The following is a 51,524-nucleotide window of genomic DNA, read 5'->3' as shown; positions in this document are numbered from 1 at the left end:
GCCCTCCTCCGAGCGCGCCTGGGCGAGGGCGCGGCGCAGGGCGGGCAGCTCGCCCTCCCCGCGGCTCCGCCGCGCGCGGGCCTCGGCGCGGCGGCGGGCGTCGGCGGCGGCAGCCTGCTCGTGTGCGCGGCGGGCCTGCTCGGCGGTGCGGGTGACCGTGCGGGCCGCCTCGAGCGCGGCCGCGGTGTCCCGCACCCGCTCGAGGACGGCCTCGAGCGCCTCGGCATCCCGGTCGGCCTCGGCGCGCAGCTCCGCGGGCGGGCGGCCGGCGATCGGCTCCTCCGCGGCGTCGACCAGCCCGTTGCGGCGCTCGACGATCCGCTCGACCACGCCGGAGGCGCGCTCGACCAGGTTGGCCAGGGCGAACTGGGTCTCGGTCGCGGCTCGGACCGCCGGGGTCAGCTCGCCCAGCCCCTCGGCGATCTCCCGCTCGGCGCGGCGCTGGCCGGCCTCGGCCTCGGAGAGCTCGGCGAGTCGGCGGTCGGAGTCCGCCCGGCCCGCCTCCTCGGCGTTCCAGCGGTCGAGCAGCCGGGCGAGGTCCCGGAGCGCGCGGTCGGTGCGGACGCTGCGGAGCTCGGCGGTCAGCTGAGCGTGCTTCTGGGCCGCCTCGGCCTGGCGCTCGAGGGGGCGGAGCTGGCGGCGCATCTCGGCGAGCACGTCGACGAGGCGCTCGAGGTGGCCCTCCATCTGCTTGAGCTTCCGCAGCGCCCGCTCCTTGCGGCGGCGGTGCTTGAGGATGCCGGCGGCCTCCTCGATGAAGGCGCGGCGCTCCTCCGGGCGGGCGTTCAGGACCGCGTCGATCCGCCCCTGGCCGACGATCGTGTGGGTCTCACGGCCGAGGCCGGTGTCGCTCAGCAGCTCGGCGACGTCGAGCTGGCGGCACTCGACGTCGTTGATCGAGTAGGCGTTCTCGCCGCTCGCGTACATCGACCGGCCGACCGTCACCTCGCTGAACTCGATGGGGAGGGACTCGTCGGCGTTGTCGATCGTGATCTGCACCGACGCGCGGCCCATGGCCTTGCGTGCTCGGGCGCCGGCGAAGATCACGTCGGCCATCTGGCCGCCGCGGAGGTCCTTCGCGCTGCGGGTGCCCATCGACCAGGTCAGGGCGTCGACGATGTTCGACTTCCCCGACCCGTTGGGTCCGACGATGACGGTGATCCCCGGCTCGAAGTCCAGTCGGGTCGCGTCGGCGAAGGACTTGAACCCTCTGAGGTGGAGCGACTTCAGGTACACGACGCGTGGAGCCTACCCGCGCTCCCCGGCCTGGCCGTGGAGGGTCGACGGCCCGCCGGTCACCCTCCCCGGGTGCGGGCGTGGACGACGACGAGCCCCCGGGCAGTCGCTGCCGGGGGCTCGGTGCGGGTCGTGTGACCTGTGCCGGCTACGCCGAGGTGGAGGCGAGCTCGTCGACGTCCGCGGTCGCGTCGCGCAGCTCGCGCAGCATCGCGTTCTCGGCCCGCAGGTCGGCGTTCTCGGCGGTCAGCTGCGCGACCTTGCTCCGCAGGGCGGTGATCTCGGCGAGCAGCTTGTGGGGGACGGTGTCCCAGGAACCGACGAGTGCCTTCATGTGGGTCTCCTGTGGTCGGTGCGATGCGGTGAGGTCGATCTCGCGTGGCGAGGGTGAGAGAGGCGCGGGGCGCTGGCAAGGTGGGCGGGGGCGCTGACCGAGGCCAGCTCCACCGCACACGTCCGGTCGCCCGTGACCGGCAGCCGGGGACGGCGTCGCGCACGGCCACCACGTCACACGCGGATGATACGCCTCCGGACAGGCTCGGAACAAGGTCCGATAGGGCACCTGGAGAGGTCTCCGACATGGGTGGACGACACACGATCGCCGCCGGCGCCGCCGGCCTCGTCGCCGGCGCGGGGCTGGTGACGGCCATCGCGGGCCGCTCCCGCCCGTCGCTGCCGGGTCTGGTGGCGCTGAACCCGCCGGAGCTGCCCGAGGCGCGGGTCGTCCGCCTGCCCGACCGCGGCGAGGTCTTCGTCCGCGACCAGCCCGGTCCCTCCCCCGACGCCCCGACCGTGGTGCTGCTGCACGGCTGGGTCGTGTCGGGCGACCTCAACTGGTTCACGTCGTTCGCCCCGCTGTCGTCGGTCGCGCGGGTCATCGCCCCGGACCACCGGGGGCACGGGCGCGGCTCCCGCCCGAGCGTCCCCTACCGCCTGGTCGACGTGGCCGACGACGTGGCCGCGCTCATCCACGAGCTCGGCACGGGACCGGTGGTCCTGGTCGGCTACTCGATGGGCGGCCCGATCAGCCAGCTCGTGTGGCAGCGCCACCCCGACCTGGTCGCGGGCCTGGTGGAGTGCGCCACCTCGACGCACTTCGGCTTCGGCCCGCTGGGCGGCGCGCAGTGGCGCCTGATGACGGTGTACCAGACCATCACGCGGTTGCTGCCGCGCACCTGGCTCGAGCGGGTGCTGCTGGCCCAGATGCACGGCTCGCCGGTGCGGCTGGTGCAGTCCATCGGGCCGGAGGCGGCCCACCTCGCCCCGCTGCTGCCGTGGATCGTCGGGGAGATCGAGCGTGGCGAGGCCGAGGACATCGGCGAGGCCGGACGGGAGCTCAGCCGCTTCGACTCGCGGGGCTGGATCGGCGGGCTGGACCGACCGGCGGCGGTCATCGTGACGACGCGGGATCGGCTGGTGCCGCCGCGCGCGCAGCTCGAGCTCGCCGGGCTGATCCCCCACGCCCTGGTGTGCGACGTCGCCGCGGACCACGACGCGCCGGCGGCATCGGCCGGGCCGTTCAACGAGGCGCTGGTCGCCGCGGTGTCCCACGTGCTCGCGGAGGGCGGGGCCGGGGTGGCGGGCTCGGGTGGGTGAGGGTCGCCGCGCCGTGCCGCTCAGCCGGGTGGCGGGGCGGCTGGCGGGCCGCTGGTGGCGGGGGGGGTGGCGGCGCCACGGCGCCGCGGTCGTGCGCGCGGCCGGGCCGGCGACGGAGGGGTGGGCCACCGCCGGCGCGTACCTGTGGTTCGTCGCGTACTGCTGGATCGGCCTGCTGCTGAGCGTGGCCGCCACCCGGCTGACCGGGACCACCAGCGCCGTGACCACGATCGTGGCGGTCGCCGGCGGCGGGGTGCTCGGCTGGTGGCAGGCCCGCCACCGGCTGGCGCGGTACGCGGACCCCTCCACCCCTCCCCTGGCGAGGTTCGGGTTGGCGCTGTGCGCCTGGCTCGGCTTGATCGGCGTCGCGCTGCTGGTCCAGGCCACCTGAGGGGTGACCTGGGCTGCGGTGCGCGCCGGCCCGGACGGGGGTGCACATCCGGCGACCGGCGTCCTCCAGCCCATCGGCACCCGGCCATGACCCGGGCACCCGGGCGGAGCGGTGGCCTGCGCCTGCGCGGACGGGGTGCAGGTGTTCCTGGGCCGGCGGCTGGGCGCACATCGTCTGGTGCCGATGACGGCTACGAGGACGGTCTGCGCACGGTGTCCGGTGCCGACGACCGAGCGACTGCACCGTGACCGGTGGTGACGACAGGGCGACTGCACCGTGTCCGGTGCCGATGGCGGAACAACTGCACGGTTTCCGGCACCCTCCCGGACGATGTGCGGCTCGGGCAGCCTGGGCACCCGATGACGTGAAGACCGCGGCCCGAGCGAGCCCCGACGACGTGCCTGAGGCCCGGGGACGGCCACGGACGGCCAGGACGTCGTGGTCCACGCCACGGAGGGCCTGTCCGCAACGCTCCAGGGGCCACGGTGCCCCAGGTCCGCGGTTCCCGGCGCCGCATCTCCGGTCCGCAGTCACGGGAGCCGCGGGGCCGGACCGTGGACGGCAGATCGCCGTCGTTGGCGCCGCGGTGACCCGGCCGGTGCGTCAGGCCGCGGTACCCGGTCATTCGGTGACCACGTCGCGGTGGACCGATCCTGCGCGGACCAGACCCTGCGGTGAACCAGACCTGCGGGGATCGGGCTCGCGGGCGGTGGGGCCCGGTCAGGCGGCGGGACGCGCCAGGTCGACGACGCGGTCGGGGAGGAGTCGGGCGTCGATCATGGCCGTGACCTCCTGCAGGCGGCGCTCGTAGGTGCGGCGGACGTGGTCGAGGACCCGAGCCGGTTCGCTGCGGACCATCCCGCTGGTGATGCGCTGGATCAGCACGTGTCCGTCGGTGGTGTCCATGTCGCGGAAGCCGTCGGCATCCCGATCGGTGGGGAGGACGTGGTGGTCACGGCCGTCGAACTCGAGGCCGTAGAGAGCCTCGCGCCAGCACGCGTCCAGGCGGCGGCGGGGGACGATGACGTCGTCCTGCCAGATCGGCTGGGGGTGGAAGCCGGCGAGGAGGCGGGCGAGCGCGCGCTCGCCGTCGTTCTCCTGGGCCATCGAGGGATCTCCGAGCACGCGCAGGACCCGTCGCGCGCCGTGATCCCCCGGCATCTGCTCGGCTCGCCACCGCACCGCTCCGAGCGTGGTGATCCGCCGACGGCGCAGGTCGTCGAGGAGAGCGCGCAACTGGGGCTCCGGCAGGCGGCGGGCCAGGATGGTCGTCGCGAAGGGCGCCTCGAGCACCGGGATCCCGTCGATGGCGCCCCGGTCGCGCTCGTCCATCCGGTACGAGTGGACCGTGTAGTCCCGCTCTCGCAGGTGGCGTGGGGCGGGGATCACCACCTCGACCGGACCCGGTCGCATCGCGGCGCCGTGGAGGCGGAGGGAGTGCGCCGGTCCGGCGACCGCCCCCTCACCGCAGTCCAGGATCGCGGCCAGGAGGTCCTGGCCCTGCGGCACGTACGCCGCCGCCCGGCGGTACACCCCGCGATGGACCGCCTCGAGCACGCCGGATTCGAGCCACCAGTCGATGCGGGCCGGTGGGACGCCGTGCACCTCGATCAACCGTCGGCGGGTGATGAGGCCGAGGTGGCGCTGCATGTCGAGGACGATCGCGCTGGTCAGGAGGATGGCGGCCATGCCCGCAGCATCGACCTCGACGGCACCGCTCGGCGGCGCGATCTGCCAGACCTGTGGACAACTCGCGCACCTGCCCACCACCGGGTGCCCGGACGCCCAGCGGATGCACGGTTTCCGGTGCACGGGAGCGGACGACCGCACGGTGTCCGGTGCTGAGACCCCGGCAACTTCGCGTCGTCCGGCAGGCGCGGTCGGGCAACTGCACGGCGTCGGGCACCCTCCCGGAGGACGTGCAGATCGACGGCGCGGTCGCCCGGAGAACGTGCGGACGCACCGGCCCAGCGCCGGAGAACGTGCGGACGCACCCGACCCCGCACCCGAGGACGTGCCAACCACTCGGCCCACCACCCGAGGACGTGCGGACGCACCCGGCCCAGCACCGCGGGAACCCCGCGGACCAGGGACCCCGCACCCGGGGACGCGCGGTCGACGGCGCGCGGGACGAACGACGTGCGCGTCCCCGAGCCGTGCAGGTGCACTGCCCGGCGGGGCGGGACGCGGACGACGTGCGGCCCTGCCCCTCCCCGGTCGCGGTCAGGTCTGGGTGCCGGGGCTGTAGTAGCTCTTGAGGCCCTTGGCGATCTCGGCGTACTCGATGGTGGCGCGGGCCCGGGCGTCGGGCTGGCCCTCGCGGGCGTAGATCTTGAGGTGGTCGACCTCGGCGTAGGGGATGAAGCCGTCGGCGCCCTCCTCGGGGGCCTGGTCGACGCCGCCCTGCTTGATGGCCTCGTAGATCACCTCGAGGATGGCTCGGTGGAGGCGGCGGACCTCCTGGCTCGACAGCGTGCTCGACCCGCGGCCGGGGGCGAGGCCTGCCTCGAAGAGCACCTCGTCGGCGTAGACGTCACCCAACCCGACGACGAACCCGTCGTCGACCAGCACGGCCTTCAGCAGGTCGTCGCGGTCGCTGAGGGCCTGGGCGAACACCGGCCACGGGATCGGCTCGGCGAGGGGGTCCATGCCGAGGCCATGGAGCTCGTCGAGGTCGGCGACCGCGTCGGTGTCGATGACGAACAGCTGGCCGTCCGGCTCGAGGTCGTGGTAGTGCAGCGACCCGCCGGTGGTGAAGGACATGGTCATCCGCGTGTACTCGCCCCGGTCGGCGGTCGCGGTCTCCTTCGTCATCCGCGCGCGGCTCCCGGGCAGCACGACCAGGGTGTGGTCGTCGTCGAGGCCGAGCAGCAGCGCCAGCCCCCGACGCTCCATCTCGGTGATCTTGCGGTCCTCGAGGGTCGCGGCGAAGTCCTTGATGGTCCCGTGGCGCTTCACCAGCTCGGCGGGCGACAGCCAGACCTCCTTGATCTTCTTGCCCACGACTTCCTTCTCGAGGTCCCGCTTCAGGACCTCGACCTCGGGCAGCTGCGTCACTGGCGTTCCTTCGCGTCGGGTGTGGTGGTGGCGCCCTCGTCGGGGTCGTCGTCGGCGTCGGCGGCCGCGTCGAGGCGGGCCCGGAGGGTCCCGAAGGCTTCGCGGGCGGCGCCCTGCTCGGCCTCCTTCTTGCTGCGGCCGCTGCCGACGCCGAGGACCTCCGAGCCGATCACGACCTCGGCCGTGAAGACCTTGGCGTGGTCCGGTCCGGTGTCGGTCAGCTGGTAGACCGGCATGACGGAGAGCTCGGCGGCGGTGAGCTCCTGCAGCGACGTCTTGTAGTCGAGGGACTCGCGGCGGAGGATGATGTCCTCGAGCAGGTCGCTGAAGAGGTGGAGGACGACCTTTCGGGCGGCGTCGATGCCGGCATCCAGGTAGACCGCGCCGAGGACCGCCTCGAGGGTGTTGGCCAGGATCGAGTCCTTGTCGCGGCCGCCGGACTGCTCCTCGCCGACCCCGAGCAGGACGGCCTCCCCCACGCCGGCCTGGCGGGCGACGTCGGCGAGGGAGATCGTGTTCACCGCGGCGGCCCGGACCTTGGCCAGGCGTCCCTCGGCGCTCTCGGGGAGGCGCGCGAAGATCTCGTCGGTGACCACGAGGCCGAGGACGGCGTCGCCGAGGAACTCGAGCCGCTCGTTGTCGCCGATCCCGCCGGCCTCGAAGGCGTAGCTGCGGTGGGTCAGCGCGCGGTGCAACAGCCCGAGGTGGTCGAAGCGGTGGTCGAAGGCAGCCTCGAGCGCGACCTGCGGTTCGGTCCGGACCACACCCGCGGTGGCCTCGTCGCCGCTCATCGCCGTACCCCGCCCTTCGGCGCGTCCCGCACGGCGCGGCGCAGCGCATCGGCGGCGTCGCCCACGGTCGTGATGGCGCGGAGGGCGTCGTCGTCCAGGCGGACGGTCACGTCCCGCACGGCGAGGGCCCGCTCCACGCCCTCGATGACCTCGACGAGGTCGAGGGAGTCCGCCCGCAGGTCCTCGGACAGCCGTGCGTCGAGCGCGGGTGGCGTGTCCAGGGCGAGCACCTCCTGCAGCTGCATCACGAGCAGCCCATCGATCTCTTCGCGTTCCATCTCCTCACACCACCCACCCGACACCGTCACGGGCGCTGACCTCGGGAGTCGTCGGCCGTGGCGTCCGACCCGCCGATGGTGGCCGCCCACCGTACGGCATGGGCGAGATCGGTGGCCGAGGCGGCGCCGTGTGCGACGAGCACCGTACCGCGAACGCCGAGGACGACGGCGGCCCGGTCCCCGCCGTGCCCGGTCCCAGCCGCGGCTTCGAGGGTCTTCAGCACGAGGTTGCCGGTGAAGCCGTCGGTCACGACCACGTCGGCGGCACCGGCGAGGACGCCGGCGGGCTCGACGGACCCGATGAAGCCGTCGAGCTCGGCGAGCAGCCCTGCGGCCTCCTTCACGACCGCTGTGCCCCTCCCCGGTTCGGTGGCGATGTTGAGCAGCCCGATGCGCGGCTCGGCGATCCCCAGCCGTCGGGCGTAGTCGCGTCCGAGGCCCGCGTGGGACGCCAGTGTGGAGGCATCGGGGTCCACGGCGGCCCCGACGTCGCACAGCACGACGTGACGGCCCCCGACGTCCAGCCGAGCGGCGACGACCGGACGGCGGATCCCGGGCTCGCGACCGAGCTCGAGGAGCGCCGCCCCCACGGTGGCACCGGTCGGCCCTGCCGAGACGAGCGCGACGGCACGGCCCTCTGCGACGGCACGGGCGGCGACCCGGATCGACGCGCGGGGGCGGGCGCGCAACGTGAACGCGGGGTCCTCGTCCATCGCGATCCGCTCGGGGGCGTGCAGCCCGTCCGGGCCGACGACCGTCGACGGCCCGCACAGGCGCACCTCGATGCCGGCGCGACGCGCGATGGCAGCGGCCTCCAGAGGTGTCGCAGGGGCGTCGTCGCCCCCCATGGCATCGAGGACGACCGGGCGAGGCCCGGCCCGGCGGTCACGGCCCGCCGCAGCACCCTCGGAGGGGTTGGCGGCGGAGGGGGAGGCGCCTACAGCTGCGGCTCCACGACCTGACGTCCGCGGTAGGTGCCGCAGGTGGCGCAGGCGGTGTGGGGGCGCACGGCGGCGCCGCACTGCTGGCACTTGGTGGTGGTGACCGTGGGGGCCTTCATCCACTGCGCCTTGCGGTGGCGGGTGCGGCTGCGGGACTTCTTGCGCTTCGGGACGGCCATGGCGGTGTGGTGCTCCTCAGGTTGGACTAGGGGTTGATCTCGAGGTCGGCCAGCGCCGCCCAGCGGTCGTCCACGACCTCGTCGACGCAGTCACACGTCGTCGTGTTCAGGTTCGCGCCGCAGGTCGGGCACAGGCCCGCGCAGTCGGGCCGGCACTTCGGGGCTGCGGGGGTGACCTGGGCCAGCGCGTCCCGGATCGCCGGGTCGATGTCGATGACCCCGTCGACGATCTCGAAGCCCTGCTCCACGTCGTCGGGGTCGTCGGCGTCGGCGGGGTCGCCGTAGAGCTCGGCGACGTCGGCGGTCAGCACGTGCGGGTCGATCGGCTCGAGGCACGCCGCGCAGCTCTGGGCCACGTCGACCTCGAACGACCCGCGCAGCAGGACGCCGTCGACCAGCGACTCGAGCACCCCGGTGACCCCCACCTCGTCGCCGAAGCGGGTCAGCGGGACCTCGAAGCCGGCGGGGAGGGGCACGTCGAGGTCCACCTGGCGCGAGGCGCCGGGCGAGTCGATGAGGTCGCTGACGTCCAGCCTGGTGGGCGACAGCTCGTGCTGTTCGGTCGACATGGGTTCGTGCCGTTGTGCGATCCGACGGCGGCGGAGCTCGGGTCGGCAGGCACGCGAAGCTGGCGCGGCCTGCGCAAGGTCAGCCAGGGTAGCGCCCGACGGCAGGGCCGTCACCGGCCGGTCATCGTGAGGCCTCCTCCGGCGAGGCCTCTGGGCCGAGGCGGACCGCCAGCGCCCGAGCGGAGCGAGGCTGCGCGCTGGCGGAACAGGGTGAGCGCGGCGGAGCCGCTCCCAGCCCTTCCCAGCCGTAGGCTGCTAGAGCTCGTCGGCGTGGTCGAAGAACTTCGAGCCGCGGGGAGGGCTGGGATCGCCCTCGGGGGGGGCGGGGGGGGGGTCGGCGGCGCCGCCGAGATCGGCGACGGGGCCGGGGCCTGGCTCGACGGCCGCGGGCTGGACCGGCATGCCGGCGGGGAGGGGGGCGTCCTCGCCGAGGTCCCGGAGCTCGGCCGAGGCCTGGCGGCCGCGGAGGCGGTCCCGCCCGCGGGTGACCGTCGCGAGGGTCTTCTGCAGCACGACCTCGAAGTCGCCGAGCTTCGCGTCGACGTAGTCCTCGGCCTCGTGGCGGATCTTCCGCCCCTCCTCCGAGGCCCGGTCGATGATCCGCTGCGCCTCCCGCTGCGCCTCGCGGACGATCTCGGTCTCGGACAGGATCCGGTCGCGCTCGAGCTGGCCGTCGGCGACGATCTGCTCGGCGTCGCGGCTGGCCTGGGCGAGCAGCTCGTCGCGCTCCTTCAGGACCCAGCGGGCCTGTCGGATCTCCTCGGGCAGCGCCGCGCGGATGGCCTGCGCGATGCGCTCGAGCTCCTCCTTGTTGACCATGACCGAGGCCGACAGCGGCACGGGGCGTGCCTCGGCCATCTGGTGCTCGAGGGCGTTCAGCGCGGCGTCGAGGTCCATGGCGTCCTAGCCTGCCTCGCCCTCGGCGTACTTGTCGGCTAGCCGTTTGGCCACCACCGGCGGGACGAAGTCGCTGACGTCGCCGCCGAACCGGGCGACCTCCTTGACCAGGGACGAGGAGAGGAACGAGTGCTCGGGGGACGCCGACAGGAACATGGTCTCGATCTGGCCGATCGAGCGGTTCATCTGCGCCATCTGCAGCTCGTACTCGAAGTCGCTGACCGCGCGCAGGCCCTTGACGATGACGTCGATCTCCCTGGCACGGGCGAACTCGACCAGGAGCCCCTTGAAGACCGCGAGCTCGACGTTCGGCAGGTGGGCCGTGACCTCCTCGAGCATGGCCAGGCGCTCGTCGAGGTCGAAGAGGCTGTTCCGCTTCGAGACGTTGCGCATGCACGCCACCACCACGTGGTCGAAGGTGTCCGCGGCCCGGTAGATCACGTCCAGGTGCCCGTGGGTGACCGGGTCGAAGGATCCTGGGCAGACGGCGCGCACGGTCATGTGGTGGGGGCTCCCTGGTCGGCGGGCTCGGGCCGGTGGCGGTAGTAGCGGAGGAGGGTGTCACCGTACGTGCGGTCCCGGTCGTGGACCAAGAAGCCGAACGGGGCCTCGTCGCGCCGGCGGTCCCGCTCGATGACGACCCTGGCACCGGGTGCCAGACCGCCCCGGGCGACCAGGTCGGCGAGGACGTCGGACAGCTCGCGGACGTCCAGGCGGTACGGCGGGTCGACGAGCACCAGGTCGAACGGCGCGCCCTCGGGCTGGGCCGCGAACCGGGCGGCGGAGGTGACCACGACCGCGGCGGCGTCCGCCACGCCGGCGGTGCGCAGGTTGTCGCGCACCACGGCGGCGGCGCGGCGGTCCTGCTCGACGAGCACGGCGTGGTCCGCGCCGCGTGACAGCGCTTCGATCGCGAGCGCGCCGCTGCCGGCGAAGAGGTCGAGGACGATGGCGCCCGACAGGTCCCCGAGCGTGGAGAACAGCGCCTCCTTCACCCGGTCGGCCGTCGGACGCGTGCCCTGCCCCGACGGGGCGCGCAGGGGCCGGCCGCCGGCGCTGCCGGCGATCACGCGCGGCACCTAGCCCGCCTCCAGCGTCGCCAGGTCGGCGGGGTCGTAGCGGCGTGCCAGCTCGCGGCGCAGCTCCGGGTGGCCGGACAGGTCGGGATCGTCGGCCAGCAGCGCCCGCGCGTCGTCGCGGGTCGTCGCCACCACATCGACGTCGCGGATCAGCGAGGCGATCCGCAGGTCGGTCTCGCCGGTCTGGGCGGTGTCGAACAGCTTGCCCTCGCGTCGCAGGCGCAGGTCCTCCTCGGCCAGCTCGAAGCCGTCCTCGGAGCGGGCGAGCGCCTCGAGGCGGGGGTTGTCGGTGGGGTCGTCGCTGAACAGCACGCAGTAGTTGGTCGGGTGGCCCCGGTAGAGGCGCCCGCGGAGCTGGTGCAGCTGGGAGATGCCGAACCGGTCCGCGTCCTCGATCACCATGACCGAGGCCTCGTCGACGCTGACGCCGACCTCGATCACCGTCGTGGCGACGAGCAGCGGCACGGAGCCGTCGCGGAAGCCCCGCATGACCGCGTCGCGGTCCTCCGCCGACATGCGGCCGTGCATCAGACCGACCTCGTAGCCGGCGAAGGGACCGTCGGCGAGCTCGGCGTGGACCGTCGTCGCGGCGGCGACCCCCGCCATCAGGTCCGATTCGGACTCGTCGATCAGCGGGCAGACGACGTAGGCGCGACGGCCCGCGTCGAGCTCGGACCGGATGAAGTCGTACAGGGCCGAGCGTCGTGGCGAGCCGCTCGGGATGACCTGGGTGGTGACGGTGATCTCGTCCGCGCCGGGACGGGTGCGGAGGACGGTGACGTCGAGGTCGCCGTACACGGTGAGGGCGAGGGACCGCGGGATCGGCGTGGCGGTCATCACCAGCACGTCGGGCGTGAGGCCGTCGGGGCGCTTGCCGGCCAGGGCCAGCCGGTGGCCGACGCCGAAGCGGTGCTGCTCGTCGATCACGACCACGCCGAGGTCGGCGAAGGTGACGTGCTCCTCCAGCACGGCGTGGGTGCCGATCAGCAGGTCGCACTCGCCGCTCACGAGCTCGCTGAGGACGGTCGCCCGCTGCCCCTTGGTCATGGTGGACGTCAGCAGCCGGAGGCGGGGCGGCCGGCCGAGGTGCGGGATGACGACGCGGCCGAGGAGGTCGACGAAGGTCTCGCGGTGCTGCTCGGCGAGGACGGTCGTCGGCGCCATCAGCACCGCCTGCCGGCCGGCGTCGACGGCGCGGAGCATCGCGTGAGCGGCCACGATCGTCTTGCCGGTCCCGACGTCGCCCTGGAGGAGGCGGTGCATCGGGCGCTCGGCGGCGAGGTCGGCGTCGACCGCCGCGAAGGCGCGCTCCTGGTCGTCGGTGGGGAAGAACGGGAGGGTCGCGGTGAACGCGTCGACGGCGCCCCCCGCGACGGCGGCGTTGACCAGCCCCCGCGCGTGGCGCTCGAGATCGATCCGCCGGCTCTGGAGGGTCAGCTGCAGCCCGAGCAGCTCGTCGTAGACCAGCCGCTCGCGCGCCAGGCGCAGGTCGCCGTGGTCCGGCGGCAGGTGGATGGTCCGCAGGGCCCAGTCGAGCCGCGCGAGCTCGTGACGCGACCGCAGGTCCTCGGGCAGGTGGTCGGCGAGCGTCGGCAGCTCGGCCAGCGCCGCGGCGACGAGGCTGGCGACGCGCGGCGACCCGAGCTTCTCGGTGGCCCGGTAGACCGGTTGGAGGTGCGCGTCGGACAGGGCGGCGCCGAGGACCTGCTCGCTGCCGGGCCCACCGGTGCCGTCGAGGCCGACCAGCTTGGGGCCCTTGAGCTGCAGGTCGTCGCGGTAGGACTCGACGGTGCCGCTGACGGCGACCTCGGTGCCCTCGGGGTGCCGGCCGGGCAGCCAGGGCTGGTTGAAGAACGCCGCGGTGATCCGGCCGCCGCTGTCGTCGCGGATGAGGGCCTTCTCGATCGTCAGGCGCTTCCCACCCCTCCCCCGCTTGCGGGGTTGGACGCGGGTCCAGCGCACGACGGTGCCGACGACGGTGGCGGGTTCGCCGATCTCGACGTCGGTGATCGGCTGGCGTGCGCCGAGGTCCTTGTAGGCCTCCTGGCGGGGGAGGTACCAGACCAGGTCGCGGACGGTCTCGATGCGGAAGGGGTCGCCCGCGAGGGCCGTCGCCACCTTGGACGTGACGCCGGGGACGGCGGTGACGGGATCGTCGAGGGTCAGGCCCACCGCACCGCCCCCTAGGCCCGCGCCCCGCGGCGGTGCCAGCCGTGGTCGACCGGGCCGATGCCGCTGCCGACGGCCAGCCCGCGCCCGATCGCCCCGGTCAAGTAGCGCTTCGCCGCGTCCACCGCGGTCGGGACGTCCGCGCCGCGGGCGAGGTGCGCGGCGATGGCGGCCGACAGGGTGCAGCCGGTGCCGTGGGTGTGGGCGGAGGGGTCGCGACGCGCGGTGAGCGGGATCTCGCGGTCGCCGTCGAAGAGCAGGTCGACCGCGTCGGTGCCCCCGGGCAGGTGCCCGCCCTTGATCAGGACCCACTGCGGCCCGAGGGCCTTGACCGCCTCGGCCGCCGCCCGCATGTCGTCGGGGGAGGTGACGACGACGCCTGTGAGGAGCTGGACCTCGCCGAGGTTCGGGGTGACCACGGTGGCGAGGGGCAGGAGGACGTCGCGGAGGACCTCGACGGCGTCGGCGGCGAGGAGGGCGTCGCCGTGCTTGGAGGCGGCGACGGGGTCGACGACGAGGTTGGCCAGGTCGTGGGCCCGGATCCCCTCTGCGACGGCCCGGATCAGCTCGGCGGTGGCGAGCATGCCGGTCTTGGTCGCGAGGGGCCGGATGTCGGTGGCGACCGCGTCGATCTGGGCGGTCACGAACGCGGGGGGGACCGGGTGGACGTCGTGGACCCCGACGGTGTTCTGGGCGGTCAGCGCGGTGATCGCGCTGGTCCCGAACACGTCGAGCTCCTGGAAGGTCTTGAGGTCCGCCTGGATGCCGGCGCCGCCGCCGGAGTCCGAGCCGGCGATGGTCAGCGCGACGGGTGGCACGTCTCGCTCGGTCATGGGCGACAACCTACCCGCGCCCTGCGACGCACCCGCGCAGGTGTCCACACGCGCGTGCGGGGTGTCCCGGGGCCGCCGACAGCCACAGGACCGGTCAGCCGTGGTCGTAGCCGAGGTGGTCGATGCGGCGGCGGCCGCCGTCCCCGATCAGCCAGACCTCCCGGTCGTCGCCCGCCGTGACGGTGCCGATCACCGTCGCGCTGGTCTCACCGGCCGCCCGGACGGCGGCGACGGCGTCGGCGGCGAGGTCGGCGGGGACCGTCGCGCGCAGGACGAAGTCCTCCCCTCCCCCGAGGGCGAGGTCGAGCCACCCCTCCCCCACCGCGTCGGCGACCCCGGCGGCGACGCACCCCTCCACCGCGGTCGTGTCGAGGACGAGGTGCACACCCGAGGCCTCGCAGATGTGCCGCGCGTCCGCGCCGAGGCCGTCGCTGACGTCGATCATCGCGGTGGCGCCGGCTCTGGCGAGGGCCGCTCCTGTCGCCGGGAGGGCCTGCGGGCGGCGGTGGGCGGCGAGGTGCGCCGGGTCGGGGCGGCCACCGGCGGCGTCCACGGCCAGCCCGGCTGCGGCGGCGCCGATCGCCCCGGCGAGCAGCACCGCGTCCCCCGGCCGGGCGCCGGCGCGGCGGACGGCCGGGCGTCCGTCGAGCTCGCCGAGGACCGTCACCGCCACCGACCACTCCCCCGCGGTGACCGTGTCCCCGCCGACGACCGGCGCGCCCCAGCGGGCCGCGGCCTCGGCCATGCCGGTGTAGAGCCCCTCGACGTCGGCCTCGGCGAGGTCCGGCGGACGGTTCAGCGCCACGACGGCCGCCCGCGGGCGTCCGCCCATCGCGGCGACGTCGCTGACGTTGACCGCGATCGCCTTCCAGCCGACGTCGGCGGGGTCCGACAGGTCGCGCCGGAAGTGGACCCCCTCGACGATCGTGTCGACGCAGACGACGACGTCGACGCCGCCGACGGCGATCACCGCCGCGTCGTCGCCCACCCCGACGGGCACCCCGTCGGCATCGCCACCGAGGAGGTGGCGCAGGCGGGACAGGCGGGTGAACTCCCCGGGATCGGACACGCCGGCCAGCATCGCAGGTCGGCGCCGCGAGACCCTCGGCCTCGGTCGGCTAGGCTGCCCGGACCATGCCGGTACTCAACTCCATCGAACTCGAAGGCGTCTCGGCCACGAGCTGGGACGACGCGGCCCGCGAGGCCGTCCGCGAGGCGTCGCGGACGCTGCGGAAGATCCGCCGCCTGGACGTCCTGGCGACGGGTGCGGCCCTGGGCGAGGACGACGCGCTCGAGTACCGGACCACCATCCGGCTCTACTTCGAGATCGATCGGCCGGACCCCAGTCGATGACCACCTGACGACGGAGGACGACCCGTGGTTTCTGCCTACATCCTGATCCTGACCCAGGTCGGCAAGGCCGCCGAGGTCGCCGCCGCCGCCGCGAAGATCGACGGCGTGAAGGCCTCCGACGACGTCACCGGCCCCTACGACGTCGTGGTGCGGGCTGAGGCGGAGGACGTCGACGCCCTCGGCAAGATGGTCGTCGCGAAGATCCAGGCGATCCCGGGCATCGACCGGACCCTCACCTGCCCGGTCGTGCACCTCTAGCTCCCTATGGGGAGAAGCGCCCGTCCTCGTGGCTCGCCTCGATGGCGAGGGCGAGCAGGCGGTCGATCAGGGCGCGGAAGCTGAGGCCGGTGGCCTGCCACACCGGCGGGAACATCGACTGGGGCGTCAGGCCGGGGATGGTGTTGATCTCGTTGACGAGCAGGTCGCCCGAGGCCGTGTCGTAGAAGAAGTCGACCCGAGCCATGCCGCGGGCGCCGATGGCCTTGAACGCCTGGGCGGCGTGGTCCTGGCAGGTGGCGGCGACGTCCTCGGGCACGTCAGCCGGGCACGACAGCTGCACCGGCGCGAGGTACTTGGCGTCGAAGTCGTAGAACTCCGCGCCGCCGTGGACGGTCTCGCCGGGCGGGGTGACCTCGACGTCGTCGTTGCCGATCACGCCGCACTCGAGCTCGCGGACCCGGTCGAGCCCGTGCTCGACGATCACGACGCGGTCGTAGGTGAGGGCCTCGTCGATGCCGGCCGCCAGCGCGCCGCGGTCCGCCACGCGGCTGATCCCGATCGACGAGCCCTGGCGGGCGGGCTTGGTGAAAAGCGGGTAGTCGAGGGCCGCCTCGACGCGGTCGAGCTCCCCCTCGCGGTCGGCCTCCCAGTCCGGCCGCATGACCACGTCGTGGGCGACCTGGGGGAGGCCGGCGGCGGCGAACACGTGCTTCATCTGCCGCTTGTCGACCGCGATGGCGCTGGCGGCGACGTCGGCGCCGACGTAGGGCACGCCGGCGGTGGCGAGGTAGCCCTGGATGGTGCCGTCCTCGCCGTAGGGGCCGTGCAGCACGGGGAAGCAGACGTCGATCCGGCCGAGGTCGACGGTCCCGTCCGGTGTGACCTCGAGCAGGACCGGACCCTCGGGTGAGGTGACGATCGTCACCGGCGGGCCGTCGTCGGGGACCGAGGGGAGGGTGCCCTCGCGGGTCTGCGGGACACCGGACGGCATCAGGACCCAGCGCCCGCTCTTGGTGATGCCGACCGAGGTGACGTCGTAGGCCTCGGAGTCGATCGCCCACAGCACCCCGCGGGCGGACAGGCAGGACACCTCGTGCTCGCTCGAGCGGCCTCCGAAGAGGACCAGGACCCGTGTGCGGTCTCCGTCAGACGTCACGCTCATCACATCTCCATGGGGGTGGGGGCCGTGCGCGCGGCACCGTCGAGGCCGTGGAACTCCGCCTTCGGCCGGCGGCCGAGCAGCGCGGCGGCGACCTGGTCGGGTGGCACGCGGCCGTCCACGACGTGGGCGATCTGCTCGACGATCGGCATCTCGACGCCGGCGTCGGCGGCGAGGGCCGTGATCGCCGCGGCGGACCGGACGCCCTCCGGCACGCCGCGGACGTCGCCGCCCGCGGACATCTCCGCGATCACCTCGTCGAGCGGGCGGCCGCGGCCGAGCTGCTCACCGACGTGGCGGTTCCGCGATCCGGTGCTCGAGCACGTGGCCATCAGGTCGCCCACGCCGGCGAGGCCGGCGAAGGTCATCGGGTTGCCGCCGAGCGCCACGCCGAGGCGGGTCATCTCCGCCAGCCCGCGGGTCACGAGGGAGGCCTTGGTGTTGTCGCCGTAGCCGAGCCCGTCGGCGATGCCGGCCGCGATCGCGAGGGGGTTCTTGACGGCGCCGCCCAGCTCGACGCCGACCAGGTCGGGGTTGGTGTAGACGCGGAACCAGCCGGTGTGGCAGGCCGACTGGACCCGCCGGGTGACCGCCGTCTCCGGGCCGGCGACGACGGTCGCGCCGGGCAGGCGGCGGACGCACTCGCCGGCGAGGTTGGGCCCGGACAGGACGACGACGTGTCCGAAGGGCAGGTCCCACGCCTGCCGGACGACCTGGCTGGCCCGCTGGTGGCTGTCGACGGTGATGCCCTTGATGAGGCTGACCGCGATCGCGTCGCGGGGGACGAGCGGAGCCCAGTCGGCGAGGACGTCGTGGAGCGCGTGGCTGGGGACGGCGAGCACGACCAGCTCGGCACCCGCGAGCGCGCGCTCCGCGTCGGCGGTCGCCTCGATCGAGGGGTGGAGGTCGCCGTCGTCCAGGTACTCCGGGTTGCGGTGGTCGGCGGCGATCGCGGCGGCGGTCTCGGGACGGCGTGCCCAGAGGCGGACGTCCTCACCGGCCTCGGCGCAGATGGACGCGAACACGCTGCCCCACGACCCCGCACCCATGACCGCCACTGCGCCCACGGCTCACCCTCCTCTCCCTGGTCGGTCTCGTCCGGGTAGCCGGGGGCAGTCTAGGAGGGGCACGATGCGCTGGGGGGTGAACGGCGGGGGCGATGGTGGGCGCGATCGGGGCCTCCCTCGCCTGACGGCGACGTCCGGCGCGATCCTGACCGCCGGGTGGCGGCCGCTAGGCTGCGCGCTCGCCATGCCAGTCGACGTCACCGCCGTCATCCCGCTGAAGGCCGTCCGCGCCTCCAAGACCCGGATGGCGTCGGCGCTGTCGCCGGCGGACCGGGCCCTCCTCCTCCGCCGCACCTTCGAGCGGGTCGTCGAGGCCGCGCGGGCCGCGTCCTCCGTCACGGGGATCCTCGTGGTCGTCGGCGACCACGTGGGGCGCAGCTGGGCGACCCGTCGCGGCCTGGACGTCCTCGACGAACCACCGGGCGGCGGGTTGAACGCGGCCCTGGCGGCGGCCGACACCCACCTGGGCGCCTCCGCGACGCTGGTCCTGCCGGCCGACCTGCCGCTGGTGAGCCCCGAGGACCTCGACGTCGTCGTCCGCGCCCTCCCCGGGGTGCCGGGGGTCGTGGTCGTCCCGACCGGTGACGGCGGCACCGGCGCCCTGGTCCGCGCACCCGGTGGTGTGATCCCCCCGCGGTACGGATCGGGGTCCGCGGACGCGCACGTCGCCGAGGCCCGCCGCCGCGGGGTCGGGTGCACGGTCGTCACGGTCGCGGGGCTCGCGCTGGACCTCGACCAGCCGGCGGACATCGAGGCCGCGGGGGGTTGGTCGGCCGTCACGGGGGCGCGTACCCTCCCGACCTGACGCACGGCCCACCGCCGAGGAGAGGGACCCACCCGATGCCGCAGGGCACGATCAAGAGCTTCGACGTCCAGACCCGCACCGGCAGCCTGGTGCTCGACGACCTCCGCGAGCTGACCTACGACGCGGACACCTTCGACGCGAGCCACCTGATGGAGCTGCGGATCGGCCAGCGGGTGCGCTTCGACCTCGAGGGCGACGCCGAGTCGCCGCACGTCACCAACCTGCAGATCGTCTCCCTCTAGTCCCCCGCGTGGGGGCGAGGTCCGACCTCAGCCTCGAAGTCCGCCCACCAGCGGGCCATGCGGCCTTCGGCGGTCGCCACGTCGTGCTTGGCGGAGTTGGTGATCGCGATCAGCCGCCGGTGCCAGTCCGGTCGGCGGTCCTCGGCCACGTCGGGGCTGGCGAGGGCCCGGAAGGCCAGCTTGAGGTCGTCGCCGAGGCGGGCGGCCCGGTCGTCGGGGTCCTGAGGGGTCATGGTGGCCGCATAGCATGGACCGGTGTGAACGGACGCACACCTGCACTCCGGGGAGCGGTGGCCGTGGCGGGGATCGCCGCCGCCGGCTGCGCCCTGCTGGCCATCGCCCACCTCGGGATCACCATCCCGGTCCTCAGCCGCTTCGGCCCCCGCGGCGACGCGGTCCCGCCGGCGGTGGTCGCCTTCGCCATCGGCACGGCGCTGTTCGGCGCGATCGCCGTGGGGTTGTGGCAGCGCCGCCGGTGGTCGTTCGCCGCCGGGTTGGCGGTGTCGGCCCTGGCGGTCCTCAGCGGCGTGGCGCAGTACCGCGGTGCGGTGAGCGCCGTCGGCATCGTCCTGGCCGTCGTGCTCGCCGGTCTGCTGCTGGCCCCCGGGTCGAGGCGGCAGTTCAGCGCCTGAACCCGCTCAGCGCCTGAACCCGTTGGGGTCGCCGTACCGCGCCGGGTCGTAGTACCGCCGTGGGACCACGACCTCAGCCACGTACGGCGAGCGGCGGAGGCTGCGGCGGAGCAGCACGAAGAAGACGAGCGCGGGGAGGGGCAGGGTCACGAACGCCGCGGCGTTCCAGGCGCCGTGGGCGACCATCGCGACCAGGACCCACCAGATCGCCGTCGGCCGCCCGCGTCCCTCGACCACCCGTCGGCTGAGCCCGTAGCCGGCGATGCCCCCGGCGGTGGCGTGCAGGACCGCCGAGCCGATGCCGCGCAGGAACGCGGTGAGGAGGAAGCACTCCGCCCCGGCGTCGCAGAAGTCGATCGGCGTGCCGAGTGGTCCGAAGCCCTGGTAGGCGTTGATGAGGTAGTCGACGGTCTCGGCGGCGGCGAACCCGAGCCCGACCGTGGCGCCGTAGATCATCCCGTCGACCGGTTCGTCGAAGGCGCGGTGTCGCCGGGCGCCGACGCTGGTGCCGAGGTACTTGAGGGTCTCCTCGACCACCGGCGCGCCGAGGACCGCGAAGGTCGCGAACGCCGCGGTCGCCCCCGCGCCGCGGAGGTCGCCGCCGGTCAGGCCGAGCAACAGGCCGGTGTTGACGATCCCGGCGACGAAGGCGACAGGCAGGGCGCCGATCAGGAAGAGCTTCGCGATCAGGGGCTTGGGCTCGGGGTCGTGCACGTCGCGGGTGTAGAAGAACCACAGCCACGCGAGGCAGGGCACGACGGCGCCGGCGAGGGCGAGCCAGAACAGGTCCACGCGACCAGCCTGACAGGTGCGGCGACGGGGGTCCGCCGCGTTGCAGGTGCCGTGGAGGGGCTGCTATCCTCTGGCGTCCGCCGCCGCCCCTGTGAGGATGGTGGCGGTCCCTTTCGGGGGTGGTGTAATCGGTAACACGACTGGTTCTGGTCCAGTTATTGAGGGTTCAAGTCCTTCCCCCCGAGCGATGGTGAGCGAACTCACCGGACAACAGAGCTCAACTCGGCTCTCACAGATCTGGTCCCGTCGTCTAGCGGCCTAGGACGCCGCCCTCTCAAGGCGGTAGCGTGGGTTCAAATCCCATCGGGACTACGGCTGACGGCCACCGCTGATGCGGTGGCCGTCGTCGTCTCCGGAGGGATCGGCGAGGGCGTCCGGGCGGTACTGGCGGAGGAGCGAGATCGCCCAGGACACCTTGTCCTCCACGCGCTGCCCGCTCGGGTGCGACGTGGACCAGAGCTCCAGGTTCTCGAGCCGGTTGTCCAGCCGGTCGCCGTTCACGTGGTGCACCTGTTCATCACGCAGGAGGGGTCGGCCGAGGTGGCGCGCCATGACGAGCCTGTGCTCGGCCTCAGAGGTCGCACCGCCGGTGAGGTGGCGGAGATCGGGCGGGACGGGGACGACCCAGTACCCGTGGTTCAGCCACCCGGCGCCGGTGACGACCCGAACGTCGGTTGCGGGCTGGATCGCGCCCGACCGCAGGGCCGCCTTGTAGCAGTCGGGGCAGCGCTGCCGTGCGACCGCCAAGGCGGTACACCCCCGCTCGACGCACGCCTGCTCTCCTCGCGGCGAGGCAGCCGTCACCACGGTCGGGATGCCGTCCGGCTCGACGTCGCCGTGGGCCCGGACCCGGGCCCAGTGGGTCGGGCACAGGCCCTTGGCCTTGGTCCTCCGCGCACATCCCTCGACCGTGCACGTCTCGGGCTGCCGCCGACGACCCAGCGGGATGTGCGCCTCGACCGACCCGTGCCGCTGGTGCCGCTGGAAGTGCCCGTGGCACAGCGCGCGGGCGTCCACGGGCAGATCGCACCCCTCGACCGTGCACGACGTCGGCCCGCGCACCGGGTCATACGTCGTCCCCGTCCGCTGCCACCTCTTGTAGTGGGTCGCGCACCAGCCCCTCGACGTCACCGAGCGGTCACACCCTTCCACCGCGCACGTCCTCCCCATGCCGACTGACCGTACGGGAGGGGTGTGACACCGCACCTCGCGCGGTGTGACCTTCGCCCCTGGCGCGGGAGGTCGAGCACCTCGCGGACCACGTGGTCGTCATCGACCACGGCCGCCTGGTCGTAAGGGGCGCGATCAGCGAGCTGCAGGGTGCCGCGACGCGGGTCGTGTCCGCGCAGCACCGCGAGCTGGCCCAGGCCCTCGACGCCGCCGGTGCGACGGTGCAGGCGATGGCACCGGAGCCCGGACGGGGCGGTGACGGCGTGCTCGTCGTGCGGGGGATGCCGATCACGGAGATCGGTGACCGCGCCGCCACAGCCGGCATCGCCCTGCACGAGCTCACCGCAGGCCGGGTCCCTCGAGGAGCTGTTCCTCGGGTGGACCGAGGACGCACGGCACACCCGGAGCCCTGAGGAGGTGCGCTGACCATGACCTGGACCCGACTGCTCCGCGCGAAGCTCAGGAAGATCACCTCGACGACGCTGCCCTGGACGTTCGTCGGCGTGCTCGTCGCCATCGCCGCTGAGCCTGCTCGGCAGCGCCCTCGTCATCACCGCCGGCGCGGCCGCCATGCCCGCCACCGAGCACGACTTCCTTCTGTCAGCGGGCACGATCGCCCGGCTGCTCGCCACCACCACCCTTTCCGGCGGCATCGGCGCGGCCCTCCGGGGCAGCCATCGGCATGCTGATCCGGAACGCCGGCGGTGCCGTCGCGACCGTCGTGGTGCTCCTCTTCATCGCCCCCGGGACGATCGCGCAGCTGGCCAGCAGCGCCGGCGAGTGGATGCCAGCCGCCCTCTCGGCGGTCATCGCCGGGATCGGGACCGGACCTGCGGTGCCCGCCGCCCTGGTCGCCATGGTGGCGTGGGGTGCCGTCGCGGTCGTGCTGTCCGCTGCCGTGGTGCGGCGCCGCGACGTCGTGTAGGCCCGGGGCCCAGGCGTCCTGGGTCTGTCCGGCTGGCCGGGTGGCGGTGCTGGTTACTCGACACGATCCATGCGATATGTCTACATCGTGGACATGCAGATGGATGAGCTGGTCCTCGCCGCGCTCCCGGACGAGGTCATCGATCGTGGACTCGCCCGGCTGCTGGGCGACCTCGCGCTGTTCGACGCGATCCTCGGCCTGGACGACCCTGAGGTCGAGGACGCCCGCGCCGCCGCCGCCGCGCCGCCGAACGCCGCCTGAGGCGCCCTGGACGCCAACCGCGACGACCTGACCACCCCGCTCGCGCCAGGGGTGACGCTCCGCCGTGCGGTGCGTGCGGACCTGCCTGTGCTCGTGGCGCTGCTCGCCGAGGACCAGCTCCCGGTCGCGCGCGAGGTGGTCCCGGCGGCTGGGGACGACGTCGACCCGGGGTACCTCGCCGGGTTCGACGCGATCGACGCGGACCCCGCCCACGACCTCGTCGTCGGCGTGACCGCCGACGGGCGGGTCGTCGCGACCATGCAGCTCACCACCATCCCCGGCGTCAGCTACCACGGCGGCAGTCGGCTGCTCGTCGAGGCGGTCCGGGTCGCGAGCGACCTGCGCGGCAGCGGGATCGGGGCGGCGATGATGACCTGGGCGGTCGACCGTGCCCGTGCGAAGGGCTGTCGCCTGGTGCAGCTCACCTCGAACCGGGAGCGCACCCGCGCCCACGCGTTCTACGAGCGCCTGGGCTTCGAGCCCACCCACGTGGGGTTCAAGCTCCACCTGTAGCCGGACCCGCGGTCCGTGACCGCCGTGCAGGCCCCGAGGACTGCCGTGCCCCGGACCGCTACCGGGCCGACCGCGCGTGCCGGCGGCCCTTCTCGGCGAGCAGCTGGGTGTCGGCGGCGTCGAGCAACCACTCGGCGCTCGACTCCCCGTCGTCGATCGCCCAGCCGGCGGTGACCGAGATCGGCCCCCACGGCTCCCCCTCGGTCACGGCGGTGATGCGGGCGGCCATGCGGTTGCACACGGCGGTGACCAGGCCCTCGTCGACGCCCTCCAGGACGACGACGAACTCGTCCCCTCCCCAGCGGACCAGCCAGTCCCCCGGCCGGGTGCCGCTGCGGATGCCCTGCGCGACGGCCTGCAGGGCGCGGTCGCCCTCGAGGTGGCCGTAGGTGTCGTTGACGTCCTTGAACCAGTCGACGTCCATCACGATGACGGCGAGCGGGGCGTCGGCCGTCCGCGACGCCGCCAGCCGGTCGGGCAGGTCCGCGGTGAAGGCCCGTCGGGTCTCGAGACCGGTCAGGCTGTCGCGACGCGCGTCGTCGATCGCGCTGTCACCCCGGGTGGCGAGGGTGTGGCGGTGGCCGCGGACGGTCTCCATGACCTGGCCGCCCACGACCACGACCATCCCCCACAGGACGACGGCGGTCAGCACGTCGGCGAGCCGCCCGTCGGCCTGGCCGTAGGCGACCGGGGCGAGGCGGAGCAGCGCCGCGATCAGGTAGAAGGGCACCGCGATGACCAGCGGGTGGGTGAGGGCGGTGCACACGACGAGGCCGAGCGCCATCTCGTCGTACGGCGCCGACAGGCCTCCAGCTGCCCACGTGAGGGCGGCCAACGCCATCGTCGCGGCGTAGCACCACCCCATCAGGCCGGCGAAGCCAAGGCGCCGGACGGTCAGGGCCGCGGCGACCGCCACCCCGAGGTTGGCCGCGAACACCGCCCAGCCGACCACGGCCCCGTGCGCCGTGGGCGGGGCGGCGACCGCGAGCACCACCAACATCCCCGCCCACAGCACCCACACGAGGGTGTTGAACCGATGCGCGTTGGCGAGGTCGGCTCCTGCGTACACGCCGTCCCGCTCGACGGCCACGCCCTCCAGCTCCATGGGCGTACGATCGGACAGGGCGAGTGTCACCTTGAGAGCTGACCAGGAACCACTAGTCCCCGACCGCGGGTCGGAACATCACGCAGATCCGCGGTCCGGCGCTCGCGACCTTCGGGACCGCGTGCTGCCAGGTCCGCTGGCACGTCCCGCCCATCACGGCGAGGTCCCCGTGCCCGACGTCCCAGGACAGGCTGGGGCCGCCGCCGCGCGGCCGGAGCTTGAACGCTCGGGCGTGGCCGAGGGACAGGACGGCGACCGTGGCGGTGGCCTGGTCGCGCAGGTGGGTGTCGCCGTGCCACGCGACCGAATCCCTGCCGTGGCGGTACAGGTTCGCCGAGATGCGGGTGAGGGGGACGTCGTAGCGGTCGCTCAGGGCGGCCGCCACGTCCGCCAGCACCTCGAGCCGCGCAGGCAAGTCGGTGTCCGCCCAGGTCGTCGACAGCCGCGGCTGCGCGACCACCCGGTCGAACAGCTCACGGGTCCACACCTGCCAGTCGGCGGCGGCGAGCACCGCCTCGAACAGCGCGTCGTCCCCCGTCAGCCAGCCGCGGGCCAGGTCGAGCCAGGCGCCGCGGGTGAGCGCGACCCGCTCCAGGCCGGCGAAGGACGCGTCGAACGCCGGCGCGTCGTCGAGGCCGAACATCGAGGGCTGCCGGGCGAGCGTCTCCACACCACCAGGGGTCTCCACACCCCCACGCTAGAACGTGTGTTCGACCAGCGCTACCCCTCGGCGACCTGTGACCGGCCGTCGCGCAGCCGCTCGAGGACCCACCCCCGGTCGAGGACGGACAGGGTCTCGGGGAGGGGCGGGCTGACCGCGGTCCCGGTGACCAGGACCCTGACGGGCTGCATGGCCTTGCCCATGCCGACCTCGAGCTCGGCGACGCAGGCCTCGAACACCGCCATGATCGATTCGGCGGTCCAGTCCTCGAGCGCCTCGAGCCGCGGCGTCACCAGGTCGAGCACCGGACCGGCGGCGGGCTTCAGCCACTTCGCGACGGCCTTGTCGTCCCACGTGATCTCGTCGCGGAAGGCGAACGCGACGTGCGGCACCGCGTCGGCCAGGGTCTGGGTGCGCGCCTTGAGGTGTGGCGCGAAGCCCCGGACCAGCGCCAGCTGCCCCTCGGTCGGCGGGTCGTCGACCAGGCCGGCGCGTTGGAAGGCCGGGACCAGCCGCTCGGCGAACGCGTCGTCGTCGAGGTCCTTGATCGTGTCGCCGTTCAACGACCGGAGCTTGTCGGTGTCGAAGTAGGCGGGGCTCGACTGGACGCGGGCGAAGTCGAACGCCTCGACCAGCTCGGGCACCGACATGCGCTCGCGGTCGTCACCCGGCGACCAGCCGCAGAGGGCGAGGAAGTTGACCATCACCTCGGGCAGGAACCCCTCCTCGCGGAACGACTCGATGGCGACCGACCCGTGCCGCTTGGACAGCTTCTTGCGGTCCTCCCCGACCAGGAGGGGCAGGTGGGCGTAGCCGAGCCGGTCCGGTGCCCCCTCCGGCCGCGACGGGTAGCCGACCTCCGCGAGCGCGTCGTCGAGGATCCCGTCGGCCACCAGCCGCTCGGCCATCAGGATCTGGCGCGGCGTGGCGCTGAGGAGGTCCTCGCCGCGCGCGATGTAGCCGATGCCCTGGGCGAGGTCGTCGACCACGTTCGCCAGCAGGTACGTCGGCGACCCGTCGGCGCGGGCGATCACCGGATCGGCGATCTCCGCCCAGTCGAACGTGACCGTGCCGCGCACGTCGTCGGCGAAGCTGACCTCGCCGTCGGCGGGGGTCTCCAGCCGCACGACGGCGTCCCGCCCCTCCCCCGCGGTCGCCGTCGCCGAGGTCGCGCGCTTGTAGGTGCGCTGCCCGGCCTCGCGGGCGGCCTCGAGCTCCTCGGCCGTCTCGAAGGCCTCGTAGGCGTGCCCGGCGGCCAGCAGGCGCCGCACGACCGCGTCGTGGAGGGGCCGTCGCTCGCTCTGCAGGTACGGGCCGAACTCGCCCCGGCCGGCGTGCGACCCGATCGCCGGGCCCTCGTCCCAGTCGAGGCCGAGCCACGTCAGCCCGTCCATCATCTGCTCGGCGGACTCGACCGTCGCGCGCGTGGCGTCGGTGTCCTCGATGCGCAGCACGAAGCTGCCGCCGTGCTTGCGCGCCCACAGCCAGTTGAACTCGGCGGTGCGGGCGCTGCCGACGTGCAGCCAGCCGGACGGGGCGGGGCAGAACCGGACTCTCACGGGGGCGCTCATGTGGCGCAGAAGGGTAGTCCGGACGGGGCTACTTGCCGCCCCCTCCCCCGCCCTGCTGCCGCTTCTGGATGTTCGCCCACTCGTCGCGGAGCCCGACCGTGCGGTGGAGGGTGAGGGGCTCGACGGGGTCCGCGGCGAAGTAGCCGATCCGCTCGAGCTGGATGACGTCGCAGGGCGGGGTGTCGGCGATCACGGGCTCGACCTTGGCCGTGACGGTCTCGCGGGAGTCCGGGTTCAGGCTGGCGATCGGATCGGCGGGCTGGGGGTCGGTGAACAGCCGGTCGTAGAGGTGGACGGTCGCGTCGAGGGCGTGCGGGGCGGACACCCAGTGGATCGTCGCCTTGACCTTCCGCCCGTCGGGCGCCTGGCCGCCGCGGGTCTCGGGGTCGTAGGTGCAGCGGACCTCGACGACCTCGCCGGCGTCGTCGGTGACCACGTCGGTGGCGGTGATGAAGTACCCGCCGCGCAGCCGGACCTCCCGCCCCGGGCTCAGCCGGTAGTACTTCCTCGGCGGGTCGAGCATGAAGTCGTCCGCCTCGATCCACAGCTCGCCGCTGAAGGGGACGGTGCGGGTGCCGGCCGTCTCGTCCTCGGGGTTGTTGATCGCCTCGAGCTCCTCGACGTGCCCCTCGGGCCAGTTGGTGATCGTGACCTTGAGGGGCCGCAGCACGCCCATCCGCCGGAGCGCGTGGGTGTTGTGGTGGCGGCGGACGAAGGACTCGAGCAGCTCGACCTCGACGACGGAGTTGGTCTTCGCCACCCCGACGGTGTCGACGAACGCCCGCAGGGCCTCGGGCGGGTAGCCGCGCTTCCGCATGCCCCGCAGGGTCGGCATGCGCGGATCGTCCCACCCCTCCACCACGCCCTCCTCCACCAGCCGGCGGAGGATCCGCTTGCTCATCACCGTGTGGGTGAGCTGGAGGCGGGCGAACTCGGTCTGCTCCGGCGTGCTGTGCGGCAGGTCGAGGTGGGACAGGAACCAGTCGTAGACCGGCCGGTGGTCGGCGAACTCGAGGGTGCAGAGGGAGTGGGTGACCCCCTCGATCGCGTCGGACTGCCCGTGCGCCCAGTCGTAGGTCGGGTAGATGATCCAGTCGGTGCCGGTCCGCTCGTGGGGCACCCGGCGGATCCGGTACAGCACCGGGTCGCGCATGATCATGTTCGGGTGCTGCATGTCGATCTTCGCGCGCAGCACCTTCGACCCGTCGGCGAACTCCCCGTCGCGCATGCCCCGGAACAGCGCCAGGTTCTCCTCGGGGGTGCGGTCGCGGTGGGGTGATTCGACACCGGGCTGGCCGTACCCGCCGCGCTGGGCGGAGATCGTCTCCGCATCCTGGTCGTCCACGTACGCGAGGCCCTTGCCGATCAGCTCCTCCGCCCAGTCGTAGAGCTGGGCGAAGTAGTCGCTCGCGTGGACGACGGCCTCCGGCTCGTAGCCCAGCCAGCCGATGTCCTCGATGATCGCGGTGACGAACTCGGGGTCCTCGACGACCGGGTTGGTGTCGTCGAAGCGGAGGTTGCAGGTGCCCCCGAACTCCTCGGCCAGCCCGAAGTTGAGGATGATCGACTTGGCGTGGCCCACGTGGAGGTAGCCGTTCGGCTCCGGCGGGAACCGGGTCTGCACCCGCCCGTCGTGCGCCCCCGACTCGAGGTCGGCGCGGATCGCGTCGCGGATGAAGTCCGAGGCGGCCTCGGGGTGCGGGGCGTCGCCGGTGGCTGGTGCGGTCATGCCCCCAGCGTCGCAGACCCCGCCGGCGGCGCACATGTCAGGGGGTCAGGTGCCGGTGGGGCGGCACGGACCGTGGGCGCGGGCCTGCAGGGTGCCCTCGGCGCCGGTGACGACGACGAGGCCACCGCCGACGGTCCGGAACGCGACGGTGGAGGTGGCGAGGTCGACGGCCTCCAAATCCCCATCGGCCGCGTCCCGGTCAGCCAGCTGGGCGCGGACCGTGTCGACCGCAGCCACCGCGTCGTCGACGTCGACCTGGGTGGTGACGACGGTCTGGCGCCACCCCTCGCCGCACAGGGGCTGGTCGGTCCGTGTCGTCGCAGGCCCCGGGAGGTCGAGGCCGGCGAGCAGGTCACGGGCGGCAAGCTCCGCGGTGGCGAGCACATCCACGGGGGAGGAGGGGGTCAGCACCGCGGCGTCCGCGCACGGCCCGCGGACCGCCAGCCCGGCGCGGTCGGCACCGGCGCGGAGGTCCACGTCGACACCGTCGGCGGTGGTGGCGGAGACGGCGCCGGACTCGACCGTCGGACCCCACCCCGCGTTGGCCCAGCGCTCGTCGGAGGCGGCGCCCCGACCCTCTGCGTCCCGCCCGCCCCCACCCGAGGAGCCGGTGGCCCCGGCGAGGATCGCGACCCCGAGGCGGACCTGCCCGTCCGGTCCGCCACCGCACCCCTCCACCTGCCAGGTGACCTCCGCGACGTCGGCAGCGGCGGCGATCGGGCCGGCCTCGGCGAGCATGACGGCCACGGGATCGGTCTCGGGGGTCGTGCGGTCCACCGGGGTGATCTCCTCCTCCGTCGGCTGCCCGCAGCCGGCGGCCACCACGGCCGCCACGGCGAGCAGGCCGATCATCCGTCGTCGACGCACGGGCTCTCCACCTGCAGGACCGGACCGCCGCCGCCGGCGTCGGCGATCGCGATCCGCGTGTAGCCGTCGCGCTCGAGGTAGGCGTCGCCGGCGGACCGGGTGACCTCCCCCCGGTCCTGCCAGGCCGCGGCGAGCGCAGCGACGTGATCGACTCCCGCGGGGACGTCGAGGCGCACCCGCACCCGCTGCAGGGCACCGCTGGTGCAGGCGCGGACCTCGGACTCGGTCGGTCCGGCCGCCACCTCTGCGGGCAGCAGGGCGATGCCGTAGGTCGCCAGGACCTCCTCCGCCCGCTCCCGCGCCTCCGCGGGCGTCGGCTGGCCCGCGCACCCTCCCAGGAGCGCGACCGCGGCGACGATCCCGGCCAGCGCCGCGAGGCCCGGCCGGCGTCGCTGGTTGGTGGCTGGTCGGCGCACGGCCCGACCGTACCCCCTGGTCACCGCGGGGTACCCGCGCCCCGGTCGGCCGCGACGTGGGCGTCCTCGGGCCGCCCGTCGATGATCGCGACGACGGACTCGCCGACGCCAGCCAGCGGGTCGAAGTAGCCGCCGTGCCCGCCGGTCGGGGGGGCGTCGATCAGCTGACCGCCGTAGCCGTCGTCGACCGGGTCCCGCCCGTGACCGAGGTCGCCGGTGTCGAGATCGGTGCCCAGCACGTCGTCGATGCCCCCGAGGACGCCGTCGACGCCGCCCTCGATCGTGCCGACGTGGCGGATCGGGTCGTCGCCGTTGCGGCCGATGTAGACGTCCTGGGGGTCGACGCCGAGGTCCCCGGCGGTCTCCACGCCGGTGCCGGGCGAGCCGATCAGCACGAGGTTGTCGACGTCGGTGCCCAGCTGGGTCGCCTCGGCCGCGACGCGTGAGCCGTAGGAGTGCCCGACCAGCGTCACGTCCCGGTCGCGGCCGTCGGCGTCGAGGGAGTTGACGAAGCCGGCCAGGTCGGGTGCGGCCCCGCGGGCGCGCTCACCGGTCAGGGTGGCGCCGTCGGTCAGGCTGTCGGGGGCGTCGTAGCCGAGGTGGGCCACCACGGCGGTGGACTCCCCCGCCGCGCCGCGGAAGTCTCGGGCGCTCGTGGCGAGTCCACCCTCGTAGCTGTCGAGGTCGGTGGTGATCCCGGGAACCAGGACCCCGACGTGGTCGGCGGTCTCGAGGTCGCCGAACACCTCGACGATGCGGGCGTCACCGCCGAGGAGCGTGGTCGGCGGCTCGAACGCGATGATCTGGCGGTCGTCGGCGATCCACCCCTCCAGCATCGCGATGCGCTGTTCGAGGAGGGCGGCCTGCTCGGCGGGGGTGTCGGGCGCGGGCTCGCCGAAGACGAAGTCGGGGGTCGGGTTGTGGCCCTCCACGAAGTCCTCGACCGCGCCGAGGATCCCGCCGTCGTCCCCGGCGTCGAGCGCGGCGAGGGCGGCCTCGAGCTCCGCGATGTGCGCGGTGATCCGCTCGGAGTTGGCGGCGACGCGGAGGGGTTGGGGGACCCCGTCGGTCAGGGCGATCTGGTCGCGGAGCGCCGCGACCGCTGCGGCGGCCTCCGCATCGGACAGGCCGGACAGCGCGTCGTGGATCGCGGCCGGGTCCCCGGAGTCGAGGACCGCGGCGATCGCCGCGTGCTCCTCGGCGTCGAGCACGTCGTCGCCGTCGGTGGCACCGCTCCGCTGATCCTCCGGGCCGAGGCCTGCGGTCCCCTCGTCATCCCCGGCCCGGGCAGCGGCCGGGTCCCCGCCCCCTCCGCCCGTGCCCTCGCCCTCGCACCCGCTGCCGGCGACGCGGCAGACGAGACCCGTGACGGCGGTCGTGACCGGTCGGGCGAGGTCGGTGGCGAGCAGGACCGCGAGGGCGGCGACGACGACCGCGGCGACGCCCAGCCACTCGATCGTGGACTGCCCGCGGTCGTTCCCCATCACCGACGACCCTGGCGCACGGCGGTGGCGGGCGGAAGGGCCCGCGGACCCAGATGTGGCCTGGGCCCCGACCCAGGTGGCGTGGGTCCGCCGTGGCCGCTAGCTCGCGGCGACGACCGGGTTCGACAGGGTGCCGAGCCCCTCCACCTCGACCTCCACGGTCTGGCCGGCGGTGATCGGTCCCACCCCCGCGGGGGTGCCGGTCATGATGACGTCTCCCGGCAGCAGCGTGGCGAACGCCGAGCACCAGGCGATCAGCTCCGCGACGCCGAAGACCATCTGGTCGAGGGTCGAGCGCTGCCGCTCCTCCCCGTCGACCCGGCAGGTGATCGCCGCGCCGGCGGAGGGGTCGAAGTCGGTGTCGATCCACGGGCCGATCGGCGCGAAGGTGTCGAAGCCCTTGGACCGCGTCCACTGCCCGTCGCGGCGCTGGAGGTCCCGGGCGGTGACGTCGTTCGCGCACAGGTAGCCCATCACGACCTCGGCGGCGTCCTCGACCGGCACCGACTTGCAGATGCGGCCGATGACGACGGCGAGCTCGGCCTCGTGGTGGACCTCCTCGCTCAGCTCCGGCAGGACGATCCGCTCCCCGGGCCCGATGACGGCGGTCGAGGGCTTGGAGAAGATCAGCGGCTCGGCGGGGACGTCGCCGCCCATCTCCGCGGCGTGGTCGCGGTAGTTCTTGCCGACGCACAGGACCTTGGACGGCAGCACCGGCGGCAGGAGGGTCAGCTTCTCGAGCGGGGCCACCCGGTCGGTCAGGGTGTACTCGCGGAACGGGTTGCCCTCGACCAGGATCGCGTGCTGGCCGTCGGCGTGGAGCGCCGCGAACGCGGGGCCGTCTGGACGGGACACTCTGAGGAAGCGCATGCCACGATGCTGGCACGCGCGCGGCCGCTCACACCACGTGCGTCCCTGGCCGACGGCGTGTCCCCGCCCCTCCCCCGGGGGAAGGGTCCCGCTGACGGATCCCCCCACCGGAGGTCGATCGTGAAGGCATCCCACGTCCTGTCCGCCGCCGCCGGCGCCGGCGCCGCCCTGGCGGTCGACCGCGCGCTGCGGTCCGGACCGGGGCAGCTCGTCAGGCGCGGGGGGTCGACCCTGGCCTCCCCGACGGCGAGCGCGTGGGTGACCGACTTCCTCAACGCCGCGCACTACGCGAAGGACCCCGCTGACCGGGACCTCGACGACCTGCGCCTGGCGTTCACGATCCTGACGACCTACTGGCACCAGCAGGGGACGCGGACGCTCGGCGCCGCCGACGTGGTGCGCTTCCACTCCGCCTTCGGGACGGCCCGGTTCCGGGGCGCGGGCGGGCGCACCGGGTTGCTCGACACCGCCTCGCTGCTCGACGGCGGCGCCCGGCTGATCGGCGGCTGGTTCCCCGAGGCGGCGCAGGACCGGGACCGCCGCGGTTGGGGCATCGCCTTCCCGACCGCCGCCGCGCGGGCCGCCCACGACCCCGAGGTCCGGCTGGCCCGCGCGAACCCGGGACCCCTGACCCCTCCCCGCCGGCCGGTCGCCGAGCAGGTGTGGCACACCTACCCGCCGGTGGAGGTGCCGGACGCCGCCGCGACGGCCGCCGCGGTCCTCGACGTCGCGCACTGGCCCGACTACGCGAGCGAGCTGGGCCGCTTCACACCCCTCCGCCGCCGCGGTCTGGACGGGCAGACCTTCGAGATCGAGGTCGTCGGCTTCCCGAGCCCCCGCACGCCGGTCTTCCTGCGCGCCTACGTGACCGTGACCACGCTGGTCACCGCGGACGACCCGCAGCTCCGCGACGCGTGGGTGGAGGACGTCCGCGCCGGCTTCGCCGCCCGGCCGCAGGAGCAGAGCCCGATCCCCGACGGGGCCGAGGTGCACGCCGGGTTCGACCTGACCTGCCACGCCGGGCACTTCATGGGCGACGCGAAGAACCGCCTGGTGCTGTACTCGACCGACGGCCGGAGCTTCCTGCGGGCGGCGGGCACCTGGGACCCGATGCGGTGGCACCTCGCCGAGCTGTACGACCGCGTCGGGGCGTACTCCCAGCACGCGTTCTGGGGGATGTCGAGCCCGCAGGAGTCCATGCTCCACCAGATCGCCGACCACGTCGCGGAGGTGGCCGGCCCGTGAGCGGGTCCCCCGGAGGCGACCGCGTCGACGCCGGCGTCATCGGCGCCGGACCGACCGGGCTGGCCGCCGCGATCCGCCTGGCCCGGGCGGGCAGGGACGTCGTGGTGTGCGAGGCGCAGGACACCCCCGGTGGGGCGGTCCGGACCGCCGAGCTGACCCTGGACGGCTTCCGGTCCGACACCTACTCGGCCGTGCACCCCGCCGGCGCCGCCTCACCGGTGTTCGCGCGGATGCCCCTCGACCGCCACGGCCTCGAGTGGGTCGAGCCCGAGGTCGCCATGGCCCACCCCATGCCCGACGGCCGTGCGGGAGCGTTGCACCGGTCGGTGGACGCGACGGTGGACAACCTCAACGGGCTGCACCCCGGCGACGGGGATGCGTGGCGGCGCTGGGTGACGCCGTACGTCGATCACATCGACGCGCTGCGGCGGACGTTGCTGGGCGGCTTCCCGCCGCTGGTCGGCATGGCGCGCCTCGCCGCCGGGATCGGCCTGACCGGCACCCTCGAGTTCGCGCGGATGCTGCTGATGCCGGCCGGCGTCCTGGCCCGCGAGCTGTTCGCCGGCGAGCACGCCCGCGCGTGGCTGTACGGCTCGGTGCTGCACGGCGACGTGCCGGCGGAGGAGGCCGGCTCGGCCGTCGCCGGCGCGTACCTGCAGATCCTCGGCCACGCGACGGGCTGGCCGAGCCCACGGGGCGGGGCCGGGCGGCTGACGTCGGCGCTGGTGGGGTACCTGACCGAGCTCGGCGGAGAGGTCCGGACCGGGACCCCGATCGTCCGGGTGGTGACCGACGGACGGCGGGTCGGCGGGGTGGTGACCGCCGGCGGGGACCGGCTGCGCGCCCCGATCGTCGTGGCGGACACGACCCCGCACGCGATGCTGCGGATGGTCGGGTCGCGGATGCCGTCGGCGTACGCCGACCGGCTGGCCCGGTTCCGCTACGGCCCGCGGACGGTCAAGGTCGACTGGGCGCTCGACGGGCCGGTCCCCTGGACCGCGCCGGAGGCCCGGGTGGCCGGGACCGTCCACGTCGGCGGACCGGCGGAGGCCGTGACCCGCCAGACCACCGACGTGCGGGAGGGGCGGGTCCCCGAGCAGCCGTTCATGCTCTTCGGCCAGCAGTCCGTCGCCGACCCGACCCGCGCGCCGGAGGGTCGGCACACCGCCTGGGCGTACACCCGCGTGCCGGCTGCGCTCGCGGGGCCGGAGGCCGTCACGGCCCACGCCGACCGGATGACCGCCCAGGTCGAGCGGTTCGCCCCCGGGTTCACCGACCGGGTGCTCGCCCGCCACGTGCAGGGACCCGAGGCGCTCGAGGCCGGCGACGCCAACCTCGTCGGCGGCGACGTCGGCGGCGGGACGTACGCGCTGGACCAGACGATCTTCCGACCCCTCCCCGCCCTGGTGCCCTACGCCACCCCGATCCGCGGGCTGTGGCTCGGGTCGGCGTCGGCCTTCCCCGGCGGCGCGGTGCACGGCGTCCCCGGCTGGGCCGCGGCCAGCTACGCCCTGGCCGCCAGCCGGCTAGGCCGCTGAGGGGTCCGAGGGGCAGTTCCGCACGTGGCCACCGTCGACGGAGGGGCGTGATGGCGCGGTGCTGAGTCACGTGTGCGGGGCAACTGCACGTCGTCCGGTGCCGCGGGGCGGCGAAGTGCGCGGTGTCCGGTGCCGGGGCCCGCGAACTGCACCCTGTCCGGCGCTGCGGGAGGGCGAACTGCCCGCTGTCCGGCACCCTCCGGGCGAAGGTGCAGTCGGGCCGGAGGAGGGACCGGACGACATGCAGTCGGGTACCGCATCCCGGGACCATGTGCAGTCCGATCCCGTCCCGCCCTCGGGGGGAGGGACGAGACGACGCGACGGTCGCCCTCCGCTCTAGGGTGTGGCCGTGGACGGTGATCGGGTCGGGCAGGTGGCGGCGGCGGGCTTCGCGGGCATGGGCCTGCTCGGGTTGGTCCGGCCGCAGGCGATCGGCGACCTGATGGGGTTGGCGATCACCACGCCGACGGGCCGGAACGAGGTGCGGGCGGTGTACGGCGGGTTCGGCCTGGCGGTCGCCGGCGCCCTGGTCCGCGGGGACGCCGGCTCGCGGCGCGACGCCCGTCGGGCGACCGGCGTGGCCGCCCTCGGCATGGCGGCTGGCCGCGTGGTCGATGTGCTGGCCACGCGCGAACTGCGGGGACCGGCCGCCGTGGCGCTCGCGGTCGAGGCCGTCCTCGGCCTAGCTCTTATACGGAACTAGCCCTGCTACGGAGCTACCCCAGCCGCGCCTGCAGGCTCGCCTCGTAGGCGTCCTGCATTGCCTTCCAGCTGGCGTGGATGATGTTCTCGTCCACCCCGACGGTGACGTACTCGTCCTCGGAGTCGCTCGAGGTGATCAGCACCCGGGTCGTCGCACCGGTCCCCGCGCCGGCGTTGAGGATCCGGACCTTGTAGTCGGCCAGGTGCAGCTCGTCGATCGGCAGGCGCTGCTGGACCGCGGCGCGGAAGGCGGCGTCGAGCGCGTCGACGGGACCGTTCCCCTCCCCCGTCCCGATCAGCCGCTCGTCGCCCACCCACACCTTCACGGTGGCCTCGGCGACCACGCGGCCGTCCTCGCGGCGCTCGACGATGGCGCGGAAGCTCTCGAGGGTGAAGTGCTCGGTCAGGTCGCCGGTGGTGCGGCGGACGAGCAGCTCGAACGAAGCGTCCGCCGCCTCGAAGCTGTAGCCGAGGTGCTCGAGGGCCTTGACCTGGTCGAGGATCTGGTTCGCGATGTCGCCGTCGAGGTCGAGGCCCATGTCGGCCCCCTTCATGACGACGGTCGCGCGGCCGGCGAGCTCGCTGACCAGCAGGCGCAGCTCGTTCCCGACCGTGGAGGGGTCGACGTGCTGGTACAGGTCGGTGTTCTTCGCGAGCGCGGAGACGTGCAGACCGGCCTTGTGCGCGAACGCGCCGTGCCCCACGTAGGGGGCGGAGGGGCGGAGGGTCTGGTTCATGATCTCCGCGACCCGGTGGGCGACGTGGGTCATGCGCCCGACCGCGCCGTCGCCGACGACGCCGTCCAGGCCCATCTTCAGCGCCAGGTTGGGGATGAGGGAGGAGAGGTTCGCGTTGCCGGTCCGCTCCCCGATGCCGTTGATCGTCCCCTGGACGTGGGTCACCCCCGCCTTCATCGCCACCAGGCTGTTCGCGACCGCGCAGTCGGTGTCGTTGTGGACGTGGATGCCGATCTGGACGTCCCGGCCGACCGCGTCGACGACGTCGCTGACGACCCGCTCGACGGTGTCGGGCAGCATGCCGCCGTTGGTGTCGCACAGCACGACGCACTCGGCCCCGCCGGCGACGGCCGCGCGGAGGGCGTCGAGGGCGTACTCGCGATCGCGGCGGTAGCCGTCGAAGAAGTGCTCGGCGTCGTAGAAGGCGCGCCGCCCCTCCGCCCGGAGCAGCTCGAAGGACGACTGCAGCATCGCGAGGTTCTCCTCGCCGGTGGTGCCGATCGCCTCGGTCACGTGGCGGATGTCGGACTTGCCGACCAGGGTCACGACTGGCGTGCGGGCCTCGAGCAGGGCGGCGAGGTTCTCGTCGCCGGCGGCCTCGCGGTTGGGCCGACGGGTCATCCCGAAGGCGACGAGCGTGGCGGTGGCGAGCTCGAGCTCACCCTCGGCCGCCCGCTTGAAGAACTCGGTGTCCTTCGGGTTCGCGCCCGGCCAGCCGCCCTCGATGTAGGGCAGGCCGAGGCTGTCGATCGTCCTGGCGACGCGCAGCTTGTCGTCGACGGACAGGCTGATGCCCTCCTGCTGCGTGCCGTCGCGGAGGGTGGTGTCGTACAGGTCGACCGTCATGGGGCACAAGGGTAGACCCCGGTCCCCGCCAGCCCCCAAGGGGTCGGTCGATCAGGCCAGGACCCCCGGTGGCTCGGGGAGCGCGGACTCGGGGGCCGTCACCGGCGTGGACACCGGCGCGACCGCCCGCCTGCGCGCGGGCAGACCCGGCGGGCGCGGCACGACCGCCCAGCCGCGAGGGGCTCGGACGACCGCGAGGGGCAGGCGGGGCCGGCCCGCGCGCGGGCGGACGCCCGACAGCTGGGCGACCGCGGCGACCACGACGATCATGCCGACGGCCTGGAGGGGGGCGAGGACCTCGCCGAGTGCCGCGGAGGCGACCATCGTGGCGACGATCGGCTCGAGCGGGCCCAGGGCGGCCACCTCATCGGTCCGCAGCCGCTGGAGGGCCGCGTAGATCGCGACGATCGGCACGGTGGTCGCGGCGATGCCGTGCAGCACCGACAGCCCGATCGCACCGGCGGAGGGCACCGACGGCTGGGTGGCCACCGCCACTCCGGCCATCACCACCAGCGCGCCGGACATCAGCCACCCGGTCGCGACCATCGGCGTGACCCCGTAGAGCGCGGAGGCGGACAACCGCAGGTAGATGCCGTACCCGACGGCTGAGGCCAGGGCGAGGAGCACGCCCAGCTCGGGCCGTCCGGTGGGGCTGCCCGCTGCCAGCCACAGGCCCACCAGGGAGCTGAGCATCACGCCGACCTTGACCCCGCCGGGAGGCGTGCGCCTCTCGGCCGCATCGATCGCGATCACCACCAGCGGGTAGGTGGACACGATCACGACGACCAGTCCCACCGGGGACTGCGAGACCGCCGCGTAGTAGGCCAGCGTCTGCGCTCCGAAGAGCATCCCGAGCGCGACCAGCGACAGGACCTTCCGCAGCGGCAGCCGCCACCGCGCCGGCCCCGTCAGCACGGCGAGCACCACGACCGCGGTCACGAGCCGGACCAGCAGGAACGACACGGGCGTGGCGCCCATGCCGTAGGCCGCCTTGGCGATCACGCTGCCGACGCCCGAGGCGGTGAAGGCGACGACGATGAGGAGCTTGCCGAGCGTGGCAGGGGCCAGGTCGGTCAGGGTGGCGGGGAGGCGTGGGCGGCGGACCGCGGCCGGGGTGGGCAGCAGCAGCATCAGGCGGTCCTCTCAACAGCCCAGCCGGGGAAGCCGGCCGATCGGGCTGCGTCGGGGCGGGACCACCACTCGGGGGCGGGGTGGGGTGGAGGGATCAGACCCAGGTCCCCATCGACCGCGTCGGGTGCGGAGTTGAGCACTCGGGCACGGCCATCCGGGGGGCGTCGCGGTGGGTGAGCCAGGGACGCACCACCGCGACGCGCGAGAGTGTGCACCCCCGCGCGCCCGGGCCTGACCTGTCCCCCCTCGTCCGGGGGATCAGGTGGGCCGCCCGGCCGTCGGGGTCAGCCGGCCTGCCCCTCGGCGTACCCGGGCTGCTCCGCACCCCCGCCGGGCTCGCCGATGGCGTCGGCCGGCCTCGCGGGCTCGGCACCGCCCTCGGCCGGGCGCCGGCCGGCCCACTCCCTCACCGCGTCCCGGGCGGGCTCGGGTTCGAGGGGCATGCGACGCGCCACGGGTTCGGTGACCACCCGCGCGGCGCGGTCCCACGTGACGTAGTTCCACGCCCAGTTGAGCAGCACGCTCGCGCGGTTGCGGAACCCGATCAGGAAGTAGATGTGGAGGACCAGCCACGCCAGCCACGCGAGGCTGCCGGTGAACCGCAGCCCGAGGGGCAGCTGCGCGACGGCGGCACGCCGGCCGATCGTCGCCATGGTCCCCTTGTCGCGGTACCGGAACGGCTTCGACGACCGGCCGGCGGTGCGGTCGGCCAGGACGTCGGCGACGTAGCGGCCCTGCTGCATCGCGACCGGGGCGAGCTGGGGCAGCGGGTTCCCCTCGCGATCCGTGGCGGCGGCCAGGTCGCCGATGACGAACACGTCGGGGTGGCCGGGGACGCTCAGGTCGCCCTCGACGACGATGCGCCCGCCCTTGGAGGTCTCGAGCCCGAACAGCTCGCCGAGCGGCTCGGCCTGCACGCCGGCGGCCCAGATGACCGTCGCCGCGGGGATCACCTCGCCCCCCTCCATCACGACGCCCTCGGCGGTGATCTCCTCGACGGCGTCGCCCAGGCGGAGCAGGACACCGCGCTCGCGCAGCTGCTCGGCGGCGTGGTCCTGCAGCGGCTCGGCGAAGGGCATCAGCAGGTTGGGCACCATCTCGACGAGCTGCACCTGCGCGCGGGTCAGGTCCAGCTCGGGGTAGTCCGCGCGCAGGACCCGGTTGAACAGCTCGCTGATCGACCCGGCCATCTCGACGCCCGTCGGCCCGCCGCCGACCACCACCACGTTGAGGGCGCCCTCGTCGACGAGGGAGGGGTCGGCGGCGCAGCGCTCGAACTGCTCGAGGAGGTGCTGGCGGATCCCGAGGGCGTCCTCGAGCGACTTCAGGCCGAAGGCGTGCTCGTCGACACCGGGCACCCCGAACGTGGCGGTCCGGGCGCCGGCGGCGAGGACCACGTGGTCGTAGCCGATGTCACGGCCGCTGGCGGTGTGCAGGACCTTCGCGTCGAGGTCGGCACCCACCACCTCCGCGGAGGTGAACCGCACGTTCCGCTGCCGCTTGACGATGCCTCGGACGGCGTAGGCGATGTCCGACGGCTCGAGGCCCGCGGTCGCCACCTGGTACAGCAGCGGCTGGAACAGGTGGTGGTTGCGGCGATCGACCACCTCGACCGCCACGTCCTGCCCGGCCAGCGCCCGGGCGGTCGTCAGCCCGCCGAAGCCGGCACCGACCACGACGACACGTCGCGTCACGCCCATCGATCATCCTCCTCCTGCCCGGCCACCGACCCTCGGCGCCGAGCCTCTGTGCAGGCCCTCCCCGCGTGGGCGGGCCATCACTCGGGGGAACGTCAGTGCTGGGTCACGTAGTCCAGCATGTGGTCGTACTTCGGCTCGCGGCCGCGGACCACCGAGGTGAAGATCGCGCGCAGCTGCTTGGTGATCGGCCCCGGCGGGCCGATGACCCGGTCGTCGACGGCGCGGATCGGCACGATCTCCGCCGCGGTCCCGGTGAAGAACGCCTCGTCGGCGGTGTACAGGTCGTGGCGCAGCAGCGGCGCCTCGACCAGCGGCAGGTCGGCGTCGCGGGCGAAGTCCATGACCGCCTCGCGGGTCACACCCCGCAGGACCCCCTCGGTGGTCGGAGGGGTGACGATCACGCCGTCGGAGACGATGAAGACGTTCTCGCCGGTCCCCTCGGCCACGCGGCCCTGGGCGTTCAACAGGATGGCTTCGTCGTAGCCGGCCCGGACCGCCTCCACCTTCGCGAGGGAGGAGTTGACGTACACGCCGCTCGCCTTGGTCCCCGTCGGGATCACGTTCGGACTCATCCGCTGCCACGAGCTGATCTTCGCGCGGACACCGGTCGTGAAGCCCTCGTCGCCCAGGTAGGCGCCCCACGGCCACACCGCGATCATCACCCGGACCTGGGAGGGGATCGGGTTCAGCCCCATCTCCCCGTAGCCGAGGTAGGCGAGGGGCCGGATGTAGTAGCTGTCCTGGCCGTTGACGCGGCACAGCTCGCGGGTCGCCTCCATCAGCTCGTCGGGGCTGTAGGGGATCTCCATCGTGAGCACCTGCGCAGAGGTGAACAGCCGCTCGATGTGCGCGCGGTGCTGGAAGATCGCCGGCCCCCGGTCGGTGGCGTACGCCCTGATCCCCTCGAACACCGCCCAGCCGTAGTGGAGGCTCGGCGTCAGGACGTGGATCCGCGCGTCGTCCCAGTCGACGAGCTCGCCGTCCATCCAGATCTTCGACATGCGGGGGATCGGCATCGCGGTGCTCCTCTGGGGGTGTGCGGGCTAGCCGGCGACGAGCTCGGCGATGCGGTCGCCGAGTTGGTCGGTGGTGGCGCCCATGTCGGGTCCGGCCATGGCGTCCATCTCGACCAGGACGGTGGCGGCGGCGTCCTCCAGGGCGGTGGCGGCGTCGGGTTGGCCGAGCTGGGCGAGGCACAGGCTGGCGGACAGGACCGCGGCGACGGGGTTGGCCCAGCCCTTGCCGGCGATGTCGGGTGCGGAGCCGTGGACGGGTTCGAACATCGACGGGTGGGCGCCGGTGGGGTTGAGGTTGCCGCTGGCCGCCAGGCCCAGGCCGCCCTGCACCGCCGCGCCGAGGTCGGTGATGATGTCACCGAACAGGTTGTCGGTGACCACGACGTCGAACCGGTCGGGGGACTGCACCAGGTACAGGCACATCGCATCGACGTGGACGTAGTCCCGCGCGACGTCGGGGTAGTCGGCCTCCCCGATCTCGGTGAAGGTCCGCATCCACAGATCACCGGCGTGGTTGAGCACGTTGGTCTTGTGGACCAACGTCAGATGCCGGTTGCGGCTGCGGGCGCGGTCGAAGGCGTCGCGGACGACCCGGTCGACCCCGCGGCGGGTGTTGACCGATTCCTGGGTGGCGACCTCCGCGTCGGTGCCGCGGTAGAGGCTGCCGCCGGCGCCGGCGTACATGCCCTCGGTGTTCTCCCGCACGATGACCATGTCACAGCGGTCCGGGGTCAACCCCGCGACGGGGGTGGGGACACCGGGCAGCAGCTTGACGGGGCGGAGGTTGACGTACTGGTCGAAGGCGAAGCGCAGCTTCAGCAACAGGCCGCGTTCGAGCACCCCGGGCGGCACCTCGGGGGTGCCGACCGCACCCAGGAGGATCGCGTCGACGTCGTCGAGCTCGGCCATCACGCTGTCGGGCAGCACCTCACCGGTCGCGAGGTACCGGCGGCCACCAAGGTCGTAGTCCACCCGAGAGGTCGTGAACCCGAAGCGGGCCTCAGCGGCATCCACCGCCTTCAGCGCCTGAGCGGTCACCTCCGGACCCACCCCATCGCCGCCGAGGATCGCCAGGTCGTAGTGTGCGCGTGCGTCCATCGGGGGTGAAGCCTAACGGCTGGGTGGGCCGTCACCGCTCGCGGCTGGCAGGATGAGGGGCAGGAGGAACTGCGTGTCAACCAAGCCGCCAGACCCGATCGCGACCCTGCACGGCACCCAGGTGCTGCTGCGCCTCATCGCCGAGGAGGACGTCGCGGCCCTCACGGCCATCCTCGCCGACCCCGCGGTCGCGCGGTGGTGGGGCCGCTACGACGAGGCCCGGGTGCGCTCGGAGCTGCTCGAGTCGACCGACACCATCGTCTACACGATCGTGGTCGAGGACGACGGGGGGGCGCCCGTCGTCGCCGGCTCCATCCAGTACTCCGAGGAGCCGGCGCCGGACTACCGCCACGCCGGCGTCGACGTGTTCCTCGCCCCGGCGTTCCACGGGCGCGGGCTGGGCACGGACGCGGTCAGGACCGTGGCGCGTCACCTGGTGCACGACCGGGGGCACCACCGGCTGGTGATAGACCCCCAGGTGGACAACGAGCCCGCGATCCGCTGCTACGAGCGGGTCGGGTTCCGCAAGGTCGGGCTCATGCGCGCCTACGAGCGCGGCCCGGACGGCGAGTGGCACGACTGCCTGATGCTCGAGGCGCTGAAGGACGAGATCGCATGATCCCGGGGGGCTCCGCCCCCCGACCCCCGAAACGCGACGTGTGCCTTCGGCACGCTGCTCGTCGTTCCGCCGACTCGTAGCCTCGCTGCGCTCGGGAGTCGGCGGGCCTACGGCGTCTCTGGCGCGGTCTGGCGGGCCTCGGCCTCGAGCTCGGTGTCGTCCCACTCCGGGAGCAGGGCGCGGGTGCCGACGACGGCGGCGACGGCCATGGGGATGACCTAGGCCAGGCTGGCGGCGATCACCGCGCGGGTCAGCCAGCCGGGGAAGACGCTGGCGGTCTGGCTGGCCGACAGCACCGCGGCGTACAGCAGGCCCTGGCCGATGAAGACCGCGCCGGACCCGACGCCGAGGGCGGTGAACGCCCCCTCCCCTCCCTGGATGGCCCGGATCGCGCCGAAGGCGGCGATCGCGATGAAGAGGAGGGTCTGGACGGCGCTGACCGCGCTCTCCGCCAGCGGGATCGGGGTGGCGAACAGGTCGTCGACCAGGTGGATGCCGTTGGCCAGCGCCAGGACGAGCAGGGTCACGCCGGCCGGCGTGGACAGCCCGCGCCAGGTGACCGCGTCGCGATCCGGACGGGTTCGCCGGAGGCCCCACGCGACCGGTGCGCTGACGACGAGGAGGGCCGCGAGCAGCCACGGCCACGGGCTAGGCCCCGGGATCCAGACGAGCTCCCCGGCCAGCTCGTAGGTCTCCGATCCGACGGTGAACGGCACCGTCCAGGCGTTCACGAGCTGCTCGGCCCCCGGGTCGGCCGCGACGGCGGGGGGTTCGGTCAGGGCCATCCAGTGGATGCGGTGGTCGTGGTAGGCGTAGCTGGGCCCGTCGGCCACCCGCTCCCAGTCGGGGTCGGCGCTCGGGTCGACGTCGCTCGGGACGACACGTCGCCGAAGCGGTCCTCGTTGATGTAGGTCGCCTGGGAGTTCCGGTTCCGGAACACCCCGTCCGGCCCGACCCGCAGGTACGGCTCGTCGACGTAGCCGGGGATCTGCACCTCGGCGTCACCGGTCGCGGTGACCTCCATGTACTCGTCGGAGTTCACGACCCGCCACTCGACCCCCGGGGCGTCCGGGTCGTCGGTGATGGTCGACAGGTAGTTGGAGGCGTCGGACCCGCGTCCGTGCGCCAGCGCCGGGCCGGCGCCGAGCACGACGAGGACCGCCACGAGCAGCGCGGTCGCGGAGGTCCGGATCAGCAGGTCCCGGGCCGCTCCGGGCGTGGTCGTGCTCACGGGTTCACGGTAGCGCGGAAGCGGGCCAGGACCTCGCGGTCGGTGTCGTAGTCCACCGACGAGTCGGCGTCGTCGAGCGGCACCCAGCGGAGCGCGTCGATCTCGTCCTCGTCCACCGGTCGGCCCGCGCTCGTCGCCTCGACCGCCCACCACCGGACCGCCTTCAACCGGCCCTTGTGATCGGTGTAGCGGACCTCGCCGAGGGACGGTCCGAGCCGGCCGTCCACCCCGGTCTCCTCGGCGATCTCGCGGAGCGCCGCGGTCTCCCACCCCTCCCCCGGATCGAGCTTCCCCTTCGGCAGCGACCAGTCGTCGTACTTCGGTCGGTGCACGAGCAGGACCTCCGGGCCCGTCTCCCGGCCGTCGCCGCGGCGCCACACCACCCCGCCGGCGGCCCACACCTCCGGCGTCAGGTCGTGCGCTGCGGTGGTCTCGTGGGCCATGGTGGACGGTCTCCGGTGGCGAGCGGACGGGGTGTCGGGGTGGGCATGGGTCGTCGCCGCGTCCCCCGGGAAGGGTGCCAACCTATGTCGAACCCACAGCAACCCGAACTGCGACGCAGCGGCCAGGCATCGTCGGTGAACCCGGATGCCATCGGTGACGAGCTCGAGGCCGAGCGGTTCCCGGCCGCCGACGGCAGCCCGGGCACCGTGCCGCCCGACAACCGACCGGGCCCGTCGTCCGGCGGCGATCAGGACAAGCCGGACCTCGACAAGTTCGCCGCGAAGTACGGCATCGACGAGACCGACCCCTCCGGTGACCGGGCCGCCGAGGCCGCCGAGGCCCAGGTGGCCGCAGCACGGGACGAGGGCGGGTCGTTCCTGACCTCCACGCCCCTGCGGATCGCGCTCGGCATCGTCGGGCTGGCCGTCGGGATCGAGGTCCTGCGCCGTCGCCGCCAGCGACCGCGTTCGCGGTGGGAGCGGATCCGCGACGGTGTGGCAGAGCGCGTCGCCGACGGCTGGTCCGAAGTCGGCCACCTGGCCGACCACGTCGCCGACATGGCCGAACACGTGCCGGAGCGGGTCGCCGACCGGGTCTCCTGAGCGGTCCCCGCCGGTCCGATCCCGGACCGGCGCCCCTTCGACTTGCGCCGCAGGTTAGGTTCACCTCAGTATCTGCGGCATGATCACCCGCGCCTCCGCCACCGTCCTGCTCTGCCTGCTCCTCGCCGCCTGCGGTGGCACGTCGGACACGGCAACCGCATCCGGCACCGCCGCGAGCCCCGGCACGTCCCCGGGCGACACGACGGCGGCACCGACCGCGCCGACGGGTGCGGTCACCGTCGACCACGTCTTCGGGTCGACGACCGTCGAGGGCGTGCCCGAGCGGGTCGTGAGCCTCGACCTGCAGTGGACCGACGTCCTGCTGGAGCTGGGCGTCACCCCCGTCGCCGTGGCCGCGGACGACCTGGCGTCCGGCGACGGGGTCCACCCGTGGCAGGCCGACGCGCTCGCCGACGTCGAGCAGCTGGACACCTCCGACGGCATCCCGTACGAGCAGATCGCCGCCCTCGACCCCGACCTGATCACCGTGACGTTCCAGGTGACCGAGGTCGCGGACTACGAGCGGCTGAGCGCGATCGCCCCCACCCTCCCCGCGCCGACCGAGCGCCAGGTGCAGGCGTGGCAGGACCTGGCCCTCGCCGTCGACGACGTGCTCGGCCAGCCGGGGACGGGTGAGGACGTGATCGACCGCGTCGAAGCGCTCGTCGCCGACACCGCGGCTGAGCTCCCCGGGCTCGACGGGCAGACGTTCGCCCTGGCCAACTACGTCCCGAGCGACTCGATCTACGTGGTGGCCGACGTCGAGGACGGATCGAGCGTGCTGTTCACCGACCTCGGGCTCGAGCTCGACCCAGAGATCCTGGCCGCCGCCGACGGGACGGTCGGCCGGACGCAGCTCAGCCTCGAGCAGGTCGGCATGCTCGACAGCGACGTCCTGGTCGTGTTCGCGAACGACGGCGACCCGGCCGACCTGCCGGGGTGGGACCAGCTGCCCGCGGTGGCGAGGGGCTCGGTGGCCCAGCTCGACTACTCCGACGTGGTGGGACTGAACACACCGACGCCGCGGTCGGTCCCGCACTCCCTCGCGTTGATCCGCCCCGCCCTCGAGATCGCCGCCGCCGCAGCGGGCTGACCGCCCAGCGGATCAGCTCGACGCGGCGATCCAGTCGATGACGTGGGCGGTCGCGACCGCGTCTTCCACGTCGATCGGGGGCTGGACGCCCTTGGTCGCCTGCTCGAAGGCGTCGAGCAGCCGCTCCCACGGGTCGGCACGCCACGTCCCGATCACCTCGTCGCTGCGCAGGAGCGCGGCCTGGTCGCCCGGGCCGGCGGTGAACGGCCGGGGCATCCTGAGGGTCCCGTCGGAGCCCACGATCTCGAGCGTCGAGTGCCGCGCGGAGTCGAAGCTCGCGTGCAGGCTGGCCGTGCACCCGGACGGGAACCCCATCACCGCGCTCGTCGTCGCGTCCGCCCCCGACGCCCAGCGGCGGGTGACGGCGCGGACGACGTCGGGCTCCTCCCCGACGACCCACCGGACCAGGCTGACGAGGTCCGCACCGACGTCGAGGAGCGCGCCCCCTCCCCTGGAGGGGTCCGCGTGGTAGCTGTCCGCGTCGGTCATCGGGTAGGCGGACGTGGCGCTGACCAGCCGGACCGCGCCGATCCCACCGGAGCGGACCAGCTCGAGCAGGGCGGCGGTCCGCGGGTGGAAGCGCAGGGGGAGCGCCTCCATCAGGATGAGCTGCCCACCCCGCGCCGCGGCGGCCGCCATCCGGGCCGCGCCGTCGGCGTCGGTCGACAGCGGCTTGAGGCACAGGACGTGCTTGCCGGCGTCGAGGGCCTGGACGACCCACGTCTCGCGCTCCGCGGTCGGCAGGGCCACGAACACCGCGTCGACGTCCCGGGCGCCGATGACGTCCTCGTACTCACGCCGGGCCCGCCGGACGCCCTGGGTGGCGGCGAACTGCTGTGAGCCGGTGAGCGTCGCCCCCGCCACCACCGCCAGGTCGTGGCCGACCGCGCGCATCGCCGGCGCGACGGATTCCTCCGCCACGCCGCCCACGCCAAGGATTCCCCAACGCAACATGGCCCGGGAGCCTACTAGGTCGGCGGTGCCGCCCCCGCTCCCGGAGAAGTCGTGTCAACCCGACGGAGGGGTCATGCGTCTGGACCTCATGAGATGCACATGTCCGCACCATCGCTGGCCGCTCGGGTGACCGACCCGCTCGAGCAGGCGTTCATCGCGCACCACGACCGCGCGGTCCGGTTGGCCTACCTGCTCTGCGGCGACCGCGAGCGGGCCGAGGACGCGGTCGCCGACGTCTGGGTCAAGGTCAACAAGAGGGTGAGGGATGGCCAGATCGACGACGTCGGCGCCTACATCCGCCGGGCGGTCGTGAACGAGGTGAACTCGGGGTTCCGCAGGTTGGCGCTGGTGCGGCGGGAGCGGCAGCGGCGTCGCGGCGACGACCGCGGCGGGTTGGCCCACGAGGACCGGATCGCCGACCACGACCAGATGCTGGCCGCGCTGGCCAGGCTGCCCGAGCGGACCCGCGCGGCGGTTGTGCTGCGCTACTACGAGGACCTGTCGGTGGCCGAGACCGCGGCGGCCCTGGGCATCAGCGAGGGCACGGTCAAGTCGAGCGTGCACCGCGGCCTGGCCGCGCTGAGGACGATGGTGGAGGGATCGGCATGAGCGACCGGTTCGAGGAACGGCTGCGCGAGGGGCTGACCCGCACCGCGGACTCGATCACGCCCGACCCACAGGCGTGGTGGCGGGTCCAGCGGCGCCTGCGCCGTCGGCGCATGGCCGTCGGGGGCGGGGCGTTGGCCATGGCCGGCGTCGCTGCGGCGATCGTCGCGGTGGTCGTGCTGCCGCTCGGCGGCGACCCCGTCGTCGAGTTCGCCCCGCCCGGCGTGGCCGAGTCCCCCGCCGAACCGGCCGTCCCCGTCGACCCGTCGGCCACGGCCGTGCCGGCCCCGGCTGCGAGCGACGCGGGGGCGATCCTCTACACCGACGGCGAGGCCATCCACGTCGCGGACCTGCAGGGCGATCTGCTCTGGACGCCCGTGGACGAGGCGCGGGGTCCGATCACCGACGTGGTCGCGCGGCCTGGCAGCACGGTCGACGACTTCGCCGTCCTGTACCGCGTGGATCCCGAGGGTGAGGACCAGGACTGCGGCGAGCTGTACTGGCTCCGCGTCGAGGGGTCGGAGGCCGTCGGCGCCGGCACGGTCGATCCCTCGACGTCCGGGACGTGCACGAGCGCACCGGTGTTCGCCGACGACGGTGCCGCTGCGGCGTGGCTAGCCACGCCGAGCGCCGGCGGGGACGCCGCGCTCGACGTCGTCGACTGGGACGAGGAGGGCCCGGTGACGGGTTCGGTCCAGTCCGCAGAGGTCGGACTCGGTTCCCTGGTCGACCCCGTCCCCGTCCAGTGGACGGTGGCCCCCGACGGAGGGGACACCGAGGGCACCGGCGCGCTCAGCATGCGCGCGGTCACGACCGGTGGTGAGGAAGGCCTGTTCACCGTCCCCACCGTGCGGACGGGCGACGGTGCGCTGACGGTGCCGCCGGTCGACCCCGCGCCGGACGTGATCACGCCTCCCGGAGGCGTGGATCCGCTGCTCGACGTCGCCGGTGGGTGGTTCGTCGGCCGTTCGCATCCCGCCGCCCAGGACGCTGACGACCGCGACATCGTCCACGGCCGGTTCGACGCCGCATCGATCGGGGGGCCGCCGGCCAGCACCGGGCTCGAGGCGCTCACGTGGACGCCGGAGCGGCCCCTGTCCTTCGACGCACTCGGTGATACGGCGATCATCGCCGCCGGGGAGAGGATCCTGCTGACCATCTCTGACGGGATCGACGCGTTGACCTGGAGCCCTCCACTGGCCCAGGCCACCTCCGTCGCCCTGGTGGCCGGCGCGGGTCCACGCGAGGAGGGGACGGACCCCGTCGACGCCTCCGACGCCCCGACCGCAGCTCCCAGCGCCACACCAGGCGACGAGCCGACCGCGGCCCCCACCGCTCCCCCGTCGCCGACCAGCGAGCCCACGCCGACCAGCACGCCGACGCCGATCGCGCCGGTCGAGCCCGAGGCGGTGCCGCCGGCGGTGGCCGCGACGGCCACCGCGCTCCGGCAGGCCGCGCTCGCAGGCGACTGGGAGGCGCTGCGCGCCCAGCTGCCCGCCGACGGTCGGTTCACGGCCAGCTTCGGCTTCCCCGACGACCCGATCGCGTACTACCAGCAGCTCCAGGCCGAGGGGACCGACGTGCTCGGGATCCTGGCGGACCTGCTGACCCAGCCACACGCGGTCGACGACGGCGAGTTCCACGTCTGGCCACGCGACTACCTCGAGGACGGGTACCTCGGCTGGCGGGTCGGGATCGAGGCTGACGGCACCTGGCGGTTCTTCGTCGCCGGCGACTGACCCGGCACCTGGCCTCGACAGACGGCACCGGTCGGACTGGCATGCTGGTCCCCGTGCGCACCTCACCGCCGGCCGACACCGACCTGCGACCACTGGACCCGCGCGTGCGGACGGTGTGGTGGATCTCCGGGGCGATCAGCGCCGGCATCGTCGTGATCGCCGCGGTCGTCGTAGCCCTGCTCGTCCCCTCCCCCGGCGGCTGGATCGCCGGTGGGATCGCCTTGGTCGCCGTCGTGAGCGCTGCCCTGGTGCCGCCCCTCCGGTACAGCCGCTGGCGCTACGCGGTGCGCGACGACGACATCTGGGTCCGCCAGGGCATCGTGTGGCGGACGACGACGGTCGTGCCGTTCAGTCGCCTGCAGTTCGTCGACACCTCCCAGGGCCCCTTCGACCGCTGGCTCGGCCTGGCGTCCCTGGTGCTGCACACCGCCGCCGTCGGCTCGGAGACGACCATCCCCGGACTGGCGGAGGGTGAGGCGGAGCAGCTCCGCGAGCGCCTCGCCGACGTGGACCCCGATGTCGTCAGCATCTGAGCCCCCGCCGCCCCCGCCGCCCGGTCCCCTGCCGCCCGGCTCCCCCCCGCCCGACGGCGTGCCCGGGCCGGCGGCGGCCCCGCTCGGCGGACAGCTGCACCCGTCGGTCATCGCGCTGTGGCCGCTCCAGCAGCTCCCGGGACTGGTCATCGCGTTCGTCCTGGGTGGCGGGCCGCTCGGGATCGGCGGGCTGCTGGCGGCCGGCGCCGGCCTCCTGCTGGTCGTCGGCGCCGCCATCTGGTGGAACCGCTTCACCTGGTCCGTCGAGGGCGGCACCCTCGTCATCGAGAAGGGGCTGATCCAGCGGTCACGCCGGGTCATCCCCGCCGACCGGGTGCAGTCCGTCGACCTGGTCACCCCGCTGTGGCACCGGGCCTTCGGCGTGGTCCGCGTGAAGGTCGAGGCGATCGGCGGCTCGGACACCGAGGGGAAGCTCGAGGCGCTCGACACCCAGACCGCCCTCGCGCTGCAGGCCGCCCTGATCGGCGCCCGAGCACGCGCCGGCCGCCACGCCAGGTCTGAGGCTCAGGTGGAGGGTGAGGGAGGCCGCTCCTCCCCCGACGCGGGTGCCGGCTCGACCACCGGAGCGGGCGCCGAGGACGCGGTCCAGGGACGGGATGCCCAGCCGCGGGTCCTCGCGCAGGTGAGCGTCCGAGACCTCGTGGTGGCGGGAGTCACCGGGGGCCGCATCGGCGTGGTCGCCGTGATCGTCGGTGGTGCCCAGCAGATCGTCGGCGACCGCATCGACGACGCCATCGAGGCGATCCCGACCGACATCGGGCTGGTCCTCGGCGCGATCCTCGCCGTCGTGGCCGTGCTGGTCGTGTTCGGCCTCTCCATCGCCGCGACCGTCGTCGCCTTCTGGGACTTCACGATCAGCCGCGACGCGGACGAGCTGCGGATCTCCCGCGGGCTGATCGAGCACCGGCTGGAGACCGTCCCGCTGCGTCGCATCCAATCCCTCCGCCTCGAGCAGAACGCCCTGCGCCGCGCCTTCGGGCTGGCGTCGGTGAAGGCGGACCTGGCCGGGCGGGCCGGAGGGGAGGACGCCGGCACCGGCCTGCTGCTCCCCATCGCCCCGCGGGAGGACGCCGAGCGCCTGATCGCCGACCTGCTCGGATCCGACGTGCCGCTGCACGCCGATCTCGAGGGCCCGCCGGCACGATCCCGTCGCCGGTACACCTTCAGGGGGGTGGTGGTGGGCGTGGTGCTGGGCATCGCCGGAGGGGCGGCGATCATCGCCGGCGCGCCGGTGTGGACGCCGGCGGTCAGCGGGCTCATGGGGCTGGCCGTCGGCATCCCCCTCGCCCACGCGTACTGGCGGGCGATCGGCCGGACCGAGGTCGAGGGGGTGCTCGTGTCCCGCACCGGCGTCCTGGTCCGTCGCCGCGTGCACGTGCCGGTCGGCCGGGTCCAGCGCATGGCCGTGCAGGCCAGCCCGTTCCAGCGCCGCCTGCGGCTGGCGGACATCGAGATCGGCATCGCCCGCTCCGGTGGCTGGGCCGGACCGAGGATGCTCGAGGTGGACGCCGACCTCGCCATGGCCCTCACGGCGGACACGGTGCACGACGCCGTCGAGGCCTCTCGCCGCCCGGCCCGGACCGGCTGAGCTCGTCGGCGTGCCGGCGCAGGCCCCGCGGGTCGGCCTGCGCGGTGGTTCTCCACAGGGAGGGTGTTGGAGGGGAGGGGTGGGGTTGTAGCGTGCTGGGTGCCTGGGAGTGGTCGACGACGGGGGTTGTCGCGTGGGTGAGGTGGACGCCAGAGAGGTGGCCTTCAAGGTCGCGATGGCGGTGATCGGGCTGGTCGGGGTCGTGCTGTTGGTGCAGCGGTACG

At 74.0% G+C, this 51,524-nt stretch carries 58 protein-coding genes and 2 tRNA genes; 23 read left to right on the top strand and 37 right to left on the bottom strand.

Going from position 1 to position 51,524, the window contains the following annotated elements:
* The coding region (locus ACEQ2X_RS18295; RefSeq protein WP_370327294.1) for an AAA family ATPase at positions 1–1,236 on the bottom strand (1,236 nt) is incomplete at its 3' end.
* Positions 1,237–1,384: 148 nt separating this feature from the next.
* Positions 1,385–1,570, bottom strand: a complete 186-nt coding sequence (locus tag ACEQ2X_RS18290; protein WP_370327293.1) for a hypothetical protein — start codon at positions 1,568–1,570, stop codon at positions 1,385–1,387.
* A gap of 245 nt (positions 1,571–1,815) precedes the next feature.
* Here ACEQ2X_RS18290 and ACEQ2X_RS18285 point away from each other — a divergent pair, with 245 nt between their 5' ends.
* Both ACEQ2X_RS18285 and ACEQ2X_RS18280 read left to right on the top strand, forming a co-directional pair.
* Positions 1,816–2,832, top strand: a complete 1,017-nt coding sequence (locus ACEQ2X_RS18285) for an alpha/beta fold hydrolase (protein ID WP_370327292.1) — start codon at positions 1,816–1,818, stop codon at positions 2,830–2,832.
* Positions 2,825–3,223, top strand: a complete 399-nt coding sequence (locus ACEQ2X_RS18280) for a hypothetical protein (protein ID WP_370327291.1) — start codon at positions 2,825–2,827, stop codon at positions 3,221–3,223. Before ACEQ2X_RS18285 ends, ACEQ2X_RS18280 begins: the two co-directional genes overlap by 8 nt.
* Before the next feature lie 720 nt (positions 3,224–3,943).
* On the opposite strand, the gene ACEQ2X_RS18275 is transcribed toward ACEQ2X_RS18280, so the two are convergent.
* The 13 genes from ACEQ2X_RS18275 to thiL all read right to left on the bottom strand — a co-directional run bounded on the left by ACEQ2X_RS18275 (position 3,944) and on the right by thiL (position 15,085).
* A complete protein-coding gene (locus tag ACEQ2X_RS18275) occupies positions 3,944–4,912 on the bottom strand; it encodes a type IV toxin-antitoxin system AbiEi family antitoxin domain-containing protein (RefSeq protein ID WP_370327290.1) in 969 nt (322 codons plus the stop codon).
* A gap of 534 nt (positions 4,913–5,446) precedes the next feature.
* A complete protein-coding gene (locus ACEQ2X_RS18270; RefSeq protein WP_370327289.1) occupies positions 5,447–6,280 on the bottom strand; it encodes a DNA-formamidopyrimidine glycosylase family protein in 834 nt (277 codons plus the stop codon).
* Positions 6,277–7,071, bottom strand: a complete 795-nt coding sequence (gene rnc / locus ACEQ2X_RS18265) for a ribonuclease III (RefSeq protein WP_370327288.1) — start codon at positions 7,069–7,071, stop codon at positions 6,277–6,279. Before rnc ends, ACEQ2X_RS18270 begins: the two co-directional genes overlap by 4 nt.
* Complete coding sequence (locus ACEQ2X_RS18260; RefSeq protein WP_370327287.1) at positions 7,068–7,349, bottom strand: acyl carrier protein; 282 nt, start codon at positions 7,347–7,349, stop codon at positions 7,068–7,070. Before ACEQ2X_RS18260 ends, rnc begins: the two co-directional genes overlap by 4 nt.
* 26 nt (positions 7,350–7,375) lie before the next feature.
* Positions 7,376–8,371: a phosphate acyltransferase PlsX gene (locus ACEQ2X_RS18255; RefSeq protein WP_370327286.1), complete on the bottom strand. Its 996-nt coding sequence runs from the start codon at positions 8,369–8,371 to the stop codon at positions 7,376–7,378.
* Positions 8,287–8,469, bottom strand: a complete 183-nt coding sequence (gene rpmF / locus ACEQ2X_RS18250; RefSeq protein ID WP_370327285.1) for a 50S ribosomal protein L32 — start codon at positions 8,467–8,469, stop codon at positions 8,287–8,289. The genes ACEQ2X_RS18255 and rpmF overlap by 85 nt, the downstream gene beginning before the upstream one ends.
* A gap of 26 nt (positions 8,470–8,495) precedes the next feature.
* The gene (locus ACEQ2X_RS18245; RefSeq protein WP_370327284.1) at positions 8,496–9,038 is read right to left on the bottom strand and encodes a DUF177 domain-containing protein; all 543 of its coding nucleotides are present in this window, start codon (positions 9,036–9,038) and stop codon (positions 8,496–8,498) included.
* A gap of 255 nt (positions 9,039–9,293) precedes the next feature.
* Positions 9,294–9,935 carry a hypothetical protein gene (locus ACEQ2X_RS18240; RefSeq protein ID WP_370327283.1) on the bottom strand — a complete coding sequence of 214 codons (642 nt, stop codon included), beginning with the start codon at positions 9,933–9,935 and terminating at the stop codon, positions 9,294–9,296.
* Between the two features lie 6 nt (positions 9,936–9,941).
* A complete protein-coding gene (gene coaD / locus ACEQ2X_RS18235; protein ID WP_370327282.1) occupies positions 9,942–10,436 on the bottom strand; it encodes a pantetheine-phosphate adenylyltransferase in 495 nt (164 codons plus the stop codon).
* Positions 10,433–11,005 (bottom strand): 16S rRNA (guanine(966)-N(2))-methyltransferase RsmD, encoded by a 573-nt coding sequence (gene rsmD, locus ACEQ2X_RS18230; RefSeq protein WP_370327281.1) that lies wholly within the window; start codon positions 11,003–11,005, stop codon positions 10,433–10,435. The genes coaD and rsmD overlap by 4 nt, the downstream gene beginning before the upstream one ends.
* 9 nt (positions 11,006–11,014) lie before the next feature.
* Positions 11,015–13,186 carry an ATP-dependent DNA helicase RecG gene (locus ACEQ2X_RS18225; protein WP_370327280.1) on the bottom strand — a complete coding sequence of 724 codons (2,172 nt, stop codon included), beginning with the start codon at positions 13,184–13,186 and terminating at the stop codon, positions 11,015–11,017.
* Between the two features lie 11 nt (positions 13,187–13,197).
* Positions 13,198–14,016, bottom strand: a complete 819-nt coding sequence (gene thiD, locus ACEQ2X_RS18220; RefSeq protein ID WP_370327279.1) for a bifunctional hydroxymethylpyrimidine kinase/phosphomethylpyrimidine kinase — start codon at positions 14,014–14,016, stop codon at positions 13,198–13,200.
* Positions 14,017–14,110: 94 nt separating this feature from the next.
* A complete protein-coding gene (gene thiL, locus ACEQ2X_RS18215) occupies positions 14,111–15,085 on the bottom strand; it encodes a thiamine-phosphate kinase (protein ID WP_370327278.1) in 975 nt (324 codons plus the stop codon).
* A 65-nt stretch (positions 15,086–15,150) separates the two neighbouring features.
* On the opposite strand from thiL, the gene ACEQ2X_RS18210 reads away from it, so the two are divergent.
* Both ACEQ2X_RS18210 and ACEQ2X_RS18205 read left to right on the top strand, forming a co-directional pair.
* A complete protein-coding gene (locus ACEQ2X_RS18210; RefSeq protein WP_370327277.1) occupies positions 15,151–15,369 on the top strand; it encodes a dodecin family protein in 219 nt (72 codons plus the stop codon).
* A gap of 24 nt (positions 15,370–15,393) precedes the next feature.
* On the top strand, positions 15,394–15,627 hold the full coding sequence (locus ACEQ2X_RS18205) for an Lrp/AsnC ligand binding domain-containing protein (protein WP_370327275.1): 234 nt from the start codon (positions 15,394–15,396) through the stop codon (positions 15,625–15,627).
* Between the two features lie 4 nt (positions 15,628–15,631).
* Here the strand turns inward: ACEQ2X_RS18205 and ACEQ2X_RS18200 are convergent, their stop codons facing one another.
* Both ACEQ2X_RS18200 and ACEQ2X_RS18195 read right to left on the bottom strand, forming a co-directional pair.
* On the bottom strand, positions 15,632–16,750 hold the full coding sequence (locus ACEQ2X_RS18200; RefSeq protein WP_370327274.1) for a D-alanine--D-alanine ligase family protein: 1,119 nt from the start codon (positions 16,748–16,750) through the stop codon (positions 15,632–15,634).
* Entirely contained in the window at positions 16,750–17,814 is a 1,065-nt protein-coding gene (locus tag ACEQ2X_RS18195) for an NAD(P)H-dependent glycerol-3-phosphate dehydrogenase (RefSeq protein ID WP_370327273.1), read from the bottom strand. The genes ACEQ2X_RS18200 and ACEQ2X_RS18195 overlap by 1 nt, the downstream gene beginning before the upstream one ends.
* Before the next feature lie 184 nt (positions 17,815–17,998).
* On the opposite strand from ACEQ2X_RS18195, the gene cofC reads away from it, so the two are divergent.
* Both cofC and ACEQ2X_RS18185 read left to right on the top strand, forming a co-directional pair.
* Complete coding sequence (gene cofC, locus ACEQ2X_RS18190; RefSeq protein ID WP_370327272.1) at positions 17,999–18,619, top strand: 2-phospho-L-lactate guanylyltransferase; 621 nt, start codon at positions 17,999–18,001, stop codon at positions 18,617–18,619.
* Between the two features lie 35 nt (positions 18,620–18,654).
* On the top strand, positions 18,655–18,861 hold the full coding sequence (locus ACEQ2X_RS18185; protein WP_370327271.1) for a cold-shock protein: 207 nt from the start codon (positions 18,655–18,657) through the stop codon (positions 18,859–18,861).
* Here the strand turns inward: ACEQ2X_RS18185 and ACEQ2X_RS18180 are convergent.
* The gene (locus tag ACEQ2X_RS18180; RefSeq protein WP_370327270.1) at positions 18,858–19,094 is read right to left on the bottom strand and encodes a hypothetical protein; all 237 of its coding nucleotides are present in this window, start codon (positions 19,092–19,094) and stop codon (positions 18,858–18,860) included. The two genes, ACEQ2X_RS18185 and ACEQ2X_RS18180, sit on opposite strands and share 4 nt — an antisense overlap.
* A gap of 24 nt (positions 19,095–19,118) precedes the next feature.
* On the opposite strand from ACEQ2X_RS18180, the gene ACEQ2X_RS18175 reads away from it, so the two are divergent.
* The gene (locus tag ACEQ2X_RS18175; protein WP_370327269.1) at positions 19,119–19,493 is read left to right on the top strand and encodes a hypothetical protein; all 375 of its coding nucleotides are present in this window, start codon (positions 19,119–19,121) and stop codon (positions 19,491–19,493) included.
* A gap of 6 nt (positions 19,494–19,499) precedes the next feature.
* Here ACEQ2X_RS18175 and ACEQ2X_RS18170 read toward each other — a convergent pair whose 3' ends face one another.
* Positions 19,500–20,285 carry a PrsW family intramembrane metalloprotease gene (locus tag ACEQ2X_RS18170; protein ID WP_370327268.1) on the bottom strand — a complete coding sequence of 262 codons (786 nt, stop codon included), beginning with the start codon at positions 20,283–20,285 and terminating at the stop codon, positions 19,500–19,502.
* Positions 20,286–20,398: 113 nt separating this feature from the next.
* On the opposite strand from ACEQ2X_RS18170, the gene ACEQ2X_RS18165 reads away from it, so the two are divergent.
* A tRNA-Gln gene (locus tag ACEQ2X_RS18165) sits at positions 20,399–20,470 on the top strand.
* A gap of 54 nt (positions 20,471–20,524) precedes the next feature.
* Positions 20,525–20,597 (top strand) — tRNA-Glu (locus ACEQ2X_RS18160).
* On the opposite strand, the gene ACEQ2X_RS18155 is transcribed toward ACEQ2X_RS18160, so the two are convergent.
* Positions 20,595–21,302, bottom strand: a complete 708-nt coding sequence (locus ACEQ2X_RS18155; RefSeq protein ID WP_370327266.1) for an HNH endonuclease — start codon at positions 21,300–21,302, stop codon at positions 20,595–20,597. The two genes, ACEQ2X_RS18160 and ACEQ2X_RS18155, sit on opposite strands and share 3 nt — an antisense overlap.
* 245 nt (positions 21,303–21,547) lie before the next feature.
* Here ACEQ2X_RS18155 and ACEQ2X_RS18150 point away from each other — a divergent pair, with 245 nt between their 5' ends.
* The 4 genes from ACEQ2X_RS18150 (at position 21,548) to ACEQ2X_RS18135 (ending at position 23,154) form a co-directional block, all read left to right on the top strand.
* Positions 21,548–21,868 (top strand): hypothetical protein, encoded by a 321-nt coding sequence (locus tag ACEQ2X_RS18150; RefSeq protein WP_370327265.1) that lies wholly within the window; start codon positions 21,548–21,550, stop codon positions 21,866–21,868.
* 269 nt (positions 21,869–22,137) lie between these two features.
* Positions 22,138–22,380, top strand: a complete 243-nt coding sequence (locus tag ACEQ2X_RS18145) for a hypothetical protein (protein WP_370327264.1) — start codon at positions 22,138–22,140, stop codon at positions 22,378–22,380.
* A 69-nt stretch (positions 22,381–22,449) separates the two neighbouring features.
* Positions 22,450–22,641 (top strand): hypothetical protein, encoded by a 192-nt coding sequence (locus ACEQ2X_RS18140; protein ID WP_370327263.1) that lies wholly within the window; start codon positions 22,450–22,452, stop codon positions 22,639–22,641.
* Between the two features lie 69 nt (positions 22,642–22,710).
* A complete protein-coding gene (locus ACEQ2X_RS18135; RefSeq protein WP_370327262.1) occupies positions 22,711–23,154 on the top strand; it encodes a GNAT family N-acetyltransferase in 444 nt (147 codons plus the stop codon).
* Between the two features lie 58 nt (positions 23,155–23,212).
* On the opposite strand, the gene ACEQ2X_RS18130 is transcribed toward ACEQ2X_RS18135, so the two are convergent.
* The 8 genes from ACEQ2X_RS18130 to ACEQ2X_RS18095 form a co-directional block, all read right to left on the bottom strand.
* Positions 23,213–24,259, bottom strand: coding sequence for a diguanylate cyclase domain-containing protein (locus tag ACEQ2X_RS18130; protein WP_370327261.1), 1,047 nt, complete (start codon positions 24,257–24,259; stop codon positions 23,213–23,215).
* 52 nt (positions 24,260–24,311) lie between these two features.
* The gene (locus ACEQ2X_RS18125; RefSeq protein ID WP_370327260.1) at positions 24,312–24,947 is read right to left on the bottom strand and encodes an alpha-ketoglutarate-dependent dioxygenase AlkB; all 636 of its coding nucleotides are present in this window, start codon (positions 24,945–24,947) and stop codon (positions 24,312–24,314) included.
* Between the two features lie 32 nt (positions 24,948–24,979).
* Entirely contained in the window at positions 24,980–26,491 is a 1,512-nt protein-coding gene (locus ACEQ2X_RS18120; protein WP_370327259.1) for a glutamate--tRNA ligase, read from the bottom strand.
* A 28-nt stretch (positions 26,492–26,519) separates the two neighbouring features.
* The gene (locus ACEQ2X_RS18115; protein WP_370327258.1) at positions 26,520–28,220 is read right to left on the bottom strand and encodes a glutamine--tRNA ligase/YqeY domain fusion protein; all 1,701 of its coding nucleotides are present in this window, start codon (positions 28,218–28,220) and stop codon (positions 26,520–26,522) included.
* 45 nt (positions 28,221–28,265) lie between these two features.
* Complete coding sequence (locus ACEQ2X_RS18110) at positions 28,266–29,087, bottom strand: hypothetical protein (protein WP_370327257.1); 822 nt, start codon at positions 29,085–29,087, stop codon at positions 28,266–28,268.
* The gene (locus ACEQ2X_RS18105) at positions 29,069–29,503 is read right to left on the bottom strand and encodes a hypothetical protein (RefSeq protein WP_370327255.1); all 435 of its coding nucleotides are present in this window, start codon (positions 29,501–29,503) and stop codon (positions 29,069–29,071) included. Before ACEQ2X_RS18105 ends, ACEQ2X_RS18110 begins: the two co-directional genes overlap by 19 nt.
* A gap of 20 nt (positions 29,504–29,523) precedes the next feature.
* A complete protein-coding gene (locus ACEQ2X_RS18100) occupies positions 29,524–30,987 on the bottom strand; it encodes an alpha/beta hydrolase (protein ID WP_370327254.1) in 1,464 nt (487 codons plus the stop codon).
* 99 nt (positions 30,988–31,086) lie between these two features.
* Positions 31,087–31,857 carry a fumarylacetoacetate hydrolase family protein gene (locus ACEQ2X_RS18095; RefSeq protein WP_370327253.1) on the bottom strand — a complete coding sequence of 257 codons (771 nt, stop codon included), beginning with the start codon at positions 31,855–31,857 and terminating at the stop codon, positions 31,087–31,089.
* 120 nt (positions 31,858–31,977) lie between these two features.
* Between ACEQ2X_RS18095 and ACEQ2X_RS18090 the strand changes: the two genes are divergently transcribed.
* From ACEQ2X_RS18090 to ACEQ2X_RS18080, 3 genes are all read left to right on the top strand, one after another.
* A complete protein-coding gene (locus tag ACEQ2X_RS18090; protein ID WP_370327252.1) occupies positions 31,978–33,102 on the top strand; it encodes a hypothetical protein in 1,125 nt (374 codons plus the stop codon).
* On the top strand, positions 33,099–34,640 hold the full coding sequence (locus ACEQ2X_RS18085) for a phytoene desaturase family protein (RefSeq protein WP_370327251.1): 1,542 nt from the start codon (positions 33,099–33,101) through the stop codon (positions 34,638–34,640). The genes ACEQ2X_RS18090 and ACEQ2X_RS18085 overlap by 4 nt, the downstream gene beginning before the upstream one ends.
* A 349-nt stretch (positions 34,641–34,989) precedes the next feature.
* On the top strand, positions 34,990–35,343 hold the full coding sequence (locus ACEQ2X_RS18080; RefSeq protein WP_370327250.1) for a DUF4345 family protein: 354 nt from the start codon (positions 34,990–34,992) through the stop codon (positions 35,341–35,343).
* 13 nt (positions 35,344–35,356) lie between these two features.
* Here the strand turns inward: ACEQ2X_RS18080 and cimA are convergent, their stop codons facing one another.
* The 5 genes from cimA to ACEQ2X_RS18055 form a co-directional block, all read right to left on the bottom strand.
* A complete protein-coding gene (gene cimA / locus ACEQ2X_RS18075) occupies positions 35,357–36,925 on the bottom strand; it encodes a citramalate synthase (protein ID WP_370327249.1) in 1,569 nt (522 codons plus the stop codon).
* 51 nt (positions 36,926–36,976) lie between these two features.
* Positions 36,977–38,056, bottom strand: coding sequence for a DMT family transporter (locus tag ACEQ2X_RS18070; RefSeq protein ID WP_370327248.1), 1,080 nt, complete (start codon positions 38,054–38,056; stop codon positions 36,977–36,979).
* A gap of 284 nt (positions 38,057–38,340) precedes the next feature.
* Complete coding sequence (locus ACEQ2X_RS18065; protein ID WP_370327247.1) at positions 38,341–39,750, bottom strand: NAD(P)/FAD-dependent oxidoreductase; 1,410 nt, start codon at positions 39,748–39,750, stop codon at positions 38,341–38,343.
* Between the two features lie 98 nt (positions 39,751–39,848).
* The gene (ilvE, locus tag ACEQ2X_RS18060; protein WP_370327246.1) at positions 39,849–40,772 is read right to left on the bottom strand and encodes a branched-chain-amino-acid transaminase; all 924 of its coding nucleotides are present in this window, start codon (positions 40,770–40,772) and stop codon (positions 39,849–39,851) included.
* Positions 40,773–40,799: 27 nt separating this feature from the next.
* On the bottom strand, positions 40,800–41,870 hold the full coding sequence (locus ACEQ2X_RS18055) for a 3-isopropylmalate dehydrogenase (protein ID WP_370327245.1): 1,071 nt from the start codon (positions 41,868–41,870) through the stop codon (positions 40,800–40,802).
* 73 nt (positions 41,871–41,943) lie between these two features.
* Here ACEQ2X_RS18055 and ACEQ2X_RS18050 point away from each other — a divergent pair, with 73 nt between their 5' ends.
* Positions 41,944–42,489, top strand: a complete 546-nt coding sequence (locus tag ACEQ2X_RS18050; protein WP_370327244.1) for a GNAT family N-acetyltransferase — start codon at positions 41,944–41,946, stop codon at positions 42,487–42,489.
* A 218-nt stretch (positions 42,490–42,707) separates the two neighbouring features.
* Here the strand turns inward: ACEQ2X_RS18050 and ACEQ2X_RS18045 are convergent, their stop codons facing one another.
* Genes ACEQ2X_RS18045 through ACEQ2X_RS18035 form a run of 3 tightly spaced genes read right to left on the bottom strand, consistent with a single transcriptional unit; the run spans position 42,708 to position 44,163 of the window.
* On the bottom strand, positions 42,708–43,322 hold the full coding sequence (locus ACEQ2X_RS18045) for a hypothetical protein (protein WP_370327243.1): 615 nt from the start codon (positions 43,320–43,322) through the stop codon (positions 42,708–42,710).
* Positions 43,265–43,720, bottom strand: a complete 456-nt coding sequence (locus ACEQ2X_RS18040; RefSeq protein WP_370327242.1) for a hypothetical protein — start codon at positions 43,718–43,720, stop codon at positions 43,265–43,267. The genes ACEQ2X_RS18045 and ACEQ2X_RS18040 overlap by 58 nt, the downstream gene beginning before the upstream one ends.
* Entirely contained in the window at positions 43,717–44,163 is a 447-nt protein-coding gene (locus ACEQ2X_RS18035; RefSeq protein WP_370327241.1) for an NUDIX hydrolase, read from the bottom strand. The genes ACEQ2X_RS18040 and ACEQ2X_RS18035 overlap by 4 nt, the downstream gene beginning before the upstream one ends.
* Positions 44,164–44,247: 84 nt before the next feature.
* On the opposite strand from ACEQ2X_RS18035, the gene ACEQ2X_RS18030 reads away from it, so the two are divergent.
* Together ACEQ2X_RS18030 and ACEQ2X_RS18025 are read left to right on the top strand one after the other, a co-directional pair.
* The gene (locus tag ACEQ2X_RS18030; RefSeq protein WP_370327240.1) at positions 44,248–44,766 is read left to right on the top strand and encodes a hypothetical protein; all 519 of its coding nucleotides are present in this window, start codon (positions 44,248–44,250) and stop codon (positions 44,764–44,766) included.
* A gap of 79 nt (positions 44,767–44,845) precedes the next feature.
* Positions 44,846–45,859, top strand: coding sequence for an ABC transporter substrate-binding protein (locus tag ACEQ2X_RS18025; RefSeq protein WP_370327239.1), 1,014 nt, complete (start codon positions 44,846–44,848; stop codon positions 45,857–45,859).
* A gap of 12 nt (positions 45,860–45,871) precedes the next feature.
* Here the strand turns inward: ACEQ2X_RS18025 and ACEQ2X_RS18020 are convergent, their stop codons facing one another.
* Positions 45,872–46,813 (bottom strand): Gfo/Idh/MocA family protein, encoded by a 942-nt coding sequence (locus tag ACEQ2X_RS18020; RefSeq protein ID WP_370327238.1) that lies wholly within the window; start codon positions 46,811–46,813, stop codon positions 45,872–45,874.
* A gap of 99 nt (positions 46,814–46,912) precedes the next feature.
* On the opposite strand from ACEQ2X_RS18020, the gene ACEQ2X_RS18015 reads away from it, so the two are divergent.
* Genes ACEQ2X_RS18015 through ACEQ2X_RS18000 form a run of 4 tightly spaced genes read left to right on the top strand, consistent with a single transcriptional unit; the run spans position 46,913 to position 51,300 of the window.
* A complete protein-coding gene (locus tag ACEQ2X_RS18015) occupies positions 46,913–47,422 on the top strand; it encodes an RNA polymerase sigma factor (RefSeq protein WP_370327237.1) in 510 nt (169 codons plus the stop codon).
* Positions 47,419–49,158 carry a hypothetical protein gene (locus tag ACEQ2X_RS18010; protein WP_370327236.1) on the top strand — a complete coding sequence of 580 codons (1,740 nt, stop codon included), beginning with the start codon at positions 47,419–47,421 and terminating at the stop codon, positions 49,156–49,158. The genes ACEQ2X_RS18015 and ACEQ2X_RS18010 overlap by 4 nt, the downstream gene beginning before the upstream one ends.
* Before the next feature lie 53 nt (positions 49,159–49,211).
* Positions 49,212–49,691, top strand: coding sequence for a PH domain-containing protein (locus ACEQ2X_RS18005; protein WP_370327234.1), 480 nt, complete (start codon positions 49,212–49,214; stop codon positions 49,689–49,691).
* Positions 49,675–51,300 (top strand): PH domain-containing protein, encoded by a 1,626-nt coding sequence (locus ACEQ2X_RS18000; RefSeq protein ID WP_370327233.1) that lies wholly within the window; start codon positions 49,675–49,677, stop codon positions 51,298–51,300. The genes ACEQ2X_RS18005 and ACEQ2X_RS18000 overlap by 17 nt, the downstream gene beginning before the upstream one ends.
* Positions 51,301–51,524 lie beyond the last annotated feature (224 nt).

This window comes from Euzebya sp. (genome assembly GCF_964222135.1).
Classification (GTDB): domain Bacteria; phylum Actinomycetota; class Nitriliruptoria; order Euzebyales; family Euzebyaceae; genus Euzebya.
Note: the sequence above shows the minus strand (reverse complement) of the source record. Positions and strands in the feature narration are given on the sequence as shown.

Coding starts and splice junctions, on each gene's coding strand:
- ACEQ2X_RS18115 (WP_370327258.1), bottom strand. CDS start 28,220: ATGACCGCACCAGCCACCGGCGACGCCCCGCACCCCGAGGCCGCCTCG.
- ilvE (WP_370327246.1), bottom strand. CDS start 40,772: ATGCCGATCCCCCGCATGTCGAAGATCTGGATGGACGGCGAGCTCGTC.
- ACEQ2X_RS18275 (WP_370327290.1), bottom strand. CDS start 4,912: ATGGCCGCCATCCTCCTGACCAGCGCGATCGTCCTCGACATGCAGCGC.
- rnc (WP_370327288.1), bottom strand. CDS start 7,071: ATGAGCGGCGACGAGGCCACCGCGGGTGTGGTCCGGACCGAACCGCAG.
- ACEQ2X_RS18015 (WP_370327237.1), top strand. CDS start 46,913: ATGTCCGCACCATCGCTGGCCGCTCGGGTGACCGACCCGCTCGAGCAG.
- ACEQ2X_RS18245 (WP_370327284.1), bottom strand. CDS start 9,038: ATGTCGACCGAACAGCACGAGCTGTCGCCCACCAGGCTGGACGTCAGC.
- coaD (WP_370327282.1), bottom strand. CDS start 10,436: ATGACCGTGCGCGCCGTCTGCCCAGGATCCTTCGACCCGGTCACCCAC.
- ACEQ2X_RS18035 (WP_370327241.1), bottom strand. CDS start 44,163: ATGGCCCACGAGACCACCGCAGCGCACGACCTGACGCCGGAGGTGTGG.
- cimA (WP_370327249.1), bottom strand. CDS start 36,925: ATGACGGTCGACCTGTACGACACCACCCTCCGCGACGGCACGCAGCAG.
- ACEQ2X_RS18290 (WP_370327293.1), bottom strand. CDS start 1,570: ATGAAGGCACTCGTCGGTTCCTGGGACACCGTCCCCCACAAGCTGCTC.
- ACEQ2X_RS18000 (WP_370327233.1), top strand. CDS start 49,675: ATGTCGTCAGCATCTGAGCCCCCGCCGCCCCCGCCGCCCGGTCCCCTG.
- ACEQ2X_RS18120 (WP_370327259.1), bottom strand. CDS start 26,491: ATGAGCGCCCCCGTGAGAGTCCGGTTCTGCCCCGCCCCGTCCGGCTGG.
- ACEQ2X_RS18030 (WP_370327240.1), top strand. CDS start 44,248: ATGTCGAACCCACAGCAACCCGAACTGCGACGCAGCGGCCAGGCATCG.
- ACEQ2X_RS18210 (WP_370327277.1), top strand. CDS start 15,151: ATGCCGGTACTCAACTCCATCGAACTCGAAGGCGTCTCGGCCACGAGC.
- rpmF (WP_370327285.1), bottom strand. CDS start 8,469: ATGGCCGTCCCGAAGCGCAAGAAGTCCCGCAGCCGCACCCGCCACCGC.
- ACEQ2X_RS18025 (WP_370327239.1), top strand. CDS start 44,846: ATGATCACCCGCGCCTCCGCCACCGTCCTGCTCTGCCTGCTCCTCGCC.
- ACEQ2X_RS18095 (WP_370327253.1), bottom strand. CDS start 31,857: ATGCGCTTCCTCAGAGTGTCCCGTCCAGACGGCCCCGCGTTCGCGGCG.
- ACEQ2X_RS18055 (WP_370327245.1), bottom strand. CDS start 41,870: ATGGACGCACGCGCACACTACGACCTGGCGATCCTCGGCGGCGATGGG.
- ACEQ2X_RS18020 (WP_370327238.1), bottom strand. CDS start 46,813: ATGTTGCGTTGGGGAATCCTTGGCGTGGGCGGCGTGGCGGAGGAATCC.
- ACEQ2X_RS18185 (WP_370327271.1), top strand. CDS start 18,655: ATGCCGCAGGGCACGATCAAGAGCTTCGACGTCCAGACCCGCACCGGC.
- ACEQ2X_RS18260 (WP_370327287.1), bottom strand. CDS start 7,349: ATGGAACGCGAAGAGATCGATGGGCTGCTCGTGATGCAGCTGCAGGAG.
- ACEQ2X_RS18285 (WP_370327292.1), top strand. CDS start 1,816: ATGGGTGGACGACACACGATCGCCGCCGGCGCCGCCGGCCTCGTCGCC.
- thiD (WP_370327279.1), bottom strand. CDS start 14,016: ATGACCGAGCGAGACGTGCCACCCGTCGCGCTGACCATCGCCGGCTCG.
- ACEQ2X_RS18010 (WP_370327236.1), top strand. CDS start 47,419: ATGAGCGACCGGTTCGAGGAACGGCTGCGCGAGGGGCTGACCCGCACC.
- ACEQ2X_RS18100 (WP_370327254.1), bottom strand. CDS start 30,987: ATGGGGAACGACCGCGGGCAGTCCACGATCGAGTGGCTGGGCGTCGCC.
- ACEQ2X_RS18145 (WP_370327264.1), top strand. CDS start 22,138: ATGCTGATCCGGAACGCCGGCGGTGCCGTCGCGACCGTCGTGGTGCTC.
- ACEQ2X_RS18130 (WP_370327261.1), bottom strand. CDS start 24,259: ATGGAGCTGGAGGGCGTGGCCGTCGAGCGGGACGGCGTGTACGCAGGA.
- cofC (WP_370327272.1), top strand. CDS start 17,999: ATGCCAGTCGACGTCACCGCCGTCATCCCGCTGAAGGCCGTCCGCGCC.
- ACEQ2X_RS18070 (WP_370327248.1), bottom strand. CDS start 38,056: ATGCTGCTGCTGCCCACCCCGGCCGCGGTCCGCCGCCCACGCCTCCCC.
- ACEQ2X_RS18180 (WP_370327270.1), bottom strand. CDS start 19,094: ATGACCCCTCAGGACCCCGACGACCGGGCCGCCCGCCTCGGCGACGAC.
- ACEQ2X_RS18200 (WP_370327274.1), bottom strand. CDS start 16,750: ATGAGCGTGACGTCTGACGGAGACCGCACACGGGTCCTGGTCCTCTTC.
- ACEQ2X_RS18240 (WP_370327283.1), bottom strand. CDS start 9,935: ATGGACCTCGACGCCGCGCTGAACGCCCTCGAGCACCAGATGGCCGAG.
- ACEQ2X_RS18140 (WP_370327263.1), top strand. CDS start 22,450: ATGCGATATGTCTACATCGTGGACATGCAGATGGATGAGCTGGTCCTC.